A 55323-nucleotide genomic window follows, 5' to 3' on the forward strand; every position below is an offset into this window, starting at 1 on the left:
TCGATTGAACAATAATCGGAGATATCATAGCCGAAATCGCGAAAGGGGGTGCGGTAGATCGGCGTGAGCCACACCGCATCGACGCCGAGCCATTTCAGGTAGTCGAGCCGCGACATCAAGCCGGCGAGGTCGCCTTTGCCGTCGCCATTGGAATCCTGGAACGAGATCGGCGCGATTTCATAAACGACTGCGGATTGCCACCACGCGCGTTCGTCACGGGATTCGTTCATTGCCTCGATTCACCTCGTTACGGTTGGTCTCTCGCGCGAGCTCAGGATCGCTCGGGCATGGGGTGCGCGGCGATCTGCTTCGCGCCGCTTCTGGCGTTTTCCAGCCCCTTGGGGAAGCCGCTGCGGTTCGGATAGAGCTTGCGCCTTGCTTCGCGCGGCGGCCGCCGCGGCCTGGTGTCCTGCGCGGCGCGATAGTCGAGCATGGCGATGCCCCCGACCATCAGGAGGGCCAGCGCGATATTGCTTTTCTTGGGATTGTCGGATGTCAGTCCGGAGAGCAGCGCGGCGGCATCGAGGCCGTCGCCGCCGACGCGGGCCCAGAGGCCGGCGTTCTTGTCCACGGACAGCGACATGATCCCGGCAAGGATCTCCCGCACGCCGAAGGCGCGGACCAGCGTCTCATGGCCTTCCATGCCCAGCGTCGCGGTGATGCGCCGTGGCGCAAGGAATTCCACGGCGCCGAGACCGATACTGAACCAGCCGAGCGCGCGGGCGAGCTGGTCTTCCGGTCGCTTCAGGCTCGGCCCGCCCTCGAGGATTTTCGGATCACCCTTGGTGCGGACGATGTTGGAGAAGTGAAACATGGCGGACTTCCTCAGGGCTTCAGCACGACCTTGACGCAGGAGTCCCGCTTGTCGCGAAACACCTGGTACATCTCGGGGCCTTGGCTGAGCGGCACGGTATGGGTGATGACGAAGGACGGATCGATCTCGCCTTGCTCGATGCGGCGGAGCAGGTCGTCGGTCCAGCGATTGACGTGGGTCTGGCCGGTCCGCATCGTCAGCCCCTTGTTCATGAACGCGCCCATCGGCATCTTGTCAGAGAAGCCGCTATAGACGCCCGCGACCGAGATGATGCCGCCGGGACGGCAGACATAGATCATCTCGCGCAGCACGTGGGGCCGGTCGCTCTCCAGCATCACCATCTGCTTGGCGCGGTCGAGCAGCGTGTCCGGTTGCGAGGCCATCACATGCGCCTCCATGCCGGCGCAATCGATGCACTTCTCCGGTCCCTTGCCGTCGGTGAGTTCGTTCAGCCGTTCAACCACGCTCTCGGTCTCGAAATTGATCGTGGTGGCGCCGCCGGCTTCCGCCATGCTGAGCCGCTCGGGCAGGCAATCGATCGCAATCACCTGGTTGGCGCCGAGCAGGATGGCGCTGCGGATCGCCATCTGCCCGACCGGGCCGCAGCCCCAGATCGCGACAGTGTCGGTCGGTTCGATGTCGCACTGCACCGCGGCCTGCCAGCCGGTCGGGAAGATGTCGCTGAGGAACAACAGCTGCTCGTCGGGGATGCCGGCGGGAACCTTGATGTGCGTGGCATCGGCATAGGGCACACGCAGATACTCCGCCTGCCCGCCGGGATAGCCGCCGGTCAGATGCGTGTAGCCGAACAGGCCGGCGCAGGAATGACCGAACACCTTCTCAGCCAGATGACGCTTGCGGTTGGTGGTCTCGCAGACCGAGAAATTGCCGCGCTTGCACTGGTCGCATTCGCCGCAAATGATGGTGAACGGCACGACGATGCGGTCGCCTTTCTTCAGCTTGCCGTCGACGCCGGAGCCGACCTCGACCACTTCACCCATGGTCTCATGGCCCATGATGTCACCGGGCAGCATGCCTGGGATGAAATTGTGGAAGAGGTGCAGGTCCGAACCACAGATGGCGCAACTCGTGACCTTGATGATGGCGTCCCGCGGGTCTTGGATCTCCGGGTCGGTGACGCTGTCGCACCGGATGTCCTCCTTGCCATGCCATACCAGCGCCTTCATCTCCGTCCTCCGCCATCAATCACGTGGCATCTAAGTCCAGGAATGAACGATGGTTGCTATGCGACGCGCAAATTCCTCGCACTGCACGAGCTTGGGGCGAAATTGGAACAGGGTGGCCGGTCGGGCGATTGGGCGTCATCATCCCAATCCGCAAGGATATGCCCTATGCCCGCCAATCAACTCGCCGTCGTCACCGGCGCCTCAACCGGTATTGGCCTGGAACTCGCCAGGTGCTGCGCCCAGGCAGGTTTCAATCTCGTCATCGCCGCGGACGAGCCCGCGATCGAGCGGGTGGCCGTCGACCTGCGTAGGCTCGGCGGTAGCGTGGAGCCGGTCGAGACCGATCTCGCCACCACTGAAGGTGTCGATAAGCTCTGCGCCGCGATTGCCGACCGGCCGATCGACGCGCTGCTGGCGAATGCCGGCATCGGCCTCGGCCGGGCCTTCCTCGATCAGGATTTCCAACGCATCAGGCGCGTCGTCGACACCAACATCACCGGCACGCTTGACCTGATCCACCGCGTCGGCAATGCGATGCTGCGCCGCAACTCCGGGCGCATTCTCATCACGGGCTCGGTCGCCGGCTTCACGCCCGGCAGCTTCCAGGCGGTGTACAACGCCTCCAAGGCTTTTCTTGACTCGTTCTCCTTCGCTCTGCGCGAAGAGCTGCGCGATAGCGGTGTCACCGTCACTTGCCTGATGCCCGGCGCCACCGACACTGAATTCTTCCGCCGGGCCGAAATGATGGACACCAAGGTCGGCACCGAGCAGAAGGATGGCGCTTACGACGTAGCCAAGGCCGGCTTCGATGCAATGCTGCGGGGTGAGGCCGATATCGTCACCGGGTTGAAGAACAAGATCCAGACGACGGTCGCCAACATCACGCCGAACGAGATGCTGGCCAAGCAGCATCGGAAGATGGCCGAGCCGGGCACGGCAAAATCGTAGCGCGTGAGTGCACCAACTCTCGCGGCTCGCCGTAAACGGCGTCTGGTTCCGTCCGCTTTGCCGGCGAAAGCGCTGACCTTTGCGTAACCGGCGGGGCCGCCGACTGCAGAGGAGGACTGGCGTTGGTGAACATGGCCGCTGCATCATCATCGAAGACCGCCGTCTATGCCGCGCTTGCCGGCAATTTGCTCGTCGCGGTCACCAAGATCGGCGCCGCCATATGGACGGGAAGCTCGGCGATGACCAGCGAGGCCGTGCACTCCGTGGTCGATACCTCCAATGAGGTGCTGCTGCTCTACGGCTACCGTCGCGCCAGCCGTCCAGCGGACGAATCCCATCCGCTCGGCTATGGGCGCGAATTGTATTTCTGGAGCTTCATCGTCGCCCTGCTGATCTTTGCGCTCGGTTCGGGCGTCTCGCTCTATCAGGGCGTCGTGCATGTCGTCGCGCCTGACCCGATCGAGGATCCCATCGTCAGTTTCATCGTGCTCGGGCTGTCGTTCCTGTTCGAGGGCGCCTCGTGGCTGGTCGCACTGCGGCGTTTCCGCTCGGACGCGGCGCGGTTTGGCTACTATCAGGCCTTTGTCCGCAGCAAGGACCCGCCCGCCTTCATGGTGCTGCTCGAGGACAGTGCGGCGCTGGTCGGTATCGTCATTGCGGCCGCGGCAACGGCGGCGGCGGTATGGCTGGCGCAGCCGGTGTGGGACGGCGTCGGCTCGATCCTGATCGGGATTCTCCTGGGGATCACGTCCGTCGGGCTCGCCCGCGAGAGCAAGAGTCTATTGATCGGCGAGCCGGCGCACCCTGAGCTTGCGCGATCGATCCTCGAGATCGCGCGGCGCTCGCCGGGTGTGCTACAAGCCAACGGGCTCCTGACGGTACAACTATCCCCTGACGAGATCGTCGCCGCCCTCAGCGTCGAGTTCGCCGACGAGAAGCGCGCCGACGATATCGAGCAATGCGTGATCTCGCTCGAGAGTGAAATCCGCAAGCATCATCCGAGCGTCGCGGCCCTGTTCATCAAGCCCCAGACGAACGCGCGCTTTCACGCCGTTCGGGCGAAACGCTGGAGCCGGAGGTCCTAGCCACCGGCGGCGTTTGCGGCGCCCGGCACCACCAAGCCAAAGAAAGCTCCGAGCCTTGGCAGATGTGATGCAGCGAGCGTATTGCAGCCGTCATGAAATTCTGCGGGCGCGAGCGTGCTGGCCGCGACAGGCCATCGCCGTCAGGGACTTGAGATCATCCCAGTCAAACAACACAGGTCCCCAACGGCCGCAGCCATTCTAACGCAAGGGATCTACATCAGTGTGCTTCGAGCGCAGAATCCCTGAGGGAAGCGGACGCGCTTTGCGACCGCCACGCGAATCCGCACAGCGGATCGGCCTGCACCACTATTGTCGCGCAGCGATGGCGGTCATCTCGAGCTTGACGCCCGAGCCGAGATCGGCGACGCCAATTGCGGCCCGCGCCGGCAGATGAGCTTCTGCAAAGTGCGCCTTCCAGGCCGCATTGAACTCGGCCTTCTCCTTCAGGTCGGTCATGTAAATGGTCACCTGCAAGATGTTGGTCAGATCGGATCCGACGGTCTTCAGCAGCTGCGCCAGTTGCCGGAGGACGTCGTTTGCCTGGCCCGACATATCGAGGCTCGTGTCCTCGGGAACGATTCCACCGATGTAAAGCACGCCATTGTGCTCGACCACTTCGTGGAGCAGACCTTCGTAAGGCGAGACGCGCTTGATCATGATGAGACCGTTGTGGCTTGAGGGGAGGGACGCATATCGCACAGGTTGAGGACCAATACGAGCCCCGTGCCGCGCTCGTGCTCCGCTCGATGCCTTGCCCTTCACACACGGGAGCCCGGCGTTTGCATCAGCCCGGATCTCGATGACATCGGGATGCGGATCGCTATACTGCCACCACATACCGGAACAAGGACGATCTAATGGACGACACGATTGGCTTCCCCGACCCCGGCCTCGACCTGTCCGACGGCTTCAAGCCGCATACTTCGCATTGGGGCGTGTTTTCCGCGCGTCAAGGCAAGGCCGGGCTCGAGGTGAGGGCCTATGCGGGGGATCCCGATCCGAACGGCATCATCGACAATTTTCCGGGCGCTCTGCGGCATCAGGTCCGCATCGCCCAGCCGGCGATCCGCCGCGGCTGGCTCGAGCGCGGTCCCGGCCCGGACGATCGCCGCGGCCGCGACGAATTTGTCTCCGTGAGCTGGGAGAAGGCGCTCGATCTGCTCGGTGACGAGCTGGCGCGTGTCCGCGACACGCACGGCCCCGGCGCCGTGTTCGGCGGCTCCTATGGCTGGTCGAGCGCGGGCCGCTTTCATCACGCCCAGAGCCAGGTGCATCGCTTCCTCAACATCGCGATGGGCGGCTATGTGCGCTCGGTCAACACCTATTCTTCCGGCGCGTCCTCGGTGCTGCTGCCGCAGATCCTGGCCGGATACGAGGATATCACCAAGCGCAACGTCACCTGGGAGCAGATCGCCTCTGACACCGAGATCGTGCTGGCCTTCGGCGGCATGGCGCTAAAGAATTCCATGGTCGCCGGCGGCTCGATCAGCAAGCATGTCGAGCGCGGCGCCATGGCAGCGGCACGCCGGCGCGGCTGCGAGTTCGTCCTGGTCAGCCCGCTGCGCGACGATCTTCCGGTCGAAGCCGGCGCCGAATGGCTGAGCTGCGTGCCCGGCACCGATACCGCGCTGATGCTCGGCATCGTCCACACGCTGGTGAGCGAAGGCTTGCACGATCAGGCCTTCCTCGATCGCTATACGGAGGGGTGGCCCGTCTTCCTGCGCTATCTCACCGGCGAGAGCGATGGGCAAGCGAAGCACGCCGAATGGGCCGCCCCGATCTGCGGCGTCGACGCCGACAATATCCGCGCGCTGGCGCGCCGGCTCGCCGGAAAGCGCGCACTCATCACCGTATCGCATTCGCTGCAGCGCGCCGAACATGGCGAGCAGCCAGTGTGGATGGGGCTGGTGCTGGCGGCAGCGCTCGGCCAGATCGGTCTGTCCGGCGGTGGCTATGCCTATTCGTTAGGTGCGATCGGCTATTACGGCCGCCGCGTCAACGACGTGCCAGGACCGACGCTGGGGCAGGGCCGCAACGGCGTTGCCGATTTCATTCCGGTCGCGCGCATCGCGGACATGCTGCTCCACCCGGGCGCTACCTACCGTTACAATGGCGAGACGCGCACCTATCCGGACATCCGCCTCGTCTACTGGGCCGGCGGCAATCCCTTCCATCACCACCAGGACATCAACCGTCTGCGCAAGGCGTTTGCGAAAGTCGACACGCTGGTCGTGCACGAGCTCGGCTGGACCGCGACGGCCCGGCATGCCGACATCGTGCTGCCCGCGACCATGACGCTGGAGCGCGAGGACATCGGCTATTCCACCAACGATCCCCTCATGGTCGCCATGCACCGGATCGCCGAGCCGTTTGGTCTTTCGCGCGACGACTATGAGATCTTCGCCGATCTCGCCGAGCGTCTCGGTGCGCGCGAACCTTTCACTGAAGGCCGCAGCTCGCGGCAGTGGCTCGAGCATCTGTATGAGCCGACCCGCGCCTCGCTGGCCAAGCGTGGCCTGGAGGCGCCGAGCTTCGATGAATTTTGGCAACGCGGCAGCCTGATCGTGCCGCAGCAGCCCGATGACGGCGGCAGGCTGCGCCGCTTCCGTGAGGATCCCACAGGTCACGCCTTGCCGACGCCGAGCGGCCGCATCGAGATCTTCTCGGCGAAGATCGCAGGCCATGGTGATGCGGATTGTCCCGGTCATCCGGTCTGGCTGGAGAAGACCGACACACCGAAGCCCGGTGCGCCGTGCTTCCTCGTCGCCAACCAGCCGGTGACGCGCCTGCATAGCCAGCTCGATTTCGGCGGCCATTCGCTGGCCGCCAAACACCGCGGCCGCGAGGTCGCGCGCATGAATCCGCGTGACGCTGATGCGCGCGGCATCAGGGATGGCGATATCATCCGCCTGTTCAACGACCGCGGCGCCTGCCTTGCCGCAGTTCACGTCACCGACGGCATCGCGCCCGGCGTGGTGCAACTGCCGACCGGCGCGTGGTATGACCCGATGGATCCCGAGGACGACGCGCCGCTCTGCGTGCACGGCAATCCGAACGTGCTCACCCGCGACATCGGCACCTCGTCCCTGGCGCAAGGTTGCACGGGGCAGTTGACAGCGGTCGAGGTGGAAAAGTTCACGGGCAATCTGCCACCGATCCGGGCGTTCGATCCGGTGTAGGGTATTCGTCGAAGCCCGGATGGAGCGCGAGCGTATTCCGGGACCGCTCGTCCAGCATCGGCCGCTCACGCCCGGGCGCGCGATGTCCGGTGCTGCTCCTTCGTGACGATGCCTGCCGACAGCGTGACCAGACCCATCAGCGCGGCGAGCAGCCAGAACGCCGTTGGCAGCCCACTGGCGCGAGCAACGAAGCCGACGCCGGCGGGACCGAGGAGGACGCCGGCATAGCCGGCAGTCGTGATCGCCGCGACGGCGAGGCCCGTTGGCATGGCTTTCTGCTTGGCCGCCCCGCGGAACAGCACCGGCACCAGATTCGATGCGCCGAGGCCGATGAGCAGGAAGCCGGCTATGGCAACCGCCGCAACGGGAGCCGTGAGCAGGACCACGAAGCCCGCGATGGCGATGAGGCTTCCCCACAACAGCGTGGCGCGGTCTCCGATGCGTGCGACGACGGCGTCGCCGCCGAGCCGCCCCACGGTCATCGCGATCGAGAACACCATATAGCCGGCGCCGCCTTGCGCCTCCGAGACGAGACCCGCGCCGATGACGAGCAGAGCTCCCCAATCGAGCATCGCGCCTTCGACGAGGAAGGTGATGGCGCCAAGCAGCGCGAGCAGGAGCACCGATCCGTGCGGCAGCACGAACAGAGGGCCGTCCTGCACCTGCGCTGAGCGGAGCAGGCGCGGCCAGGTCACCAACATCGCGATCAACATCAGGATAGAGCAGACCAGCGCGCAGGTGAGCGCGCCGAATTGCAGCGAGAGCAGTGCCGTCATCAGCGCAGAGCCGGCGAAACCGCCGATGCTGAACAGCGCGTGGAAGCCGGACATCAGCGGACTGGCTGCGGCGCGCTCCACCTCCACCGCATGGATGTTCGTGGCGACGTCGATCGAGCCGAGCGCGGCCCCGAACGCAAAGAGCGCCAGCGCCAGCGCTGAGGGCGAGCTTGCGATCGCAAGCAGCGGCAACACCAGGGCGAGACCGAGCCCGCCCGCGATGATGATCGGTCTGCTGCCGTAGCGCGCACTCAGCACGCCGGTCAGAAGCATGGCGAGGACCGAGCCGATGCCGAGGCTGAGCAGCAGCAATCCGAGCATGCCGTCGTCGACGCCGAGGCGCGTCTTCGCGAACGGCACCAGCGGTGCCCAGCACGCAATGCCGAAGCCCGCGACGAGGAAGGCGAGCCGGGTCGCAAGGCGTGTTGCCGGCCGATCGGCAGAAAGCATGGGAACTCCGGGGGAGCATGGGCGGGCGGCCGACAAGCCCCAGGATTGCCGCGCCATTATGTCCGAGCGGTGCACGAATTGTCGCAGGCAGCTCGTGAAAAATGCAAGCGGGCGCCGGCGGGGGAGAGGCCCCATGGCCCCGCGCATCGGCTGGGCGAGGTGGGACTAGGCGCCCCAGCTGGTGAAATGTGGATGGATGTAAACAGACTAGCCAGGCCGGCGCGGGTCCGTGAGGCAAAACACCCGATCGTTTCCATATGTGTCGGCGTCAAGCCCTAAGGGAAAAAATATTTCGCTTTACCGAAATTCGGAAATGGCGTATGTGTCGCCCATCCCGGCTCATCCGAGAGGGGCGGTCATGTGTCGTGATGATCGCGGAGCCGGGCTTGCGGTGGACGCGGCAGCGTCGGGCGCGAGAGGCCAGGGGCAGGGCGGATTGCTCTCCGTGAGCCCTTAAACTTCGCGCAGACGGACGGCGCTGTCAGGTTCGTCGCGCCAGCATGTCGATGGCAAGGTGCACAACGCCGTCGAACCCTGCGGCGCAGGCGAGCCGCGCGTACGGCAAAACCGTGTGGTCCTGGCCGTCGTTGCTACGGTCAAGCTCTTGCGGATGCGGCATTGGCGTCAACCGGCGCGGTGTCCGTGACTTCTACGAGGGCGAGGGAGGCCAGAACGAATTCGGCTCCCAGGAGAGCGCGGCATAAGCCGTCAAACCACTGCGCAGGGAAGGCCGTGTGTTGGGCTTCACCTGTATGCCGCTGTGCAGTTTTCTGCGTGTGCCTTTCGCACAGCAGACCGTGGGTGCCAGCCGGCATCCGGCCTTCCCTGCGCCCTCCCGGCTTTGAGGGTGGAGCGCCGAAGCAAAGCTCGGGCGAAATCCGCCGCGAGAATGCGAAGGCGTGTCTGCGACTACACGCGCTGTCTTCGCTCGGCCTTGGCCGGGCGATCCAGTACTCCGAGACCGTTGTGGATCAATCGACAGGCCGTGGCGTACTAAATTCCCCGCTTTCGCGGGGAGAAGCTCGTTCTAACCGCCGAGGATGCGCCGACAGGCATCGACGAACACCTGCGCGCCGGTGACGATGTCGGCATCGGCGGTATTCTCGGTCCAGTGGTGGCTGATGCCGCCGATCGATGGTACGAACAGCATCCCCGCGGGCATGATCGTTGCCAGCATCTGCGCATCGTGCCCGGCGCCGCTGGGCATGCGGACCGATCGCCCGCCGGCCAGGGCCTTGCTTGCGGCTTCGATCGCATCCTGAAAGCCGGCGTTCATCATGGCCGGCGCGCCGGTGCGCAGTTTCTCCACCGCGACGGTGCAGGGGCCCTTCGCATTGACCTCGTCCGCCATAGTCCGCAGCAACTGCTCCAACCGCGCGATGACCGCCGGGTCGTCGTCGCGCATCTGGAACAGCATTTCCGCGCCGCCAGGAATGATGCTGGGTGCGCCGGGATCGAGCGTGATGCGACCGGTGGTCCACACCGTGCGCGGGCCGCAGGCATCAGGGAAACGCTCGTCGATCGCGACGCAGAATTTGGCCAGCGCCAGGCCCGCATCCTTTCGCACGGCCATGCGCGTGGTGCCGGCGTGGTTCTGCTCGCCGACGAACTTGATCCGGTATTGCCAGATGCCGACGATGGAGGTCACGACGCCGATCGCGAGGCGGCCACTTTCGAGCGTGTCGCCCTGCTCGATATGGGCCTCCAGATATCCGACGTGCCGGCCGGGCGGGGCGGTGATGCGCGGACGTCCTGCGAGCCCCATGTCGGCGAGTGCGTCGCGCATGGTGCGGCCGCTGGTGCGGTCGCGGGCAGCATCGATGTCGGCCTCGGTCACCTGACCGACATAGGAGCGTGAGCCGAGGAAATGCCCAAAATGTCCTTCCTCGTCGCACCAGGCGGCGACCTCGACCGCGCCTTCGAACGAGGGATCGGCGTTGAGCACGCGTGCCGCCTCGAGCGCATAGACGACGCCGAGCGGACCGTCGAGCCAGCCGGCGTAGTTCTGGCTCTCAAGATGCGATCCCGCCAGCAGCTTCGGTCCCGGCTTCGCGCTGGTACCGAAGACGTTGCCGATGCCGTCGATGGCAGCGGAGAGGCCGGCGTCAGGCAGCTTCCGGATCAGCCAGTCCAGCGAAAGCTTGTGCGGCTCGGAGAAGGTCGGCTTGTGCACGCCGGTCTTGTAGGCGCCGATGGCGCGCAGCGCGTTGAGGTCGGCGAGGACGCGTTTCCCGTCGGCGCAGGGCGGAGTGTCAGGCATGTTCGGCAACCTTCAGCGCCTCGGTGCGAATCTCCTCGACCAGCCGCTCCTTGAGCTTGACGAATTCCGGCGTGGTCTTGATCTTGTAGGAGCGCGGATGCGGCAGCTCCACATGGATCTCGGCCTTGATCCGGCCCGGGCGCGCGCTCATGACGACGACGCGGCTACCGAGGAAGATCGCCTCCTCGATGTCGTGGGTCACGAACAGCACCGTCTTCTGGTCGCGCTCCCAGATCCCCAGCAGCATCTCCTGCATCAAGGCGCGGGTCTGGTTGTCCAGCGCGCCGAACGGCTCGTCGAGCAGCAGGATCTTCGGATCGTTGGCGAGCGCGCGAGCGATCGCGGTGCGCTGCTGCATGCCGCCGGAGAGTTGCTTCGGCCAGTGGTTCTCGAAGCCGGACAGTCCGACCTGGCGGATGAAGGCATCGGCGATCCGTTTGCGCTCGTCTTGCGGCACGCCGCGCTCGCGCAGGCCGAAGGCGATGTTCTCGCGCACGGTCAGCCAGGGGAACAACGTGTAGGACTGGAACACCATGCCGCGATCTGCGCCAGGGCCGGCCACCTCGCGCCCGTCAAGCGTGACTCGCCCGCTGGTCGGGCGATCCAGGCCCGCGACGATGCGGAGCAGCGTGGACTTGCCGCAGCCCGATGGGCCGAGGATCGTAACGAAATCGTTGTTGCCGATGATGAGATTGGTCGGCTCCAGCGCCTTGGTCGGCGCGTTGCCGTGGCGTGCCGGGAAGGTGCGCGAAACCTGTTCGATCTTGAGCGTCGTCATGCGAGCTTCCATGGAAACAGCCAGGCATTGAACGCCTTGAACAGGAAGTCCGAGATCAAGCCAATCAATCCGATCACGATGATGCCGAAGATGATCTGGCCGGTGTTGAGCAGCGCCTGACTGTCGGTGATCATGTGGCCGATGCCGGAGGACGAGCCGATCAGTTCGGCGACGATGACGTAGGTCCAGGCCCAGCCCAGCACCAGCCGCAGGATTTCCGCGATCTCGGGCGCGGAGGAAGGCAGCAGCACGCGGCGGATGATGCCGCGGTCGCTGGCCCCGAGTGTATAGGCCGCCTCGACCAGGTCACGGCGCGTCGCGCCGACGGTCACGGCGACCATCAGGATGACCTGGAACACCGAGCCGATGAAGATGACGAGCAGCTTCTGCAACTCGCCGATGCCGGCCCACAGGATCAGGAGCGGAATGAATGCGGAGGCAGGCAAGTAGCGCGCAAAGGAGACGAACGGTTCGAGGAACGCTTCGACCGGCTTGTAGGCGCCCATGAGCACGCCAAGCGGCACCGCGATGATCGCGGCGAGAGCGAAGCCGCCGACGACGCGCCAGATCGTCATGCCGATATCGTAGACGAAGCCCTGCTTGGCCAGCAGGTCATACCCTTCCTGCACCATGGTCAGCGGGTTGGCGAGGAAGGTCTTCGACACATGGCCGCCGAGCGTTGCCCACGACCAGAGGGCAACGAACAGCACGAAGAATGCAAGGCCGTACGCCATGCGTTGCTTCGATGTCACGGGATCCAGGGGACGCATCAAACTGTCTATCCGAATAGCCGATCATGCGCCGGTCCCGCGCTTCAGCGGAACCGGCAACTTGCAGAGGTTTACTTGATGAAGCTCGCGTCGAAGAGGTCCTCGACCTTCGGCGCGGCCTTGATGATGCCGATTTCGAGCAGGAGGTCGGCGGCCTCCTTGTTGAAAGTCAGGAAATCGCCGGCGAAGAACTTCTGGTTCGCGGCCTTGTCCTGCCAGCGCAGATATTTCGCCGAATTGCCGAACTGCTCGCCGGTCTGCTTCACATCGGCGCCCATGATCTCGTAGGCCTTGGCCTGATCCTTGGCGATCATGTCGAGCGCCTCGAAATAGCTGTCGGCGAGCGCCTTGGCGGCCTTGGGGTTCTCCGTTAGGAACTTCGGCGTGCAGCCAAAAGTGTCCATGACCATCGGGTAGTCGAGCGTGGTCGCGATGATCTTGCCCTTGTCCGGCGCGGCGCGCACGGTCGAAAGATAGGGTTCATAGGTCATCGCGGCATCGTTCTGGCCGGAGACGAAGGCCTGCGCAGCTGCAGCCGGCTCGAGGTTGACGACGGTGACGTCTTTCACCGACAGGCCATTTTTCTTGAGCATCCAGGCCAGCGCGAAATAAGGCGAGGTGCCGGGCGCGGAGGCCGCGACGGTCTTGCCCTTCAGGTCCTTGATCGAGGCCAGGTCGTTGCGGACGGCCATGCCGTCGGCGCCGTAGCTCTTGTCGAGCTGGAAGATCTGCTTGGTGGCGACCCCGTTGGCGTTCCAGGAAATCCAGGTCTCGACGGTCGTTGCCGCGCACTGGACGTCTCCGGAGGCGATCGCGAGGTGACGGTCCTTCTGCGGGATTTTCTTGATGGTGACGTCGAGGCCGTTCTTCTTGAAGATGCCGGCTTCCTTCGCCAGCGTCAGCGGCGCAAAGCCCGTCCATCCGGAGATGCCGATGCCGACCTTGATGTCGTCGGCGAGCACCGGAGTGGAGGCCGCGAGGGCAATGATTGTCACAAATACTTTCGAACTACGCATGATTGTCGTCCTCTTGCCGATCGATGGATTGACGTCGTGTTGATCCTTGTCGGTCCATTTGGACCGTTGCCCGAAGCATTGCACGAATTGTGCCGCCATTATTCTCTCAGCCTCCCTTGAATCGTGCGACAAGGCGGTGAGAGTCACCGGGATAGAGCAGGCGCACCGCGGTGATCGTGCGCGCGCTGCGCCAGGTATAGCGGTCGATCACGAGGCAGGGCGCGCCGACCGCGATGTCAAGTGCCTTCGCGGCGCGATGATCCGCAACAATGGCGCTGATGGTATGCTCGGCCTCGGTCCACGGGACATGGTGGAGTAGCCACGAGCCTGGCGGCTCGCGCGAGAAATCCGCGGTCGCAGCGTTCGGCACGGACGCAAGGTCGATCAGCCTGTCCTCGACGGCGAACGGCACGTTGTCGGCGCTATGCCGGCAGGCGATCGCGACCACCTTGCCGGACTTCTTGACGCCGAGGCGGGCGCGGTCAGCGGCGGTCGCTGTGCGCAGCTTGCGGCCGATCAGCTCGTAGCCGTAGCTGCGGCCGAGCGAGATGATCTCGGCACGGATGTCGGCGATCTTGAGCACGGCAGACTGATGCTGCGGCCGGCGCACGAAGGAGCCGGCGCGCCGCCGCCGTTCGATCAGGTCGGCTTGCGCCAGCTCCGACAGCGCCTTGTTCACCGTCATGCGCGAGCAGCCGTAGCGCGCGACCAGCTCGTGCTCGAAGGGGATGCGATGCCCGGGGGGCCATTCGCCGGTCAAGATGCACTTTTCGATATCGGCGCGGATTCGCTTGTAGAGCGTCGGCTTGTCGGCCGCATCGGTTGCGAGGCTCATGCGACGAGCCTCCGGACGGAGGCGTTGAAGCGCTCGCGGGCGGCTTGGCGCAGCTTGTGCCGGCCGCCCTCAACCACTTTGTCGCCGCCGGCCCAAACGCAATCGATTGCGCCGCTGCCGGCCGCAAAGATCCAGGCGTCGATGATGGCGTCGCGTGCGCGTCCCGCCAGAGATGGATGTGCCGTGTCGAGCGTGACGATGTCAGCGCGCGCTCCCGGCGCAAGGCCGACGGTCGTCTGCGCCAGCGCTTGTGCACCGCCCGCAAGCGCATGGTCGAACAGCGTGCGTCCGGTCGAGCGCCCGGCGCCGCTGGAGAGCACGTTACGCTGGCGATGCTTGAGGCGCTGGCCATATTCGAGCTGGCGTAACTCGTCGGCGACGCCGATCAGCACGTTGGAATCGGTGCCCACACCGAACGCGCCGCCGGCATCGAGGAATTCGCGTGCCGGAAAGATGCCGTCGCCGAGGCTTGCTTCGGTGATCGGACAGAGACCCGCGACCGCGCCGGTCTTGGCGAATGCGATGACTTCCTCATTCGTCGTGTGGGTGGCGTGGATGAGGCACCAGCTTTGATCGACCGGCGCGTGCTCCAGCAACCATTGCACAGGTCGCCGTCCCGACCATGCCAGGCAATCCTCGACTTCCTTCACCTGCTCGGCGGCGTGAATGTGCACCGGCCCGCCATCGGCAAGCGGAATGATCGACTTGAGCTCGTCAGGCGTCACCGCGCGCAGACTATGCGGCGCGATGCCGATATTGGCGCCCGGCAACCCGCTGATCGCCTTGCGCGAGGCGGCCATAAGGGCGGCGAACTGATCGACCGAGCAAATGAAGCGGCGTTGGCCTGCATGCGGCGGTGCGCCTCCAAATGAGCCGTGCGCATAAAAGCTCGGCAGCAGCGTCAGCGCAATGCCCGACGTTTCGGCAGCCTGTACGATGCGCGTGGCCACCTCGCCGACGTCGGCGTAGGGCGAGCCATCGCGATCATGATGCAGATAGTGGAATTCGCCGACGCGGGTGAAACCCTGCTCCAGCATCTCGATATAGAGCAGCGTTGCAACCGCCACGACGTCGTCCGGCGTCATCGCCAGCGCGAAGCGATACATCGTCTCGCGCCAGGTCCAGAAGGTGTCGGTGCTATCGCCGCGCAGCTCGGCGAGACCCGCCATGCCGCGCTGGAACGCGTGGCTGTGCAGGCTCGCCAATCCCGGAAGCGCGATTGCGTGGCGCTCGTCGCCGGCTACCGGGGCCACGCCCGGCGTCACCGCCGCGATCGCGCCGGCGGTGACGACCACCTGCACGTCATTGGCCCAGCCCGAGGGCAGGAGCGCGGAGGCGAAATGCAGTCGGGTCATGATTACACGCCGGCTGGACAGAACCGCCCCACGATTATATGTCTAGACATATAAGTCAAGCATCGCACGAAGGGGCCGTTGCATGGCAGAGCGCTTCGACCGGATCTGGCACAATGCCCGGCTCGCCACGATGCGGGCTGACCGTCCTGATCTTGGCGAGATCGAGCGGGGCGTCATCGCCACGCGCGGCGGCCGTATCGTCTATGCGGGCGCGCAGACCGATTTTCCGGCGGATGCCGATGCGGTGGAAAAGATCGATTGCGCGGGACGCTGGATCACGCCCGGTCTCATCGATTGCCACACCCATCTGGTCTATGGGGGCAACCGCGCGCACGAGTTCGAGCTGCGCCTGAAGGGTGCGAGCTACGAGGAGATCGCCCGCGCCGGCGGCGGCATCGTCTCGACGGTGGCTGCGACGCGGCAGGCGAGCGAGGTCGAGCTCGTCGCAGGCGCGCTGCCGCGGCTCGACGCCTTGATCGCCGAGGGCGCAACCACGGTCGAGATCAAGTCCGGCTATGGTCTCGATACCGAGACCGAGATGCGTCAGCTTGCCGCCGCGCGCAGCCTCTCTGGTCGGCGGCCGATTGCGATCCGCACCTCCTTCCTCGGCGCGCATGCACTGCCGCCGGAGGCGGAGGGCAACAAGGATCGTTACATCGATCTCGTGTGCCATGAGATGCTGCCCGTGATCGCAAAGGCGGGCCTTGCCGATGCCGTCGATGCCTTCATGGAAGGCATCGCGTTCTCCGCCGGGCAGACCGCGCGGGTGTTCGAGACAGCGAGGGGACTTGGACTGCCGGTCAAGCTCCATGCCGACCAGCTCTCGAATCTCGGAGGTGCTGCGCTTGCCGCGAAATTCTCCGCGCTCTCGGCCGATCATCTCGAGCACACCGATGAAGCCGGCGCCGTCGCGATGGCCAAGGCCGGAACGGTAGCGGTGCTGCTGCCCGGCGCCTTCTACTTCATCCGCGAGACGCAAAAGCCGCCGGTCGAGACGTTTCGCAAGCTTGGCGTCCACATGGCGCTGGCGACCGACTGCAATCCCGGCAGCTCACCGCTGACCTCGCTGCTGCTCGCGATGAACATGGGGGCGACTCTGTTCGGGATGACAGTGGCCGAATGCCTTGCCGGCGTGACGCGCGAGGGGGCGCGGGCGCTGGGCGTGCTGGATGAGAGCGGTACGTTAGAGGCCGGCAAATGGTGCGACCTCGCGATCTGGGACAGCGAGCGGCCGGCCGAGCTTGTCTACCGGATCGGCTTCAATCCGCTGCACGGGCGGGTATGGAGGGGGCAGTGACGGAGCGAGACACAGCGATCGTCGTCAGACCGGGGACGGTCAGTCTCGACGATCTCGGGCGTGTGCTCGATGGTGCGCCCGTCGTGCTCGATCCCTCGTTTTGGGCGCGCGTCGAAGCAGCGGCGGAGATCGTCGCAAGAGCCGCGCGCGCGGATGTCCCCGTCTACGGCATCAACACCGGCTTCGGGAAGCTTGCGTCGAAGCGCATTCCGCCGGATCAGACCGCGCTGCTCCAGCGCAACCTGATCGTCTCGCATTGCTGCGGCGTCGGCCCGGCGACACCCGAATCGATCGTGCGGCTGATGATGGCGCTGAAGATCGTCTCGCTCGGCCGCGGCGCCTCGGGCGTCCGCCGCGAGCTGATCGAGCAGCTGCAGGACATGTTGGCGCTGGGTGTCTATCCGCTGGTGCCGCAGCAGGGCTCCGTGGGCGCATCCGGCGATCTTGCACCACTTGCGCATATGACGGCCGTGATGATCGGCGAAGGGCAGGCGATCGTTGACGGGAAAATTGTATCTGGCGCCGAAGCGCTAAAGTCCGCCGGACTCGCGCCGCTGACGCTGGGGCCTAAGGAAGGGCTCGCGCTGATCAACGGGACGCAGTTCTCGACCGCCTACGCCATCTCGGGCGTGCTGCGCGCATTCCGCCTCGCTCGCGCCGCGCTCGTCACGGGGGCGCTGTCCGTCGATGCGGCGATGGCCTCGACGGCGCCGTTCCGCCCCGAAATCCAGGCGCTGCGCGGCCACGCCGGGCAGATCGCCGCGGCGGCGACGCTGACGGCGCTGCTCGACGGCAGCGACATCCGCCTGTCGCATCTCGAAGGCGACGAGCGCGTGCAGGACCCCTATTGCCTGCGCTGTCAGCCGCAGGTCGCGGGCGCAGCGCTCGACCAGATCACGCAGGCGGCGCGCACGCTGATGATCGAGGCCAACGCCGTCACCGACAATCCGCTGCTGCTGGTCGAGACGGGCGAGATCGTCTCCGGCGGCAATTTTCACGCGGAGCCGGTGGCCTTTGCCGCCGACGCGATTGCGCTCGCGCTGTCGGAGATCGGCGCAATCAGCGAGCGGCGCATCGCGACGCTGGTTGACCCCGCACTCAATTTCGGCCTGCCGCCGTTCCTGACGCCCGACCCCGGCATCAATTCCGGCTTCATGATCGCCGAGGTCACGGCGGCCGCGCTCTATGCCGAAAATAAGCAGCGGGCGCTCGCCTGCTCGATCGACTCGACCCCGACCAGCGCCAACCAGGAGGACCATGTCTCGATGGCCGCGCATGCCGCGCGGCGCCTGTCCGACATGGCCGATAATCTCGCCGCCATTCTCGGCATCGAGCTTCTGGTCGCCGCCCAAGGCATCACGCTTCGTGCGCCGCATGCGACCAGCGCGCCGCTCGCTGCCGTCATTGCCGCGCTTCGTGAGCAAGTGCCCGCACTCGGTGCCGACCGCTACATGGCCGGCGATCTCGCCAAGGCAGCTGCACTGATCGAGGCCGACGCGTTGCCGGCCATCGCGATTGCCGCACTTCCATCCGATCCGTTTCCGAGACTTGGTTAAGAGGTCCGCATGAACCGCCGACTGGACAATGACCGCACCATCCGCGCGCCCCGCGGCAGCGACATCAGCGCCAAGAGCTGGCTGACGGAAGCGCCCTTGCGCATGCTGATGAACAATCTCGATCCCGATGTGGCGGAGCGGCCGAGCGAGCTCGTCGTCTATGGCGGCATTGGCAGGGCCGCGCGCGACTGGGAGAGTTTTGATCGGATCACGGCAGCCTTGCGCAAGCTTGAAAACGACCAGACCTTGCTAATCCAGTCCGGAAAACCGGTCGGTGTCTTCCGTACCCATGCCGACGCACCGCGCGTGCTGATCGCGAACTCCAATATCGTGCCGCACTGGGCGACGCTCGATCATTTTAACGAGCTCGATCGGAAGGGCTTGATGATGTACGGCCAGATGACCGCGGGCTCCTGGATTTATATCGGCAGCCAGGGCATCGTGCAGGGCACCTACGAAACCTTTGTCGAGGTCGGCCGTCGCCACTATGGCGGCAGCCTCGCCGGCAAATGGATTCTCACCGCCGGCCTTGGCGGCATGGGCGGCGCGCAGCCGCTGGCCGCAACCATGGCCGGCGCCTCGATGCTCGCGGTCGAATGTCAGCCGAGCCGCATCGACATGCGGCTGCGCACCGGCTATCTCGATCGGCAGGCCGCAACGCTCGACGAAGCGCTTGCGATCATCGAAGAGGCGGGAAAGACCAAGAAGGCGGTCTCGGTCGGCCTGCTCGGTAATGCCGCCGAGATCTTCCCGGAGCTGGTGCGCCGCGGTGTCAAGCCCGACATCGTCACCGACCAGACCAGCGCGCACGACCCCGTCAATGGATACTTGCCGAAAGGCTGGACGCTGGCAGAGTGGGAGGCGAAGCGCGCGTCCGATCCCAAGTCGGTCGAGCGTGCCTCGAAGACGTCGATGGTCGAGCACGTCAAGGCCATGCTGGATTTCCACGCACAGGGCATTCCGACGCTCGACTACGGCAACAACATCCGCCAGATGGCGCAGGACATGGGCCTGAAGAATGCCTTCGATTTCCCGGGCTTCGTTCCCGCCTATATCCGTCCCCTGTTCTGCCGCGGCGTCGGGCCGTTCCGCTGGGCCGCACTCTCGGGCGATCCCGAGGACATCTTCAAGACGGATGCCAAGGTCAAGGCGCTGATGCCTGACGACAAGCATCTGCACAATTGGCTTGACATGGCCAAGGCGCGCATCAAGTTCCAGGGCCTGCCGGCGCGGATCTGCTGGGTCGGCCTTGGCGATCGCCATCGTCTGGGCCTTGCCTTCAACGAGATGGTGGCGCGCGGGGAATTGAAAGCGCCGATCGTGATCGGCCGCGATCACCTCGACAGCGGCTCGGTGGCAAGCCCGAACCGCGAAACCGAGGCGATGAAGGACGGGTCGGACGCGGTGTCGGATTGGCCCTTGCTCAACGCGCTGCTCAATTGCGCCAGCGGTGCGACCTGGGTCTCGTTGCATCACGGCGGCGGCGTCGGCATCGGCTATTCGCAACATGCCGGCATGGTGATCGTGGCCGACGGCACGCCGGAAGCCGCGAAGCGGATCGAGCGCGTGCTCTGGAACGATCCCGCCAGCGGCGTGATGCGCCATGCCGATGCAGGCTATGAGACCGCGATCGAGTGCGCCCACGCCAACGGCCTCGATCTGCCGAGCCTGGCCTAGCTGCGGTCAGATCGCGACCTTGGCTGCGGCTCCGTCGCGGCGCAGTCTCTGCTTCGCCGATCGCTGTGCAGGATGAGGCAAAGGCAATGCTAGACGGCCGCTATTTCTTCTCCAGTGCCGCGGTCTGTTTGGCCAGCTGCTTGTCGAAATCCTCGGAAAGGCCGGTGATGTAGGTCGCCAGCTCCCCCGGCCTGACGAACGGGTTCGGCGCACCGTCCTTCATCTGCGCGCGCTTGGCCTGCATGCCGTAGACCTCCGGATGCGGCCCGAGCAGCACGTCGATCTTCATCGCCTTGGCCTTGGCGAATGTCGCGCGATAATCATCGACGATCCCGGGATAAGTCGGTTGACCGACCAGCCTGTTCAGCGCGACCGTCCCGCTACAGAAGAACAGCACCTCGCGGTCCTCCTTGCCGTCCTTGACACTCATCTCCCAGCTCGTGCAGCCCGGCGAATGGCCGGACGTTGCATGCGCCGTCAGCGTGACGTCGCCCAGTGTGACCTTGTCGCCTTCCTTCACCGTGCGGTCAACCTTCACCGCGGGGAAGGCGAGGTCCTGGTTCTTCTCGTCGCCGGGATAGTAGCCGCCTTCGAGCAGCGGCTTGTCGCGCTCACCGGCCACGAGCTGCGCGCCGGTTTCCTTCTTGATCTCGGCAAAACCCCCGGTGTGGTCGAGATGCGCATGCGTGTTGAGGATGTATTTGATGTCTGAAACCTTGAAGCCGAGTTTGGCGATGTTGTCCTTGATCATGCCGGTTGACTGGGGCATCGCCGTGTCCATCAGGATCAGGCCCTGCGGGGTCTTGATGACGTAGACGGCGATGCCTTCGGTCCCGACATAGTAGATGTTGCCGATGAGCTGAAACGGCTCGAATGGCGCTGTCCACTTCTGCATGACCGCGGCCAGGAAATCCTTGATGGTCTGCGCCTGCGCGTCAGTTGCGAACAATGCCAGCGCGCACAGCGCGGCCGCGAGCCTCTTCATAGTCTGCCTCCCATTAGTGTTCTTGTCGTCTTGATCGAGCGCGGAAATCGTGTGGCTCGACCGGTGCGCAAGTTACGTCGTGACCGGTGTCGCGGGCAACTGCTTCGTGTCTGGAAAGTTTGATGTGCCGCGCGGCAACAGCGCCAGGCCGGCCGAAAGCTACACAAGAGCCTAGCGCCCGATCGTCACGCCGGCGGTCGCGCGCATGGCGCCCCGGAGGCTCGTCGCGTTCATGTCGTCGAGGACCTGCCGCGTCAGCACGGTGGTCTGGCCGGGCGTGTTGAGGATCGTCTCGCTGCGCGAGGACGAGAGCCGATCGGCCTTGTAGGGTGTGGCTGGACCGGCGGCGGGAGCAGCGGTATGACGCGGCCATTTCCCGGCCGCGAGAGCGGGCTGCGAGATGCAGAAGGCGGCGAGCAGGACCACAGACAATGACCTTGCGCGCATATGCGATCTCCCATGTCGGGACATCAACCTAGCACATCGCCGGCGGCCGCAGAAGAAAGGATCAGGCGAGAGCGGCCTGGCGCTCCCGCACCGGCTCGCGGGCCCGATCGTGTTTCCCAGGCTCTGCGAGCCGGGTGAAGCTGCGCTGGCTCGCATGCGCAGGCGCCTCGACGATGACGCCCTCGCAGACGATTTGTCCGCCGAGCACCTTGAATTCCAGCTTGTCGTAGCGCGGCATCGTCTCGCCGGTCGCGGGTGGCAGCAGTCCGACACTGCCCTGGATGTTGAGCGTGGCATCGCCGGTGCCGTGCAGGCGCGGATTCCACATCCTGATCCCGGTCTCGGCCCAGCGCTGCCGGATCAGCGCGGCACGATCGGTGGGCTCTGCGGGTCTAGCGCGAACTTTCCGTGCGCTGCGAATCTCCGGAGAAGCAGACACGACAGCGGGAGCCGGCTCGATATTCGTGATGGCGCCGAGCGAATAGGCAGAGGGAACCTCCGTAGCGACGGCTGTGGCGAGCGGCGGATCGTTTGCGGCGGCCGGCGCGATCTCGACGCTGCCATGTGGGGCGCTGTCGGAGCTGGTTTCAGGCACGTCCGCAGCAACGCTGATGGTATCGACGACAACGGCGGCAATTTGATCGGCGACGGCCGCGGAAGCGCTGGGCGAGGATTTGTCGCTGGTGAGAGGGGTCTCGACCTCGGCAGACGAAAGCGAAACCTTCGCTGCGACGACGGGTTCAACCGCGGCCGGGACTTCAGAGCACGACTCGCTGACGATGACGAGATCAGGAACCAAAACCGGATCGTGCTCCACGTCGGCCGATGAAGCAGAAGCGTCCTCGACGGCCGGGAATGTCGAGACCGCCTCGGCTCCTGTCAGCGTCTCCGGAGATGAAGCGTCTTCCACACCGATTCCGGTCGACGGGCTCTCCGCATCGACAGAGACAGCCGTCTCATTCTGGGCTACCGGAGCCGTGACCGCGAGGTCAGAATTGTCATGCAAAGGCTCCGCGCTGACCGCGCTGACGTCGGTGACGCGAGCCGGAGCGGCTTCCGCAATGTCGATGATGGCGGCTGGGCTATCTGCGGTCCCCGGTGCAACGTCAACGCTGCCGCTGTGCGGCGGGGGCCGAAGCCGGGTGAACGCCCAATTCACCGCAGGGATGCGGCGCAGCAACGATATCAGTCTCGAAAGCACTGGAGTTGTCCAAGAGGTACCCGGCGTGAGGCTATCGCTGATTCGCCAGCAATGTAAAAAACTGCCCCGGCCCTCGCACCGATGTCAATCGAGGCGGGACCAATTGCAGAACATCGGCGCACCAGCACAGGAGGCGGAAACCGCCAGTGCCTTTCTTTGTAATTGTGATCTCAAAGCTCGCGCTATTGCTGATTTCACTGAACAGCGCGAGCAGTCATTGGCATAGCTGTAGCAATCGGCACCAGCCGGGGCGCGGCGTAGCAGTGAACTCCCGGGGAATCTTCAGGCTAGGCGAAGTTGCAACGTCCTCTCTTGGCTATCGCCCGGAGCCGGAGCCTGCACCGCCGCCGGAGCCAGCGCCGCCACCGGCCTGGCTGCCCATGTTATTCGTATTGGTGCCACCTGCGGATGGCTGTTGTGTGCCCTTGCTGTCGGTGGCCTCGTTCTGCATGTTCGACGAACGGCCCGTCGTCATGCCCTTGGTCGCAGGCCCCCGCGACGAGGGACCGACGTCGCCCTGGCCGGATGCGCCTGGAGCGGGTTGTGTCTGCGCGAATGCGCCCCCGGTCGCCAGCGCCATGACGCACGCGGATGTCAAAATGATCTTCTTCATCGCAGTCTCCTTGCCTTTCACCTCGAAGACAACATGCCGGTGCTGACGACGTTCCTGGACGATGGCTTGTTGGCGTCCGCCTCGGATCAATTCGCGTTGCACCCAAATTTTACGGTTCCCGTCTCGTCAGTTCGTGGCTATTCAGGAACCCCGTTGCTTGTTGAGGATACGTATGAGGAAGATCGCCGCCATCGGAGCGCTTCTGCTCTGGTCCACCATCGCATCCGCGCAGGATCGCACCATCACCGTGGCCTCGACGACGTCGACGGAACAGTCGGGGCTGTTCGGCTATTTGCTGCCACTGTTCTCGAAGGCTTCCGGGATCGACGTGAAGGTCGTTGCCGTCGGCACCGGCCAGGCGCTGGACATCGGGCGGCGCGGCGACGCCGATGTGGTGTTCGTTCATGACAGGGTTGCCGAAGACAAGTTCATGTCCGAGGGGCAGGGCGTGAAGCGCTTCGACGTCATGTACAACGACTTCGTCATCGTCGGTCCCAAGAGCGATCCGGCGCAGATCGCCGGCAGCAAGGACGTCACTGATGCACTGCGCAAGATCGCGGCGGCGAAGGCGCCGTTCATCTCGCGCGGTGACAAGTCCGGCACGCACGCGGCCGAGCTGAGGCTATGGAAGGAGGCAGGCGTCGATCTCAGTGCGGCCAAGGACGGCTGGTATCGGGAGATCGGCCAAGGCATGGGACCGGCGCTGAACATGGCGTCGTCGTCGAATGCCTACCTTGTGTCGGACCGCGGCACCTGGCTCTCGTTCAAGAACCGGGGTGAGCTCGCCATCCTGACCGAGGGCGACAAGCGGCTATTCAACCAGTATGGCGTCATGCTGGTGAATCCGGCCTTGCATCCAAACGTCAAGGTGAAGGATGGGCAGGCCTTCATCGACTGGCTCATCTCATCGAAGGGGCAGGACGCGATCGCAGGCTACAAGGTGGGCGGCGAGCAGCTATTTTTCCCCAACGCGTCCCACTAGCAGGAACGCAATGGTCGACACGGCGACGCTGAGCGCAAGCAGGATCAGTCCGAGCCCCAGTGCCAGCGGCAGGTCGCCCTTGCTGGTCTCCAGCGCGATCGCCGTTGTCATCGTGCGGGTGAAGCCCCGGATATTGCCGCCGACGATGATGATGGCGCCGACTTCCGCGATGGCGCGGCCGAAGGCCGCGAGAAAGGCGGTGAGTAGCGAGGTCCGTCCCAGCGCGAACAGGAGTGCCATGCTGCGCAGGGCCGACAGTCCGTCGATCCGCGCCAGATCGCCATACTCCGCCCACAGCAGGCTGGCCGGCCGGTGCACCAGTGCCACCACGATCGGCGTCGCGAGCAGCGTCTGCGCAATCACCATGGCAGTTGGCGTGAACAGCAAGCCGGCGGCCCCAAGCGGGCCGGACCGCGACAGCAGGAGGTAGAGCGCGAGCCCGACCACGACCGGCGGAAGACCGAGCAGGGCATTGGTCAGAATGATGATGACCTGACGTCCGCGGAAGCGTGTGATCGCAAGCAGGGCCCCGAATGGGGCACCGATCAGCAACGCGACGATGCTGGCGGTCAGGCTGACACGAACCGACAAGGCGACGATGCCGAGCAGTTCGGCGTCGATTTCGCCGATCAGCGTGAAGGCGGCAGCGATGGATTGCGCGAAATCGTTCATCCGGCCGGACGCTGTTGCGCCGGCCTGGTGCCGCTGATCCCGATCACGTCCATCGCGAACCCCTTCGTCCTCAGCAGCCTGCCTTCGGCCCGCGTCGGCGGCGGGCCGGGTCCTCCACGCACATGCTCGGATGGCAATCGCACGCTGCACTTGCCACAATCAAGAGGTCGCAATCCAGGGGTGGGGGTAAGCTCTGGATAAATATGCCTTCACTAAACCCGTCAGGGCCGCAGGGCGCGGAATCCGGCACTTCGGGCAGGAAAAGCCCAAACCCCCGGCGGCCGTGGACGGCTTTATTCCGCCCGTGGATGCTGTAAGGAGGGGTAGAGTCGGGTCGCACACGCCGCTCGGCAGTGCTAGACCCTCGTGCAGGAACAGATCGGGCCGGAGCGATGCTGGTAGGCCCCAAGCATGAAGGACACAACGCAATGATCCAAACCGTTGGCATCATCGGGGCAGGGACCATGGGGAACGGCATCGCGCAGGTCTGCGCGGCGGCCGGGCTCTCGGTCGTGATGGTCGATATTTCTGATGCTGCGGTGAACCGCGGACTTTCGACCGTCGGCGGCAGCCTTGAGCGGCTGGTCAAGAAGGAGAAGATGTCGGCGGCCGATCGCGAGGCGACGCTCAAGCGCATCACCGGCACCACGGACCGGTCGAAGCTGTCGGATTGCGACCTCGTCATCGAGGCGGCGACCGAGAACGAGGAGCTCAAGGTCAAGATCCTGAAGGATCTCTGCGCGACGCTGTCGTCGCGCACGCTGGTCGCGACCAACACCTCCTCGATCTCGATCACCAAGCTCGCCGCGGCGACCGACCGCCCCGACCGATTCATCGGCATGCACTTCTTCAACCCGGTGCCGGTGATGGCCCTGCTGGAGCTGATCCGGGGCTTGCAGACCTCCGACGACACCCACGCCAAGGCGCTCGATTTCGCCAAGCGCGTCGGCAAGGTGGCGATCACGGCGAAGAACAGCCCGGGCTTCGCCGTCAACCGCATCCTCTGTCCGATGATCAACGAGGCGATCTTCGCGCTTCAGGAAGGGATCGCGACGGCGGAAGAGATCGACGCTGGCATGAAGCTTGGCTGCAACCATCCGATCGGGCCGCTCGCGCTGGCCGATCTCGTCGGCCTCGACACCATGCTTTCGGTGATGGAGGTCTTTTACAAAGGCTTCAACGACCCTAAATATCGGCCAGCCCCGCTGCTGAAAGAGATGGTCGATGCCGGTCATCTCGGCCGCAAGACCGGGCAGGGATTCTACACCTATAGCGCCTGATGAAGGCATCAGCGGCGGACCTTCAGCGTCCGCCGCCGGATCCCGCAATTTGCGCTGCGACAAAGACGCCGCGCGCAATTGGCCCGACAATGTCGAACGGGCGGCTCGCGGGCACAACGGCACGGATAACGAAGGACATGTCGGATCGACTGAAGGCCGAGCGCGACGCGGCGGCTGCGCGGCGGAACCTGCTGACCGAGGATGCGATCGAGCGCACCGGGATCACCGAGGAGATGATCGGGGAACTCGTCACCCGTTTCTATGGACGGGTGCGCGAGGACGCACTGCTCGGTCCGGTTTTTGCGATCGTCCAGAACTGGGACGAGCATCTCGCCAAGCTCACCGATTTCTGGTCATCGGTCGTTCTGATGAGCGGCCGCTATCGTGGTTCGCCGATGCGGGCGCATCTGCCGCTGAGCCTGAGTGGCGACCACTTCGACCGTTGGCTCGACCTGTTCGAACAGACTGCGCGCGAGATCTGCCCGCCGGCGGCGGCCGCGCTCTTCATAGACAAGGCACGGCGCATCGCCGACAGTTTCGAAATGGCGTCGGCGACGGTCGCAGGGCGTATCGCATCGCCCCGCCACGTGCTCCGGTCCTAGAGCGATCTGCTCCGCGTTTGCGCTCCGCAACGAAGAGCGCAGCGCACCAATGCCAGCATCATCGGTCTGATCTGCAAAATCATCATACAGATCGCGCGGTGTGACGTTGAAATCGCGAAAATCCCTTTGAATGGGCTGATGATCGCGCAATCAAAGCGAGCAAAGCCATATTGATGCACTGCGGTGCCAATTCTTCGCCTTGTTTTTGGCTGAGTTCCAGCGCCTGCTAGTAAACATGTCGCGCGCACCGTCCACCGCCTGTTCCTCACCCTCCGAACCCATTGCGGAACCTAAAGCCGACGCGGGCATCGAGCAAACGCGGCGAACGCTGCTGCTTGGCGCGCTCGCGACCACCGCGTGTCTCGGCTGTTCCCGACCGGCGCGCGCAGGTGAAGATCCACCTGGTTCGGACGAGCGGCCCCAGAAGGGCGATGTGCTCGTTTTCTCCGAAGGCGACAAGGAGGGAAAACTCATTACTGCGGCCGATGTGCCGGCCGGCGGGCCTCCGGTCCATGCCTGGCCGAAGGATCCCAACACGTCGGTGGTGCGGAGCGCCTCGCGCCTCAACGAAATCCTGATCATCAAACTCGATCCCGCCGAGCTCGACGAGAAGACTCGTGCGCGTGCCGTCGACGGCATCATCGCCTATTCGGCGATCTGCTCGCATGCGGGCTGTCCCGTCACCGCCTGGGTGAAGAGCGATGCCGGCGACAAGGAGGTGTTCAAGTGCATGTGTCACAACTCCGAATTCGATCCCCGCGAGGGCGCGCAGGTCGTGTTCGGACCGGCGCCGCGACGGCTTGCGGCGCTGCCGCTGGCGCTCGTTGACGGTTCGCTCAGCGTCGCCGGCAATTTCATCGGAAAGGTAGGAGGCGCGCAGCCGGGATGACGGACAGTGCGGGCCGTGCCCGCGTCAGGAGAGGCCGCATCCGCCGATGGGCGGACGACGGGACGAACGACAAGAATTCACAACACAAGAATTCAAATGGCTGAAAAGGGGAACGTCCATGACCAGGAAGCAATGGTTACTGTCCGGATTCGTCGCCTTCACGTGTCTTGCCTCGACCGCCGCTGTATCAGGCCCGATCGAGAATTATTCTCCGGTCACCGCGCAACGGCTGGAAAATCCTGAACCCGGCAACTGGATGCTCTACCGGCGCACCTATGACGGGCACGGCTACAGTCCGCTCGACCAGATCAACGCCTCGAATGTGAAAAACCTCACGCCGGTCTGGACCTTCGCTACGGGCGTGGTCGAAGGCCACGAGGCGCCGCCGATCGTCAACAACGGCGTGATGTTCGTGGCGACCCCGATGGGCCAGGTGATCGCGCTGAACGCGAAGACCGGCGACGAATACTGGCGCTACAAGCGGCAACTCCCCGACGATTTGTTCCAGCTGCATCCGACCAGCCGCGGCGTCGGCCTATGGGAGGACAAGCTCTATCTCGCTACCACCGACGACCACGTCGTCGCGCTCGACGCCAAGACCGGCAAGGTGGTGTGGGACACCAAGGTGCAGGATTACAAGAAGGGCCAGTACATGACCCTGATGCCGCTGATCGTCGAAGGCAAGGTCATCGTCGGCGGCTCCGGCGGCGAGTTCGGTGTGCGCGGCTATGTCGCCGCCTACGATGCCAAGGACGGCAAGGAGCTGTGGCGGACCTACACCATTCCCGGGGAAGGCGAGCCTGGTCACGACACTTGGCAGGGGGACGACTGGAAAAACGGCGGCGGCTCGGCCTGGATGACCGGCAATTACGACAAGGAGACCAAGACGATCTACTGGGGTGTGGGCAATGCCGCGCCATGGCCTGGCGAAACCCATCCCGGCGACAATCTCTACACCTCCTCGGTGCTCGCGCTCGATCCCAACACCGGCAAGATCAAGACCTATCACCAGTACCACCAGAATGATTCCTGGGATTGGGACGAGGTCGAGGCGCCAATGCTGATCGACCTGCAGCGTGATGGCCGCAACATCAAGAGCCTGGTCCATCCGGGACGCGACGCGATCTTCTGGGTGCTCGAGCGCACGCCGACCAAGATCAACTACGTCGCCGGCTGGCCGTTCGTCTCCACCGATGTCTGGAAGGGCATCGAACCGGAGAGCGGCAAGCCGATCGTAGATCCCGCGCACAAGCCGGTGATCGGCAAGCGCGTGGAGTTCTGCCCCTCACTGTGGGGCGGCAAGGATTGGCCGTCGGCGGCCTATAGCCAGAAGACTGGCCTCGTCTACGTGCCTGCCAACGAGAATTTCTGCGGCGGCTTCACCGGCGAGAAGGTCGCGCTGAAGCCTGGCGAGCTCTGGCTCGGCACCAAGCCGGAGGATATCGGCCTCAAGACGAAGCCCGGCGCGGATCATTTCGGCGAGCTCCAGGCCTGGGATCCTGCGACGGGCAAGAAGGTGTGGCAGCACAACTTCCCGAAGTCGCAGCTGTTCGGCTCGGTGACGGCGACCGCAGGCGATCTCGTCTTCGTCGGCGGCACCAACGACCGTAACTTCCGCGCCTTCCACGCCAAGACCGGCGAATTGTTGTGGGAGCAGAAGACCAACTCCGGCATCATGGGCATGCCGGTCTCCTATGAGATCGACGGCACACAGTACATCGCGATCCAGTCCGGATGGGGTGTGGACGCTCAGCGCATCCAGGATGCGCTTGCGACCAATAACATCGGAATCGAAGCCAACGTGCCGCAGGGCGGCGTGATCTGGGTGTTCGCGCTCAAGAAATAGCTCCGCGGGCGGATCGAAAAAGCGGAGGCAGCAGGGGGGTGGCGAATGCGGCGGACGGCAACGTCCGCCGCATTTTTGTATCTTCCTTCTCCCCTTGTGGGAGAAGGTGGCGCGCGCATTGCGCGCGCCGGCATGAGGGGTTCTATTCACGCGCACTCATCGCGAGATTGGCGTGGAGACAAACCCCTCACCCAAGCGAGATCGTGATGGCCAGCGTCGCTGCCCTCCGCAAGGGGTCCATGCGCAGCCGTCAGATAAGACTACTTCCCCTCGCGCTCGACCTTGTCCTTCTCCTTCTGGTTCATCTCCCGAACCTTCGGATCAGGATTGTGTTGCCCGGTGGTCTGGGTGGTCGAGGCGGGCGGGGCGTTGGCGTTGGGAAGCGAGTTCTGGTCCGGCGTGGTGGGGCGCGTCGCTGTTGTCGGCGGGCTGGTGCTGCTCTGGGCGAATGCGCCGGCGCTCGTCAAAAGAAAGGCGCCCGACAGCGAGACTGCGAGCGCCTTTGAGATATTGGTCATCGATCTGCTCCTGTCAGATCGATGGCAACGGTGTGAGCCGTATTGCGTTCCCCGCTAGGCCTCCAATTGCTTGCCGATCGGAAGCGAGCGGATACGTTTTCCCGTCGCGGCGAAAATCGCATTGATCAGCGCCGGCGCGAACGGCGGAACGCCGGGTTCGCCGACGCCGCTGGGCGGCGTGTCGGGTCCGGGCGGCACGATGTGGACGTTGGTCACTGCGGGAGCTTCGTCGATCCTGACGAGTTGGAAGTCGTCAAAGTTCTTCTGCTGGACCTTGCCGTCCTTGAAGGTGATCTCGCCATATTTGGCAAGGCTCAGCCCCATGATCGCTGCGCCCTCGATCTGCGAGGCGATGCGCTCGGGGTTGACATAGGTGCCACAATCAATCGCCGTGTCCACCCTTGGCACCGTCAGTTTGCCCTTGTCGTCGACCGCGACCTCGACGATCGTCGCGATGTAGCTGACGAAGCTGCGGTGCGCGGCGATGCCCAGGCCGTGGCCCTTCGGGACCTGACGGCCCCATTCGCCCTTCTCGGCGACCAGCTCGACCACCTTGCGCAGGCGCGCGGTGTCGATCGGGTAGCTGTCCTGAGGCTCGCCGTAGTTCCAAAGGTCTTTCACCTCGGGCTTGACGATGCGCGGGCTGCCAATCAGCGCGAGCAGGGTCTCCTTCTGGTCGCGGCCGGTCGCCTGCGCGATCTCGCCGACCATCGATTGCACCGCGAAGGCACGCGGGATGTTCGAGACCGAGCGGAACCAGCCGATGCGGGTATGCGCGGCCGCCTCCGGGTTTTCGCAGGAGATGTTGGCGATCTCGAATGGCATGTCGACTAGGCCCATGCCGATTTCGAACGGCGCCTGGTGCACGGTGCCGGCGGCAAAGGTCGAGGCGATGCTGGGTGCCACGCTGCGGTGGCGCCAGGCGATCACCTTGCCGCTCTTGTCGAGGCCGGCCTCGATCCGCTCGACCGAGACGGTGTGCAGGAAGCCGTTATGGATGTCATCCTCGCGCGTCCACTGCACCTTGACCGGTGCACCGAGCTCCTTGGAGAGCAGCGCGGCCTCGAGCGCAAAGTCGCATTTCGATTTGCGTCCGAACCCGCCGCCGAGCAGCGTGACATTGACCGTCACGTTCTGCTCGGGAATGTCGAGCGTCTTGGCGACGTCCTCGCGGGTGCCGCCGGGGCTCTGCACCGGCGCCCAGATCTCCGCCTTGTCGCCCTTGACGTCGGCGACCGCCACCGGCGGCTCCATGGCGACATGAGCGAGATGGGGGATGTAGTACTCGCCGACAATGACCTTGTCAGCGCTCTTCAAGGCGGCGTCCGCATCGCCCTCCTTGCGCAGGACGAGGCCGGGCTTGCGCGACGCCTCCTCGAGCTCCTTGCGGTAGGCGACGGAGTCGTATTTGCCGTTGGGACCGTCGTCCCACACGAGCTTGAGCGCGTCGCGGCCCTTGATCGCGGCGCCGGTGTTGCGCGCGATCACGGCGACGCCGCCGAGCGGCTGGAACTTCGACGGCCACGGCCAGCCGCGCACCTGCATCACCTTTTCGACGCCGGGGACCTTCAGCGCCGCGTCGGGATCGAACGAGACCAGCTTGCCGCCGGTCACCGGCGGGCGGGCGATCACAGCATATTTCATGCCGGGCAGCCGCACGTCGGCACCATAAACTGCCTTGCCGGTGGTGATGTCGTGGAGATCGACGATGCCGATCTGACCCTTGCCGAGATAGCGGAAATCCTTGGGGTCCTTCAGCTTGAGACCTTCGATGCTCGGCACCGACTCCTTGGCGGCATCGGCGGCGAGCTCCCCGAAGCCGAGCTTGCGGCCGCTGGCGCTGTGGACGATCTCGTGATTGACGGCCTTCACCTCGGTTGCCGGTACGCCCCAGCGCTTCGCCGCGGCCTGCTCCAGCATGGTGCGAGCGGAGGCGCCGATCTGACGCATCGGGACCAAATAATGCCGCGTGCTGCGCGAGCCGTCGGTGTCCTGGTTGCCGTACTTGACCTCGTCGCCATGAGCCTGCTGCACCTTGACCCTGGTCCAATCGGCTTCCATCTCCTCGGCCACGATCAACGGGAGGCTGGTGCGCACGCCAGTGCCCATTTCCGCACGGTGCCCGACGATGGTGACGATGCCGTCCGGCGCGACCGAAACGAACACGCGCGGATCGACCACGACGCCATGCGGCATCTTTCCGGCACCGGTTTCATAGGCGAAGGCCTGGCGCGACATCACGGGGGCGGCAAGCACGAAGCCGCCGGTGACGCCGAGGCCCTTCAGAATGCTGCGGCGCGAGACCTTCTCGACCCTGACGTGCTTTTCGAAGCCGCGAAGCTTGCGGGAATTGTCGATGAAATTCATGTCACACTCCCGTCGATGCGAGATGGACGGCGTTCTCGATGCGCTGGTAGCAGCCGCAGCGGCAGATGTTGCCGGACATCGCCTCGCGGATCTGGTCGTGCGAGGGCTTTGGGTTGTCCATCAACAGTGCCGCGGCCTGCATAATCTGGCCGGCCTGGCAGAAGCCGCATTGGGGCACGTTGAGCTGGCGCCAGGCCTTCTGCACCGGGTGATCGCCGTTGGTGTGCAGTCCCTCGATCGTCGTGACCTCGCGTCCGGCGACGTCGTTGACCGACGTGATGCAGGCGCGGACGGCCTCCTTGTCGACGATGACGGTGCACGCGCCGCATAGGGCCTGGCCGCAGCCGTATTTGGTGCCGGTCAGTCCGGCTTCGTCACGCAGGAACCAGAGTAGCGGGAGATCCGGGTCGCCGTCCCAGCTCTGTTCCTGGCCGTTGATCTTCACCTTGATCATGATCGTCCCTCGCTCTTCATAAGCATGTTCAATTCAAAACCCATTGACGCCGCCGGAGCGCAATGCCGGTTGCGTCGTGCCGCCGCATCCCGGCCCGTCATCCCGCACGGGCAGATCCCAGCGGGCGGCAGGAATACGAATCGCAATGTCCGGATGTGCTCGATACCTCCCGTTTTGTTCTTAATTGATTGCATTTCGCGCGGCATCGTGACGACGCGATCGTAGCAGAGGTCGCGCCGGCCCGGCGTTCACAGCCGAGTGTTCTCACCGGGAAAAGATTGCATCGATGGTTTGTCAAAAGCAGGGCGCGGCTTGATGCCGCGCGCTCGAACGCGGCGCAACCAAAAAAAGCTTCGTCCGCCAGAAGACTGTACGGACGAAGCAGGGTGCCTCAGTCGAGGGAGGGAGAAACGCAAGTACCGCGAACTTCAAACAGGAAGCCGGCGGCCCTGCGCAGTCATTCAGAGACCAGGACTGAGGAGCTGATGGCCCTCACATACGCGTGGTGCAGAAGCGGCGGGATCGCCGTGATGGTGCCGGAACGGGACCGGCCGGCCCGCTGGCGTTGGTGGACGCCAGCGAACCGACAGAAGTCTGGGCGAAGGCGCGGCGGCCTGCTCAGGCGCCTTGCTTAGGCGGCTTTGGCTTTCGCCACGTGGGTCGCGATCGCGTCCATCAGTGCCGGCGACAGGCAGTCATAGGGCTCCAGTCCGATCTCCTTCAGCCGCGAACGGATGCCCGCCATCTGCTCCGGCTTCACGCCCGATTCGATCACCGAGGAGACGAAGGCGGCGAATTGCGGCGCCTGTGAGCCCTCCTCCTGGAACAGCTCGGGATGGATGAAGTCCAGGCCGTAGAACGGATGGCCCTTGTTCTCGATCCGGCCGTACATGTGGGTGCCGCAGGCCTTGCAGGCATAGCGCTGGATCACCGCGGAGGGATCGACGATCTGGAGCTTGTCGCCGTTCTCGAGCACGGTGACGTTCTGGCGCGGCACCACGGCGACGACCGAGAAGGTCGCGCCCTGCGGCTTCCAGCATTTGGTGCAGCCACAGGCGTGGTTGTGCGCGACGTCGCCCTTGATGCCGACCTTCACCGGCTGGTCCTTGCATTTGCAGACCAGCGTGCCGCCGGCGAAGTTGCCGCTGCCTTGCTTGATGCCGTTGTCAATCAATGGATGGAGTGCAACAGTCATGGGTCGATCCTCCTGGGGTGATGGCTGTGAGCTAGAACACGACGACGGAACGGATGGATTTGCCCTCATGCATGAGGTCAAAACCTTTGTTGATCTCTTCGAGCTTGAGCGTGTGGGTGATCATCGGGTCGATCTGGATTTTTCCGTTCATGTACCAGTCGACGATCTTCGGCACGTCGGTGCGGCCGCGCGCGCCGCCGAAAGCGGTGCCGCGCCAGTTGCGCCCGGTGACGAGCTGGAACGGGCGGGTGGCAATCTCCTTGCCCGCTTCGGCGACGCCGATGATGATCGAGGTACCCCAGCCGCGATGGCAGGCTTCCAGTGCCTGGCGCATCACCGTGGTGTTGCCGGTGCAGTCGAAGGTGTAGTCGGCGCCGCCGTCGGTGAGACCGACGAGGTGCTGGACGATGTCGCCGGTGACCTTCTTCGGGTTGACGAAGTGGGTCATGCCGAAGCGGCGGCCCCAATCTTCCTTGGAGTCGTTGATGTCGACACCGATGATCTTGTCGGCGCCGGCCATCTTGGCACCCTGAATCACGTTGAGGCCGATACCACCGAGGCCGAACACGACCACGTTGGCGCCCGGCTCGACTTTCGCAGTGTTGACGACGGCACCGACGCCGGTGGTCACACCGCAGCCGATGTAGCAGCTCTTGTCGAACGGCGCGTCCTCGCGAATCTTGGCGACGGCGATCTCGGGCAGCACGGTGAAGTTCGAGAAGGTCGAGCAGCCCATGTAATGGTAGATCGGCTTGCCCTTGTAGGAGAAGCGGCTGGTGCCATCGGGCATCACGCCCTTGCCCTGGGTCGCGCGGATCGCGGTGCAGAGATTGGTCTTCTGGCTGAGGCAGCTTTTGCACTGCCGGCATTCCGGCGTGTAGAGCGGGATGACGTGGTCGCCCGGCTTCACCGAGGTCACGCCGGGACCGATCTCGCGTATGATGCCGGCGCCCTCATGGCCCAGGATCGACGGGAAGATTCCTTCGCTGTCGAAGCCGTCGAGCGTGTAGGCGTCTGTATGGCAGATGCCGGTAGCCTTGATCTCGACCAGGACTTCGCCGGCCTTTGGTCCCTCCAGGTCGACTTCGACGATCTCGAGCGGCTTCTTGGCTTCGAAAGCGACGGCGGCACGTGTCTTCATCGTAAACTCCTCAAATCCTCGTAGGACGCCAGGAAGTCGTCTTGGCAATCCTGGCAACGTTCATTTCTTGCCCATGCAGGCATCTTCCGCCTTGGTGTAGGCGTCCGTTTTCTCTTCCTTCTTGGCGGGACGCTGGCGGCCCCATGCTTCGGTGGAGCGGGCGCGCAGATAGACGTAGAGATCGTCCATGTAGCAAGCGACGTTCGGGTTGTCGCCGAAGGCCGGCATGACGTTCTCCTGCGCCGTCGAGATGTTCTTGCGGCCGGAGGCGATCACGCCGAGAAAGTCGCCATAGCTCATCGACTTGACGGAATCCTTCAGCGCCGGTGCGTAGGTGGATCCCATCCCGTCCGGTCCGTGGCACACGTGGCAGTCTGAATGATAGCGGCGGTATCCAGAATAGGTGAACCAGTCCACGGTGCCGTCGGCTGAAATCTTGTAAGTCGGGTTTCCTTCTTTATCGAGCCACTTCCCGTCGTCTTCCTTCTTCACCGCGGTCGGGTCGCCCGGACCTTCCGCGACCGCAGCTCCTCCGGACGCAACGAAGATCGTCACAGCAATGACAGAGCAGATTTTACGCAAGAGATTGTCCTCGAAGGCGTTCGGTGGAGACGAGCCGGCGCGTGGAGTTGATCCACGCGCCGGAGCGATGCTGAGTGGGCCTAGTTCGGCAGCGAGAACACGGTCAGCGTGCCGCCGAGCGCCGTGTAGTTGCTGAGAGCCGCGTAGCCACCCACGGCGCCGAGACCGGCGGTCGGATCGGTCAGACCTGCCGCCAGGCCGATGCCGGCCCAGCCACCCACGCCGGAGAGCACGGCAACGTACTGCTTGCCATTGTTCTCATAGGTGGTGACGTTGCCGATGATGCCGGAGGGAGTTTTGAACTTGTAGAGCTCCTTGCCGGTCTTGGCATCGACCGCCTTCAGGTAGCCTTCGAGCGTGCCGTAGAACACCACGCCGCCGGCGGTTGCGAGTGCGCCCGACCAGACCGAGAACTGCTCCTTGTTCGACCAGACGATCTTGCCGGTCTTGCCGTCCCAGGCGATGAAGTTGCCCATGTGGCTTTCACCCTGCGGCGGATACATCGAGAGCGTCGCACCCACATAGGGCTGGCCCGCGGTGTAGCTCACCTTGAACGGTTCGTAGTCCATGCAGACGTGGTTCGTCGGAACGTAGAACAGCTGCGTGTCGGGCGAGTAAGCTGCCGGCTGCTCGTCCTTGGTGCCGAGCGCGGCCGGGCAGATGCCCTTCACGTTGACGTCCTCGCCCGCCTTGTCGGTCGAAGCTGCGTCGAGCACCTTCGGGCGGCCATAGGTCGGCGAGCTCTTGTTCATGTCGACGCCGGAGGTCCAGTTCACCTTCGGATCGTACTTTTCGGCGACCAGCAGTTCGCCGTTCTCTCGGTCCATGGTGTAGGCGAGACCGTTGCGGTCGAAATGGGTCAGGAGCTTGCGAGGCTGCCCATTGATCTGCTGATCCGTGAGGATCATCTCGTTGACGCCGTCATAGTCCCACTCGTCGTGGGGCGTCATCTGATAGACCCACTTGGCCATACCGGTGTCCGCGTCGCGCGCGAAAATGGTCATGGACCATTTGTTGTCGCCCGGACGCTGCTTCGGATTCCAGGTCGAGGGGTTGCCCGACCCGTAATAGACCATGTTCAGAGCGGGATCGTAGGAGATCCAGCCCCAGGTGCAGCCGCCGCCGATCTTCCACTGATCGCCTTGCCAGGTCTTCAAGCTGGAGTCAGCTCCGACCGGTTTGCCCAGCGACGTCGTCTTGGCCGGATCGAACTTGATCTGGTCATCCGGACCTTCGCTATAAGCGCGCCAGACCTGCTTGCCGCTCTTGAGATCGTAAGCGGTGACGTGGCACTGCACGCCGAACTCGCCGCCGGAGATGCCGACCAGGACCTTGTCCTTGACCACCAGCGCAGCCGATGTGCCGGTCTCGCCCTTCGCAGGATTGCCGTTGGTCGCCGACCAAGCCACCTGGCCGGTCTTGGCGTCGAGCGCGACGAGATTGGTGTCGGCCTGATGCAGGATGATCTTGCCGTCGCCGTAAGATAGGCCGCGATTGACGGTGTCGCAGCACATCACGGGGATGACGTTCGGATCCTGCTTCGGCTCGTACTTCCACACGATCTTGTTCTCGTTCGAAAGGTCAATAGCGTAGACCTTGTTCGGGAACGGGGTGTGGACGTACATCATGTTGCCGATGATCAGCGGCCCGCCTTCATGGCCACGCAGCACGCCCGTCGAGAAGGTCCAGGCCACCTGGAGCTTGCCGACGTTCTGTGCGTTGATCTGGTTCAGCTTGGAATAGCGGGTATTGGCATAATCGCCCGCGGGCATCACCCAGTCTTTCGGGTTCTGCGACATCTTGATCAGCTCGTCATTGGCTGAGGCGCTGCCGACGGCGAGAGCCGCCGCGGAGCCAAGATAGGTCGCCAGTAGCACCTTGCGCATAGTTAATTCCTCCGTTGGTCGTTTATTGTTTCCGAAGCATTGCTCAATCACCGGGCTTTTCGTCCGGCGTCTGCTCGTGCAGGGCGGTCACGATCGAGACCAGAAACGATGCTGTGCTGTTTCCTCCTCCTGATGAGAGCCACGGGTCCGCGTGCAGGAGCGGCCCGTTCTTGTTGTTCCTGCCGCAATCCCTAACGACTTCGTCAACGGGAAACTTGCCCAAGAGAGAAGCCGGTTTGCTCGACAGCGCACGGGCGCGAAGATTTTGATTTTGCAGTAGCGAATTCAGCGGTTTCCGCGCGGGCCCGCGCCGCCGTCAGCGCCGAGGTTCCCCTTGACGGCGCTGCAACTAAGGCGGAGGATTAAGTTTCAAAGGTGGCAATGGAACGGAGGCGCAGTTCCAAAAGACCGCCCAAGTTTGAGGTAAACGTCACGCAATCACGGCTGAGGGCTCCGCAGCGCTGGTCGCGATTCGCGTCGAATCTCCGGATCAAACCAGTGGCTGGATTAATGTCCGACACAATTCACACGCTCTCGACGACCGGGCTGACGCCGAAGCGGCAGATCCAGAGCTGGATCGATGGTCTGACGAGCCTGTGCGGCCATTTCGACGTCGATCCGCTGGAGGCGTCATCGCTTGAAGGTCGCATCGACTACACCACCGTCTCGCGCCTGAAGCTCTGCCAGATCGAGGTGAGCCAGCATCGCATCGCGCACACGCTGGCGCGTGCCAAGGCCAATGAACACCCCTACATCAAGATCCACTTCCAGACCTACGGCGTGTCGTATTTCGAGCAAGAAGGCCGCCACATCGAAATCAACCCTGGCGACATCATCGCCTACGACGTCTCCTGCCCGCATTCGATCATCAGCCCCGCCTTCACGCGTCACGACGTGGTGATTGTGCCCAAGGCACTGCTGCGCGACCGCGGCTTTCCCTCGCAGCGGATGCCGGCGTGCAAATTATCGGCGAAGACCGGGACGGGGCGGATCGCCCATGATTTCGTTCACGCGACTTTCGACGAGGCGGCAAAGCTGTCGGCGAACAGCGCGGTCGGCGTTGCAGATTCACTGATCGACCTCCTGCTGCTACCGCTGCGCGAGGCCGACACGATGTTGGACCGTGTCGGGCCCGAGGCGATGTATGTGCGGGCTCAGTTCTTCATCCGCGAGCATCTGCGCGATCCGGATCTGTGCATCGACCAGATCTCGGCCGAGCTCGGCTGCTCCAAGCGCTATCTGCACATGCTGTTCTCCGAGCGCGGCACCACGGTGAGCGACTACATCTGGCAGGCCCGCCTGCAGAACTGCCGTCAGGAGCTCGAGGCCCACGCCGGCAAGACCATCACGGACGTTGCGTTCTCATGGGGCTTCTCCAGCTCATCGCATTTCAGCCGCGTGTTCCGGAAATACTTTGGCGTGGTGCCGTCCTCGATCCACAAGGCGCAGCAGGGCACCGCGAGCTCGGGCGAGCATTAGGCGCGCTGCGGCCCCGTCGTCGGCAGGCCGCGTGGCGACGTCTATCAAGCCGACACGGCGATATAGGGAATGCTGGCCAAGAGAACGGCAAGCAGCACCGCGTTCGCCAGCATTCCGCTCCAATGCAGCCGGCGCAGCCGACGCGGGGCCTCGGTATCGCCGGCTTCCGTCGCGCTGAGCTGGTCGTCCATGCGTTGCAGGAACCTGCGGCGTCCCCAGATCGCCAAGGCTGCAAGCAGACCAACGCCCGCCGCGGCGATCAGGCGACCATCGAGCAGGAAGGCTATCGTTCCGATGATTCCGGCAACACGCATCACCAGAAAGTGGGCATTGAACATTCCGCGTAGCAGCTGCGCGACGGGCGCAATATCCAGCTTCACCAGCAGGAAGGCGGGCGAAGCCAACGTGAAATAGCCCATCGGAAAGAGCAGGATGATCATGACGGCTACGGCGACGCCATCCGGTGTCATGGGATCGGCCCTTCTCGTTCGCGCCGGCGAGCTGGCGCCGCACAATCATAGCGCGAAAGTGTATTTCCGACACTAGGCTTTGGTCGGACGCCAGCGCGCCGTGAGCGCGACCGCGCCTTGCCTCCGATTCAGGCGGGCTCGAGGCCGAGCGACTTTGCGCTCTCGATCCAGACCGGCAATTCGCGCTGATACAGCGCATTGGTTTCCTTGAATCCGAGGGCCGGTTCGAGCACGAAGGTCGCGAGAACCTCCTTCACCTTCGGATCGTTGTTAGCCGCGACGCAGAGCTCGGCCAGCCGGTCGACGACCGGCTGCGGTGTCGCCTTCGGCACCGCCCAGCCGGTGAAGCCGCTCACGGTGAAGAATTTCGACGTCGCGCCCTGCTCGGGGAGCGTCTTTACGGTCGGGATCGCGTCGACCTTCTTCGAATGCACGGCGAACACAGTGCCGCGGTCGCTTTGCAGGACCGATTGCGCCGCCGTATAGCTGCCCATCGCGGCATCGAGCGTGCCTTCCAGCATGCCGGTCCACATCGGGGCTTCGCCGCGGTAGTGCACCGGCTCGATGGAGAGACCGTATTGCTTGTTGAGCTCGTTGATCGTCATGTGCGGGGCCGATCCCGCGCTGTAGGTGCCGAAATTCACCTTGCCGCTCTTGCGCGCGAAGGCGACGAAATCCTCCAGCCTCTTGACGCCGATTTTGGGGTTCGCGACCAGCAACAGGCCGGCGCCGGGAATCACGCTGACGAGGGTCAGATCCCTGTCCATGTCGTAGCCGGGATTCTTCATCACCACCCGGTTCATGATGTAGGTGGTCGAGATCGAGCATAGCACGGTGTGGCCGTCGGGCTCGGCGCGGGCGACCTCCGCCGTGCCGATTGCGCCGGAGGCGCCGGGCTTGTTTTCGATGACGACGGTCTTGCCGATCTGCCTGGCGATGAATTCGCCATAGGCGCGCGCCAGCAGGTCGGTCTGTCCGCCGGCGGGATAGCTGCAAATCATGCGAATCTGCCGCGACGGCCATGCAGCTTGCGCCGAGGCGCCGCGCGAGAGGAAAGGCATCGCGAATGCGCTGGCACCGGCGGCGACGAAGTGGCGGCGATCGAGCTTTGCGGACATGATTCCCTCCAGCATTTTCATCGAGGGTACTGCATCGCATCGTCTCTGCCATCGGCGACAGCCGAGACAGATTGGCGCATTGGTCGCATCGCCAATCACTCCTGGATGCGAGCGCGGCTCGCCGGCCTGGAATCCATCGGGCTGCGCTGCCGAGAAATGGATTGCGGGCTTGCCTTCGGGCGCCGGAATACCGGGCAATCACCGCTGAATGATCTTCATCCAGACATCGCCGAGGATCGCCGGCTCGCGCGGCGGCAGATAGGTGAGGCCGGCCTGCTTGCCGAATTCGGCGATCTTGCCTTCGGCAGCAAGCTGGCCAAGCGCGGTGTTGACGGCCTCGATCAGCGCGGGATTGCCGGCAAGCCCGACATAGCCGCGATTGACGCCGATCGGATAATAGTAGCCGGATGCGGTGAGCCCCGTATCGGGGTGCGCGGCGCGATGGGCGTCGAAGCGCGCAAGGTCGATCAGCGTCGCGTCATGATCACCGCGCTGGAGCGCGCCGAGCAGGTCGTCGCGGCCGGGCACGAGATGGGTGATGTTGTCGATCAGGCGCCCCTTGTCGAAGGTCATCAGGATGGCATCGCCGAGCGAGCCGCTTTCGATGACCAGGCGAAGCCCGGCGAGATCGCCGATGTCGCCGACCTTGCGGCCCTTCGCCTTCGGCCCGAGCACCACCGTCATCGGCGAATAGAGGTAAGGCCGGCTCGGCGCGAGCACGCCGAGCGCGACGCGGCGGCGCCGGTCGTCGCGCGTGGCGCCGGCGAAATCCGGCAGGCGCGCCGTCTTCATACCGGGCTTGACGAGCGAGTCCTGCGTCAGTGCGTAGCCGCCGACCAGTGCGCAGCGCCCGTCCGAGAGCAGCGCATTCGCCTCGAGCTGTGGGCTGGAATCCTCATCGAGCTTGCTCTCGAACCATTGGATCGTCAGCGGCCGTCCCAGCCGTTCCGCGATCGCCTGCGCCAGCAGTACGTCGAAGCCCGCACCGGGCTTGCCCTTTTGATGCACCGAGAGCGGCGGCCGGTCCTCGTCGAGACAGACCTTCAGCGGATCCTCCGCCGCGTGCGCGACCGTAGGCACCGCCGCGAGGATCGCGGCAACGCTCCACGCGGCGAGCCGACCCCTCATGGCTTCCTCCGGCTCGAGATGAAGGCCCAGAGGTCTCCAATCTGGTCGTCGCTGAGGATGTCGCCCCAGGGCGGCATCTTGTTGTTCTTGCCATTCTTCACCGTGGTGACGAAGCGCGTCTTGTCGTCGGGAATGGCGCGCAGGTCCGGCGTAATGGTGCCGGAGTTCATCAAGTTCGGGCCGTGGCAGTGCGAGCATTTTTCGGCATAGGTCGACTTGCCGTGGTCGATCTGCACCTGCAGCGGCTTGCCGGGTGCATCGTCCGCGGCGCGAACGGTCGCCGCAAGCGCGACCGTCAACACCGCGACGGCGGCGAACATCGCCGCCGTCTTGTGAGATATCTGCTTCAGCATCGTGTCGTGGTTATTGCTTGACCGCAAAAACCCACAGCGAGCCGCCGGGCGGAATCTGCGCCAGTCGTTCGTCGCCGGAAAACAGCGAGTAGACGCCGCCATAGCCGCTTGTCACTGCGACGTACTGCACGCCGTCCTGCTGCCAGGTCACCGGCTGCCCCTCGATGCCGGAGCCGGTCTGGAACTGCCAGAGCTTCTTGCCGGTGTCGGCATCGAAGGCCTCGAACTCGCCGGTCAGCGCGCCGGTGAACACGACGCCGCCTGCGGTCGACAGCACGCCGGAGAAGCGCGGGATGTCGACAGGGGCCTCCCATTTCGCCTTGCCGGTCAGGGGATCGATCGCCTTGAGATGGCCGCGCGGGCCGTCTCCGTACTCCCAGAGATCGGTCAGATCCATGCCGAGATACCATTCACCCTGCTTGAAGGTGACGGGCTCGGTCTTATACCTGCCGCCGAAGGCGAGCGTGTTGGCATAGGCCAGGCCGGTCTGCGGATTGAACGACATCGGCTCCCAGTTCTTGCCGCCGAGGATCGACGGATAGACGGTGACCTTCTTGCCCTCGCGCGCGTCCTTCGAAACGTCGGTCTCGATCGGACGTCCGGTCTTCATATCGATGCCGGTGGCCCAGTTGACCTTCACGTAGGGGTTGGCCGCGAGCAGCTTGCCGTTGGTGCGGTCGAGCACGTAGAAGAAGCCGTTGCGGTTGGCGTCCATCAGCACCTTGGTCGGCTTGCCCTCGACGTTCATGTCGGCGAGCACCATCTCGGCCACGCTGTCATAGTCGAACGGATTATTCGGCGAGAACTGGTAGTGCCACTTGATCTTGCCGGTCTTCGGATCCATCGCCAGCACGGAGCAGGTGTAGAGATTGTCGCCGGGGCGGACCGCCGAATTGAACGGGCCGGGATTGCCGATGCCCCAATAGACGGTGTTCAGCTCGGGATCGTAGGACCCGGTGATCCAGGTCGAGCCGCCGCCGAGCTTCCAGGTGTCGCCCTTCCAAGTGTCGCCGCCGGGCTCGTCAGGGGAAGGGATCGAATGGGTGCGCCAGAGATGCTTGCCCGTCGCCGGATCCCAGCCGTCGATGAAGCCGCGCGTGCCGAATTCGGCGCCCGAGATGCCGGTGATGACGACGCCGTCGGCGACCAGCGGAGCCACCGTCATCGAATAGCCTTCTTTGATGTCGGCAGCCTTCTGCCGCCACAACTCCTTGCCGGTCTTGGCGTCCAGCGCGATCACGTTGGCGTCGAGGGTGGTGCGGTATACCTTGCCGTCGTAGAGCGCGGCGCCGCGATTGATGATGCCGCAGCAGACGATGCGCGGCGTCTCGGCGGGATACTCGACCTTGGTTTTCCAGATCTGCTTGCCGGTCTTGGCATCCACCGCCATGGTCGCATTGTGCGAGGTCACGTAGATCACGCCCTGGTACACCAGCGGCTGCGATTCCTCGCTGCGATCATCGTTGAAAGAGTAGTTCCAGACCGGGACGAGGTTCTTGACGGTGTCCTTATTGATCTGGTTCAGCGTGGAGAAACGCTGCAGATTGTAGCCCATTCCGTAATTGAGAACATTCGATGTATCGGTCGCGCCCTTGACCAGTTGCTCGGTGGTCTGTGCGCTTGCACAAGTCGATGCAAGCATGACGAGGCTCGCGGCCATCGCAAAGCGTTTCATCCGTTCCTCCCAATGTGCGCGCCTTTTGACGCTGCAGGTGCAACACTCCGCCCGAATACAAAACGCGTCAATACGAAAGTCGCAAGTCCGGCGCCGATATGCTGGCGCCGGATGCCGGTGACCTGACGGAGACCTGACAGCCCAGCACTCACTTGTGCGCAGGCGCTGGAAAAATTCCGCGACGCGAAGCGCTGGGCCGGAAGCGGGCCGGGTCGGCGCGGCTCGCTTCCGCGAGTCGTGGCGCGCGCAGGTTGTAATTTCCGTTGAACCGGGTCACATTTGTGGCCTTATCTCATTTCGATCCCGCTCGAATTGAGGTTCTCAGGAGGTTTCGATGATGTCACGTCACTCAGTCGCGCTTGCGCTCACGATTGCATTGCTGTCCGGTCCGGCCCTCGCGGCATCCGGCAACGCGGTCAAGATGTTCGATACCGACAATGACGGAACGCTCGATCTCGCCGAGGTGAAGAAGGCGGCCAGCGCATTGTTCGCCAAGCTCGACCCCGACCACGACGGCACGCTCGACGCCCGCGAGTTGCGGGGACGGTTGTCGGCGAAAGAGCTCGCCGCCGCCGATCCTGATCGCGATGGGACGCTTACGCTCGACGAATACCTGTCCGTGGTGGAGCAGCGCTTCAATGCGGCCAACCCGGACAAGGACGGGACGCTCGATGCAAAAGAGCTGAAGGCGCGGGCCGGCCGCGCGCTGCTGCGGCTGCTGCGCTGAGGTCCGCCCCGGCAGGAGCTTATTTCCGATCGGAAGCCCGGAACATCGGGCTATTCGGCCTGTTCTCTTCGCGATGTCCTGCTCCGCGCCGGGGCAGCGCGGCGGGAGAAGAGGAGAAGCAGATGACCATGAAACATTCCGTTCTTGCTGCCTGCGCGATCCTGACGTTGAGCGCGGGCGTCGCTATGGCCGGCCCGTGCAACACCGGCAGTGCCAGCACTGACAAGGATGCCGGTTCCGGTCCAGTCACCGTGGGCTCGGCGCAGTCGCAGAGTTCGTCCAGCGAAACGGGTCAGCATCCGCCGACCAGCACGATGAATCGTGCCAGCGGCGGCGCAGCTGCCTCGTCCGAAGATGCGCAGCGGCAGATGCAGAGCCAGCCAACTGCGGCGGAGCGGGCGGAAGGTGCTAAGCCCAACACGCAAACGGCAGGTAAGGACTGCTGACGACGCGGCACTGTTGGTGTCGATTCGAGGCGCGGTGTGTCGCGCAGGGCGATGTCCCCAAGATCTGTAATTGACCAAGAGAGAACTGGCTTTGCCCGAGAGAGAAATGCCGCCGCGAAGAATCGACCCAGACGCATCCGAACACCGATTCGGCGCTTGAACTACAGGGGACCCAGCCCTAGGTTTTGCCCCGCGCGATGTCGCGCTCAATACCTTGGGAGACCCCGAATGGCTTGGAAAGCTCCGAAGATCGTGGAAGTGCCGGTCGGCATGGAAATCAACATGTACGCCTGCGCTTCGCGCAAGTAAGACTGACGACCTGCCGCGGCTTCGATGGCAAACGCCGTCGAAGCCGTGGTAGTGTCAGGAATGCGCGCGAGAGCCAATCCCTTCTGGACCATAGCTGCCTGCACAGTCGCGCTTCTACCTGTATGCGTCAGCGCCGAAGAAGGCTTTGATACCGAGCACATCTTCGGCTTCATGATCGGCACCGATGTCGGCAGCGTCGGCGAGCGCGAATTCCAGAGCGAGACGACGGGACGATTTGGTAAGGGCGGTGGGACCTATCGCGCGCTCACGCAGGAGGTCGAGATCGAGGTGGTGCCGCTGCCGAACTTCCGTGTCGAGGTCGGCGGTACCGCCAGCTTGCACGACATCACCGGCGTCCCCGACATCGACGATCGCCGCCAGTTCAACTTCCAGGGCGCCTCGCTCGATCTGCGTTATCGTCTGCTCGACCGCGCGCACGCGCCGTTCGGCCTGACTGTCGCCGCCGAGCTCCATCGCGACCGCATCGACGAGACCAGCGGCGCGAAGGGACGGATGTACGGCACCGACTTCACGCTTGCGTTCGACCGCGAGCTCGTTCCGAACTTCGCCATCGCCGCGCTCAATCTGATCTATCAGCCGGAATGGGCGCGCTTCGAGATGGCGGGACTGTCCGAGAAGAGCTCGACGATCGGGGCGGCGGTTGCCGGCATGGTGCGCGTGCGGCCCAATGTGCTGCTCGGCGGGGAGATGCGCTATTTCCGGCAATACGACGGCATCGGCCTCGGCGAGTTTTCGGGCCACGCCCTGTTCGTCGGCCCCACCGCCTATCTTCAGCTCTCCGAGCGCTCGCGGCTGACCTTGAGCTGGAGCATGCAGGCCTGGGGACGTCCGGCCGGATCATCCGCCAATCTCGACCTCGTCAATTTCGAGCGTCACCAGGCGAGGGTTGTCTTCGGGGTTAACTTTTAACGCGCCCATGTTCCCCTCTGTCTGCCCGGGCGGAGACGGGAAAGAGCCCCATTTTCTCTCACGCCGGATTGAAACTTCCCGCTCCTTGGCACGTAACCTTTCGTGCTAGTCTCCATCGCCCCTTTGCGAGAGGATCCCGGCATGAACCCGATTGACCTGGTGGTGACTGTCTGTGCGGTGCTCTCGCCCGCGACCTGCGAGGAGCAGCATCTGGTGTTCAACTATTCCGGGTCGCCACGGCAATGCGCGATGGCCGCGCCGCCCTATATCGCGCAATGGGTCGGCGAGCACCCGAAGTGGCATGCGGTGCGATGGCGCTGCGAATATCCGCACCCGAACGACAAGGCGTAAGCCGGCCTCGCTATTTGGTGCAGTCCTTCAGATCCTTGTCGACGATCGAGAACACCGCATCCGCCCTGATCTCGATGTCGCGGACGATGCACTGCCGTGAATTGGCATAGCTGACCTTGGCATCATAGCGGCCCGGCTCGACGCCGGTAATGCGCAGCCGCTCGTCGTGGTCGACCTCCTTGTCCTTGTCGTTCAAGCATTGGTTCGGACCCCAGTCGGTCCTGCCGGCGGGAGCGAGCTGGAAGCCGGAGATCGTCTCCGTTGTGAGATTCCAGAGCCGGATGCCCTTGCCTTTGGTCTGCGCGAGCGCCGCGCCCGGCATCGCGACCAACAGGATGCAGATCGCAATCAGCTGACGTCGCATCGTGAACCCTCCCTCGACGGTCTTGTTTGGCCCCAGTTGACCACGAGTGTTCATTTCGATTCAAGCTGCAGCGCCGCGAGCTCGGCCTTTATCCTGCCGAGATCGGTTTCGCTGCGCTCCGCTCGCGGGATCGCGATCGGCACCTCCTGCACGATGCGCGCCGGCCTTGGCGACAGGAAGAGCAGTCGGTCGCCGAGCCGGATCGCATCGTCGATGCTATGGGTGACGAGCAGCGTCATCACCGGACGGCTCGCCACCAGCGTTGCGATCTCGTCGCGCAGGCGGCCGGCGAGCGCGTCGTCAAGCGAGGCGAGGGGCTCGTCGAGCACCAGCAGATCGGGCTCGACCGCGAAGGCGCGGGCCAGCGCCACGCGCCGGGCAAGGCCCAGCGACAACTCGCCGGGGAAATGGTCGCGATGCGCCTGAAGCTCCAGGATCCTGAAAAGCTCGGATAGTTTGGCCTCGGTCACACCGGGCGCAGCCAAGCGCACGTTCTGCTCGACCGAGCGCCACGGCAGCAGCCGCGGCTCCTGGAACACCATGCCGATCCGCGCCTTCGGCGGCCGCGCGATGCGACCCTGAAATTCATGATCGAGCCCGAGGATGATGCGCAGCATCGTGCTCTTGCCGCAGCCGGAGGGGCCGATCAGCACGCCGACCTCGCCGGATTGAAGCGCGAATTTGACTGGCGCCAGCACCTCGTGCGTTCCGCCCGCGGCACTCCTGAACGTCTTGCCTGTGATCTCGACCTCAAGCCGCACGGGGCCGCCACCGTGTTGCGCGGGCTTCGAACGGCTGCACCAGCAAGGTTTCGATGACGAGCACAACGGCGGCGAAGGTCAGCGAATAGGCGAGCAGCCGCGGCGTGTCGAATAGCTGGAAAGCGACGCCGATCTCGAAGCCGACGCCGTTCGGGCGGCCCAAAAGCTCGGCGACCAGCACGATCTTCCATACCAGAGACAATCCGGAGCGCGCGGAGGCTGCGATATAGGGCGCAAGTTGCGGCAGCACGACGTGGCGGAAGGCGCGCCAGCGCGGCATCGCGAACACGCTCGCCATCTCGTCGAGCGAGCGGTCGAGCGCGCGGGTGCCCTCGCGCAAGGTGACGATGGCGGTCGGCAGCTTGTTGATGGCGATCGCTGCGATCGCGGCGGCTTCAGTCAGGCCAGCCCAGATATAGGCCAGCACAATCACGACCAAAGCCGGCAAATTGAGCAGCAGGATCAGCCAGGGATCGCCGAGCCGGTCGGCAAGCTTCACTCGTCCCATCAGATAGCCGATGGCGCTGCCGAGCGACATTGCCAGCACGAAGGCGAGTGTGACGCGGGCCAGCGTGACGCCGAGATGCAGGAACAACGCGCCGCTCGCGGCTTCCGCGATCATCACCTCGAGCACGGCAGGCGGGGAGGGCAGCTTTGCGCCGCCGACGAACAGCGCGGCGATCCACCAGATTGCAAGGAACAGGACAGACGAGACAAGACGCAGCACCTCAGTCTCCGGGGACTGCGTGATAGAACGTGCCGGGATCGAGCTCGGCCGCTGGCCCGACGAGATCGCGGCCACCGATCTCGGCGAGCACGCGGTAGAGCACGCGTGCATCCGCCTCCTCGTCGGCAATGCTCCGGCGCGGGATGCCGTCGCGATAGCGGTCGCGATAGGTCTTGAGCAGGACCGGATCGGCGGTGCCGGTGAGCGGCGCTATCTTGTCCCAGGCCGGGGCCGAGGTCACCAGCAGCTCTTTGGCCTTTCGCGTCATTGCGATGAAACGCGCGATGGCGTCACGATGGCTTGCCGCCCAGCTCTCGTCGAAGACATAGCCGACCGCGGCGACCGGGCCCTTGGCGCCGAGTTTTGGCAGGATGTCCTCGATGCCGGCGAGGCGGCGAAAGCCCTTGGCTTCGAGCTGTGCGCAGAAATTCCAGAAATTGAGGCTCGCATCCATCTCGCCGTCGAGCGCCTTGGCAGCGATCAGGGGCGGTGCGCCATAGACGATGGTCGCCGCAGATTTCAGGTCGATGCCGTCCTGCTTCATGCGGGCCTGGAGCAGTAGCCAGCTCTTGTCGATCGCTCCGCCGGCGATCGCGAGCTTGCGTCCCCTGAGGTCGGCGAGCGTCTTGATCGGAGAAGCCGCCGGCACCATCACCGCGCCGAGCGCGCTGGAATAGGGATAGAAAGTGAGCTTGGCGCCGAGCGCGCGCTCGCGCGACACCCACAGCCAGTCCGACAGGATGATATCGGCGCCGCCTGCGCGCATCGCGATCTTGCCCGCTTCCGTGCTCGCGAGCTCGGTGACCTCGAGCGAGAGGTCGGCCTCCTTGTCCAGACCGTTCGCGCGGATCGCGGCCAGCTCCCAGGAGAATGTTCCGGTTTTCTGCACCGCAAGGCGGATGGTCTCGGCGGCGCGGCCGGGTACGGCCAGCGTCGAGACCAGCGTCACTGCGAGCACCAATGTTCGACCGAGTGCTCTTATCACACCACGTGCTCTCATCACCTTGTGAGCCGTTTCCTCTGACGGAGTGCTTTTCAGGACAATACGCATAGCATAGCTTTGGTCGCAACCAGCGGGAGGATGCGTATGAAACTGGCGGGACAGGTACGACCGATTGTCGCCGCATTGGCCGTATTGGCAGTAACCGCGTGCGCGGCGCAGGCCGAGGACGCCAATGATTATCCGACATCGGCGCGCGCGGAGTACGTCTATGGTTGCATGAAGGCCAATGGCGAGACGCGGTCTGCGATCGAGCAATGTTCGTGCTCGATCGACGTAGTCGCCTCGATCGTGCCCTATGAGCGCTACGTCACCGCGGAGACCGCGCTCAGCATGTCCCAGGTCCGCGGCAATCTCGGCGTCCAGTTCCGCACCTCGGAGCAGGCGAACTCGGCGGTGAATGATCTCCGGCGCGCGCAGGCCGAAGCCGAGGTGAGGTGTTTTTGAGTTGTGCGGCGATCACGCTCCCCTGGAGGGCAGGGTCGATCGCGCGCCGCGCGAGGGGGGTGGGGTGATCTCTCCACTCGGGCATTGTTGGGTGTGGAGAAACCGGCACCCCACCCCGTCTCACATTCCGCTGCGCTCCATGTGAGCCGACCCACGGGCGAGCTACGCTCGTCCCGGACCCCTCCAGGGGAGGGCGCTCGCGTTACGTCCCCGGCTTCTCCACGTCCCACTCATTGCGGAACACGTGCCCATCCGTGTCCTTCGCCTCCGCGCGAAAGCGCTTGGCGCCGTTGGAGACGTAGGTGAAGCGCAGATTGGGATCTTCCGAGATGGAGATACCGCCTTCCATCGACAGCACCGGGCTGTCGTCCTGCGTCAGCTTGAGCTGGTTGATGAAGAAGGCCGGGATATAGAGCTGCGTGACCTGGTCCATCTGCAGGCCCGAATTGTTGGGATGGCCGATCATGATCTGCGCCTCGCGGACGCGGCTCGCCGGCGCGTCCTCGCGCGCGAATTGCCGGTAGCGCATCTGGCCGAGACGGTTCTTGGCCTCCTCGACGTTCTTTGCCGCCGGCGCAGAGCAACCGCCAGAGGCCTTGACATAGACCTTGGAGACATAGAGCTGGCCGTCGCTGAGCTCGGCGACCGCATGCACGTCGGTGTAATTGTTGACGCGCACGCGCGTCGAGATTTCCGTCACATTGGCATCCGGTCCGAGTTCGAACTTCGCCGCCATCGGAGCGGGATTGCGGTCGATCACCAGCGTGATCGAACGGATGCGGCGCCCATCGCCGAGCGACAGCTTGCTGCGCAGCGTGACCGGCACGATGGCCGCATCCTCGGCGCGATAGGGCATTTCGATGCCGATGACGGTGCTGCCGTCGTTCATCGGACGGTTGCTGAAGATGTCCTGCACCAGGCCCGGCCAGGGGTCGTCGGCCTCTTCCGCCTGCACCGGCATCGCGACCGCGATGCCAAGCAGTACGGCGGTCAAGGCCAGGCGGCGTGTGCATCCCAACATGGTCATGGTCCTGCGGGCGTTTCGCCCATCGTAGCGCGCCCGCTACTCCCATTCAATTTCTGAAAATGCTGCGGTTGCGTTGCGGGCGTTGTAGTCCTCGAACAACGCCCAGCGCGGCCGTTCCGACCCGGCGGCCTTGTCGGCGGCGGTTCGGATCGGCTCGCCCTTCTTGTTCAGGGCGCGGACGTCGGACAGCAGCGTTGACAGGTAGCGCCGCTCATCGGTCAGTGCGGCAGGCCAGTCGCTCACGGGGCCGTGACCAGGAACGACGCGCAGCGCCGGAATGGCTTGCAATTCCTTCAACGTGTCTAGCCAGACGCGGATGCTGCCGTCCATGACCGGAATGTGGCGGAGAAAGACGAGATCGCCTGCCAACAAGGTTTTAGTCGTCTCATCGAACACAGTCAGATCATTGTCGCTGTGCCCGGCCGGCCAGGCCCGCAGGGTCAGCCGGCGCGACCCGAGATCGAGCGTCGTCGTGTCCGAAACGAGCAGGGTAGGGGCAATGATCTTCACGGGATCGATCAGCTCATTGCCCATGATGCGGCGGAAATTGTCGAGATAGAAAGGCCCGCGCGTCGCGAGCGCCTGGGGAAGCTTTTGGTGCCCGACGAAGATGGTGTTTCCATCGGCGAAGGCCGCATTGCCGAAAACATGATCGGGATGGCCGTGGGTGTTGATGACGTAGCGGATCGGCTTGGGCGTCTTCGCCCGCACGGCCGCCAGCAGCGCCTTGCCTTCGCGGTAGCTCCCGCCGGTATCGATCACAGCCACCGCATCACCGCCCACGATGAAGCCGACGTTGGCGATGTCGCCCTCGTTTTCGCGGGTCATCAGGGCGATGGTCCCGGAGTGTACGAAGATTCCCGGCGCGACTTCGCTCACAGGCAATTCGGATGCCTCGGCGCGTGCTAACGTGACGAACCCCAGCAGGAACAGGACTGCGATCGTTGAAGCGATGTGAGACACTTTTCCGCCTCAGTTCAGAGTGTTTGCTGCATTGCGCTGCAACAAAGCAAAACCAACACAAAGCTGGCAAACATGGCCCGTCATGCGTTGCATGGATAACATTCAAACAAAACGAGGAGGAAGCGCGATGACGGAGGCCGGACGACATCGTCGCTGGTTGTTTTCACTGTGGATCCTGGTGGCGTCCTGCGCGTTCGGCGATGCTGCGATCGCGCAGACCAACGAGGCCGGCGATCTCTCCTTCGAATTGGTCGATCCGAAGGTGCTGCGCGTCTGCGCCGACCCGCGCAATTTGCCGTTCTCGAACGAGAAGGGTGAGGGGTTCGAGAACAAGCTCGCCGAGTTCTTGGCGGACAAGCTCCAGAAGAAGCTCGACTACGTCTTCTTCCCGCAGGCCACCGGCTTCGTGCGCATGACGCTGGGTGCGCATCGCTGCGACGTCATCATGGGTTTCCCGCAGGGCGACGACCTCGTTCAGGGCACCAATCCCTATTACCGCACGACCTATGCGCTGGTCGCCAAGGCCGGCAGCGGACTCGAGGACGTCGATACGCTGGAGGATGCGCGGCTGAAGGGCAAGCATGTCGGCATCGTCGCTGGCACACCGCCGGCGACCAACATGGCGATAGCCGGTCTGATGGGCGATGCAAAGCCCTATCCGCTGATGATCGACACCCGCTTCGACAATTCGGCGCAGGCCATGATCGACGACCTCGCCGCCGGCAAGATCGACGCCGGCGTGCTGTGGGGCCCGATGGCCGGCTATTATGCGAAAAATGCCGGCGCTTCGCTTCACGTTACGCCATTGGTCAAAGAAACCACCGGGCCGAAGCTGGTCTATCGCATCGGCATGGGCGTGCGCCCGGCCGATCAGAACTGGAAGCGGCAGCTCAACAAGCTGATCCAGGAGAACCAGGGCGAGATCAACAAGATCCTGCTCGACTTCGGCGTACCTCTTTTGGATGAGAACAATCGGCCGCTCGGCGCGGAGACGGCCAAGAAGACGCCATGAAACGGCATATTGCCGTTGCGCTGCTCGCCACTGTTCTGACAGGGCCGGCATTGGCGCAGCAGCAGGAGCCGTTCGAGCCTGAAGGCTACCGCACCGACAATTACCGCGCGCCGGTGCCCGCGACGCTCGCCGGCGCCCGCGTGCTGACGACGGCGGAAGCCGAGGCGATCTGGCGGACGAAAAGCGGTGCCTTCGTCGACGTGATGCCGCGGCCGCCGAAGCCGAAGAATCTTCCCGCAGGCACGGTGTGGCGAGATGCACCGCGCAGGAACATTCCGGGCAGCCTGTGGCTGCCGGACTCCGGCTACGGCGCGTTGCCGCCGTCCGTGGACGATTACCTGCAGCGCGGCCTCGCGCGTGCCTCGCGCGGCGACAAGGCCGCGCTGCTCGTGATCTATTGCCTGGCCGATTGCTGGATGTCCTGGAACGCCGCCAAGCGCGCGCTGGCGTATGGCTACTCCAACATCGCCTGGTACCCTGACGGCACCGACGGTTGGGAGGGCGCAAAACTCCCCACCGAGGAAGCGCACCCGGAGCCGCGCCCGGAGCAGTAACGCCACACAATTATGCCGGGGCTTGTCCTGCCTGCGCGCCCGAAGCCGCGTCGGCGCAAGGCCGGGGCATCCACGTTCTTCGTTCCGCGTGGCTAGACGTGGATGGCCGGGACAAGCCCGGCCATGACGCTGTGTCGCACCTTGGAGAAGTGAAGGCGAAGACCGCACCTATTGCTTCTGCAACTTCGTCAGCGTGCCCGTGCCGTTGGTCTCGGTGGCGGTATAGGTCACGCGGTCGCCGGCATGAACGGCATCCAGCATCGCGGCGTCCTTTGCTTTGTACTCCTGGAGTGCGCCGGCGCTGCCTGAGCTGGCGCCGACCGTGCCCTTCTGCGTCTGCTGGATCGAGATCGTGCCGTTGAGCCGATCGATCCGCGTGATCATTCCGGTCAGATCGTCGGCAAAGGCGCTGGATGCGAACATGGTGATGACCGCAACGCTCGCGAAGATGAATTTCGTTGTTCCCATCGAGGCCTCCCGATGTCCTGGATTGGATGTCCTGGATTGACCAAGACATCCTAGAGCGATTTGGTTCCGCCAGATAGCGCGGCGGAAGGTTAACGATCGCGGTGATGTCGCGGGAACTTTGGTGAGCTGTCAGCCAGCCTGACGCTATTCCATTTCCTGCTGGATCACGCGCCCGAGCGCGAACAGGCGCTGGTCGATCGTGGTCGGAACCTCGCAGACGAATCGCACCACTTTGTGACGATCCTCGAAGATACGGGTCTTCCAGATCAGTTCGTTGCTGAGCGCCTCGATCTTGGCATCGTCGCGGGGCGTTACGCCTTGGAGCGCCTGGAGCGCCAGCGTTTCCTCGCGGATCTTGTCGGCGGCCTCGCGCTGCTTGCGGCTGACGCGTTCGAGGCCGTTTATCACCTGGGAGCGCTGGGCGTTAAGCGTGTCGAACAGGCCGGCGAACAGCAGCTTGGCGTTCGCCGTCTTGTCCGACGCGGAGGCGGCCAGAAACTCCTTCACCAACTTCTCGGCCTCGTCGAGTGGCGTCTTGCGCGCCGACAGCTTTGCGACCAGCGCGCTGATCTTGGCATCGTCCTTCCATTTGCTCTGCACTTCGTCGAGCGGCGGGCCGGCCCAGACGGCCGCGAGCGAAATCTCCGGCACCTTGGCTTGGGTGCAGGGCCAGTCGGGATAGCGCGGATCGGCCGCGCGCGCGGCCGTGCCCGACAGCACAATCGCCATGACCGCCAGGACCAGAACCCTCATCCTTCGCCTCCTGCAGGCCCCCGTCGCGCCAGCCCGCGTGACGGATCATAGGCGAAAATCGCACCAATCATGAACACGATTGTGCAGATTGCGACCACCGCCAGCGAGACCCAGTTGATCTGTCCGTACAGCGCAAATCGTATCAGCTCGACCGCATGAGTGAACGGATTGGCCTCGCAGAGGTAATACAGATAAGGGCTGCCCTCCTGGACCCGCCAGAGCGGGTAGAGCGCGGAGGAGGCGAAGAACATCGGGAAAATGACAAAATTCATCACGCCGGCGAAGTTTTCCAGCTGCTTGATGCCGGAGGAGATCAGCATGCCGAGTGAGCCCAGCATCAGGCCGGACAGGATCAGCGCCGGCAGGACGGTGAGATAGCCCGAGGGTGGCGGCGTGATGTCCCAAAACCAGGCGATCAAGAGGAACGCATAGACCTGGAGCAGCGACACCGCGGTGCCCGCCAGCAGCTTGCAGAACAAGAGGAAGCCGCGCGGCAGCGGACTGACCAGCAGCGTACGCATGTTGCCCATCTCGCGGTCATAGACCATCGACAGCGAGGACTGCATGCCGTTGAAGAGCTGGATCATCGCCATCAAGCCGGGCGCGATATAGACCTCG

General features: G+C 64.3%; 58 protein-coding genes (2 of these 58 only partly in view). 20 read left to right on the top strand and 38 right to left on the bottom strand.

The features are described from left to right. The 3 genes in view from IVA92_RS19820 to IVA92_RS19830 are tightly spaced (at most 41 nt apart) and all read right to left on the bottom strand, a layout consistent with a single transcriptional unit that may run on beyond the window. On the bottom strand, positions 1 to 230 hold the 5' end (the start) of the coding sequence (locus IVA92_RS19820) for an alpha-amylase family glycosyl hydrolase (RefSeq protein WP_247280452.1). 1369 nt of this gene lie to the left of the window's left edge; the window shows 230 of its 1599 coding nt (coding positions 1–230); the start codon lies at positions 228 to 230; its stop codon lies off the left edge, out of view. 41 nt (positions 231 to 271) lie between these two features. Continuing rightward, complete coding sequence (locus tag IVA92_RS19825) at positions 272 to 814, bottom strand: hypothetical protein (protein ID WP_247280453.1); 543 nt, start codon at positions 812 to 814, stop codon at positions 272 to 274. Between the two features lie 11 nt (positions 815 to 825). After that, positions 826 to 2001 (bottom strand): zinc-dependent alcohol dehydrogenase, encoded by a 1176-nt coding sequence (locus tag IVA92_RS19830; protein ID WP_247280454.1) that lies wholly within the window; start codon positions 1999 to 2001, stop codon positions 826 to 828. Between the two features lie 165 nt (positions 2002 to 2166). On the opposite strand from IVA92_RS19830, the gene IVA92_RS19835 reads away from it, so the two are divergent. Together IVA92_RS19835 and IVA92_RS19840 are read left to right on the top strand one after the other, a co-directional pair. After that, positions 2167 to 2949: an SDR family NAD(P)-dependent oxidoreductase gene (locus tag IVA92_RS19835; RefSeq protein WP_247280455.1), complete on the top strand. Its 783-nt coding sequence runs from the start codon at positions 2167 to 2169 to the stop codon at positions 2947 to 2949. 131 nt (positions 2950 to 3080) lie between these two features. Then, positions 3081 to 4034, top strand: coding sequence for a cation diffusion facilitator family transporter (locus IVA92_RS19840; RefSeq protein WP_247280456.1), 954 nt, complete (start codon positions 3081 to 3083; stop codon positions 4032 to 4034). A gap of 306 nt (positions 4035 to 4340) precedes the next feature. Here the strand turns inward: IVA92_RS19840 and IVA92_RS19845 are convergent, their stop codons facing one another. After that, positions 4341 to 4691, bottom strand: coding sequence for a RidA family protein (locus IVA92_RS19845; protein ID WP_247280457.1), 351 nt, complete (start codon positions 4689 to 4691; stop codon positions 4341 to 4343). A 200-nt stretch (positions 4692 to 4891) separates the two neighbouring features. On the opposite strand from IVA92_RS19845, the gene IVA92_RS19850 reads away from it, so the two are divergent. Next, positions 4892 to 7213, top strand: coding sequence for a molybdopterin guanine dinucleotide-containing S/N-oxide reductase (locus tag IVA92_RS19850; RefSeq protein ID WP_247280458.1), 2322 nt, complete (start codon positions 4892 to 4894; stop codon positions 7211 to 7213). A 65-nt stretch (positions 7214 to 7278) separates the two neighbouring features. Here IVA92_RS19850 and IVA92_RS19855 read toward each other — a convergent pair whose 3' ends face one another. The 8 genes from IVA92_RS19855 to IVA92_RS19890 form a co-directional block, all read right to left on the bottom strand. Then, positions 7279 to 8439: an MFS transporter gene (locus IVA92_RS19855; protein ID WP_247280459.1), complete on the bottom strand. Its 1161-nt coding sequence runs from the start codon at positions 8437 to 8439 to the stop codon at positions 7279 to 7281. A 481-nt stretch (positions 8440 to 8920) separates the two neighbouring features. Beyond that, positions 8921 to 9058 (bottom strand): hypothetical protein, encoded by a 138-nt coding sequence (locus tag IVA92_RS19860; protein ID WP_247534299.1) that lies wholly within the window; start codon positions 9056 to 9058, stop codon positions 8921 to 8923. Positions 9059 to 9466: 408 nt separating this feature from the next. Next, positions 9467 to 10699, bottom strand: coding sequence for a Zn-dependent hydrolase (locus tag IVA92_RS19865; RefSeq protein ID WP_247280460.1), 1233 nt, complete (start codon positions 10697 to 10699; stop codon positions 9467 to 9469). Beyond that, positions 10692 to 11477 carry an ABC transporter ATP-binding protein gene (locus IVA92_RS19870; protein WP_247280461.1) on the bottom strand — a complete coding sequence of 262 codons (786 nt, stop codon included), beginning with the start codon at positions 11475 to 11477 and terminating at the stop codon, positions 10692 to 10694. Before IVA92_RS19870 ends, IVA92_RS19865 begins: the two co-directional genes overlap by 8 nt. Then, the gene (locus tag IVA92_RS19875) at positions 11474 to 12247 is read right to left on the bottom strand and encodes an ABC transporter permease (protein WP_247280626.1); all 774 of its coding nucleotides are present in this window, start codon (positions 12245 to 12247) and stop codon (positions 11474 to 11476) included. Before IVA92_RS19875 ends, IVA92_RS19870 begins: the two co-directional genes overlap by 4 nt. A gap of 71 nt (positions 12248 to 12318) precedes the next feature. Further along, positions 12319 to 13263, bottom strand: coding sequence for an ABC transporter substrate-binding protein (locus tag IVA92_RS19880; RefSeq protein WP_247280462.1), 945 nt, complete (start codon positions 13261 to 13263; stop codon positions 12319 to 12321). 106 nt (positions 13264 to 13369) lie between these two features. Then, complete coding sequence (gene hutC, locus IVA92_RS19885) at positions 13370 to 14098, bottom strand: histidine utilization repressor (protein ID WP_247280463.1); 729 nt, start codon at positions 14096 to 14098, stop codon at positions 13370 to 13372. After that, complete coding sequence (locus tag IVA92_RS19890; RefSeq protein WP_247280464.1) at positions 14095 to 15453, bottom strand: formimidoylglutamate deiminase; 1359 nt, start codon at positions 15451 to 15453, stop codon at positions 14095 to 14097. Before IVA92_RS19890 ends, hutC begins: the two co-directional genes overlap by 4 nt. Before the next feature lie 82 nt (positions 15454 to 15535). Here IVA92_RS19890 and hutI point away from each other — a divergent pair, with 82 nt between their 5' ends. From hutI to hutU, 3 genes are read left to right on the top strand one after another with little or no spacing between them, the layout of a single operon-like run. After that, positions 15536 to 16750 (top strand): imidazolonepropionase, encoded by a 1215-nt coding sequence (gene hutI, locus IVA92_RS19895; protein WP_247280465.1) that lies wholly within the window; start codon positions 15536 to 15538, stop codon positions 16748 to 16750. Beyond that, complete coding sequence (gene hutH, locus IVA92_RS19900; protein WP_247280466.1) at positions 16747 to 18306, top strand: histidine ammonia-lyase; 1560 nt, start codon at positions 16747 to 16749, stop codon at positions 18304 to 18306. Before hutI ends, hutH begins: the two co-directional genes overlap by 4 nt. 9 nt (positions 18307 to 18315) lie before the next feature. Further along, positions 18316 to 19983, top strand: coding sequence for a urocanate hydratase (hutU, locus tag IVA92_RS19905; RefSeq protein WP_247280467.1), 1668 nt, complete (start codon positions 18316 to 18318; stop codon positions 19981 to 19983). A gap of 100 nt (positions 19984 to 20083) precedes the next feature. On the opposite strand, the gene blaBJP is transcribed toward hutU, so the two are convergent. From blaBJP to IVA92_RS19925, 4 genes are all read right to left on the bottom strand, one after another. Next, complete coding sequence (blaBJP, locus tag IVA92_RS19910; RefSeq protein WP_247280468.1) at positions 20084 to 20968, bottom strand: BJP family subclass B3 metallo-beta-lactamase; 885 nt, start codon at positions 20966 to 20968, stop codon at positions 20084 to 20086. Positions 20969 to 21139: 171 nt separating this feature from the next. Next, a complete protein-coding gene (locus tag IVA92_RS19915; protein WP_247280469.1) occupies positions 21140 to 21415 on the bottom strand; it encodes a Plug domain-containing protein in 276 nt (91 codons plus the stop codon). A 61-nt stretch (positions 21416 to 21476) separates the two neighbouring features. After that, positions 21477 to 22616, bottom strand: coding sequence for a hypothetical protein (locus IVA92_RS19920; protein WP_247280470.1), 1140 nt, complete (start codon positions 22614 to 22616; stop codon positions 21477 to 21479). Positions 22617 to 22932: 316 nt separating this feature from the next. Next, positions 22933 to 23229: a hypothetical protein gene (locus IVA92_RS19925; protein WP_247280471.1), complete on the bottom strand. Its 297-nt coding sequence runs from the start codon at positions 23227 to 23229 to the stop codon at positions 22933 to 22935. 172 nt (positions 23230 to 23401) lie between these two features. Between IVA92_RS19925 and IVA92_RS19930 the strand changes: the two genes are divergently transcribed. Next, positions 23402 to 24211, top strand: coding sequence for a substrate-binding domain-containing protein (locus IVA92_RS19930; protein ID WP_247280472.1), 810 nt, complete (start codon positions 23402 to 23404; stop codon positions 24209 to 24211). Here IVA92_RS19930 and IVA92_RS19935 read toward each other — a convergent pair. Then, on the bottom strand, positions 24185 to 24883 hold the full coding sequence (locus tag IVA92_RS19935) for an ABC transporter permease (protein ID WP_247280473.1): 699 nt from the start codon (positions 24881 to 24883) through the stop codon (positions 24185 to 24187). The two genes, IVA92_RS19930 and IVA92_RS19935, sit on opposite strands and share 27 nt — an antisense overlap. A 428-nt stretch (positions 24884 to 25311) precedes the next feature. Between IVA92_RS19935 and IVA92_RS19940 the strand changes: the two genes are divergently transcribed. The 4 genes from IVA92_RS19940 to IVA92_RS19955 all read left to right on the top strand — a co-directional run bounded on the left by IVA92_RS19940 (position 25312) and on the right by IVA92_RS19955 (position 29500). Next, positions 25312 to 26163, top strand: a complete 852-nt coding sequence (locus tag IVA92_RS19940) for a 3-hydroxybutyryl-CoA dehydrogenase (RefSeq protein ID WP_247280474.1) — start codon at positions 25312 to 25314, stop codon at positions 26161 to 26163. Between the two features lie 137 nt (positions 26164 to 26300). Next, positions 26301 to 26765: a group III truncated hemoglobin gene (locus IVA92_RS19945; protein WP_247280627.1), complete on the top strand. Its 465-nt coding sequence runs from the start codon at positions 26301 to 26303 to the stop codon at positions 26763 to 26765. A gap of 235 nt (positions 26766 to 27000) precedes the next feature. Next, a complete protein-coding gene (locus IVA92_RS19950) occupies positions 27001 to 27654 on the top strand; it encodes a Rieske (2Fe-2S) protein (protein WP_247280475.1) in 654 nt (217 codons plus the stop codon). Positions 27655 to 27772: 118 nt separating this feature from the next. Beyond that, the gene (locus IVA92_RS19955) at positions 27773 to 29500 is read left to right on the top strand and encodes a methanol/ethanol family PQQ-dependent dehydrogenase (protein WP_247280476.1); all 1728 of its coding nucleotides are present in this window, start codon (positions 27773 to 27775) and stop codon (positions 29498 to 29500) included. A gap of 260 nt (positions 29501 to 29760) precedes the next feature. On the opposite strand, the gene IVA92_RS19960 is transcribed toward IVA92_RS19955, so the two are convergent. The 7 genes from IVA92_RS19960 to xoxF5 all read right to left on the bottom strand — a co-directional run bounded on the left by IVA92_RS19960 (position 29761) and on the right by xoxF5 (position 37643). Next, positions 29761 to 30018, bottom strand: a complete 258-nt coding sequence (locus IVA92_RS19960) for a hypothetical protein (protein ID WP_247280477.1) — start codon at positions 30016 to 30018, stop codon at positions 29761 to 29763. Positions 30019 to 30072: 54 nt separating this feature from the next. Further along, positions 30073 to 32385 carry a molybdopterin cofactor-binding domain-containing protein gene (locus IVA92_RS19965; RefSeq protein WP_247280478.1) on the bottom strand — a complete coding sequence of 771 codons (2313 nt, stop codon included), beginning with the start codon at positions 32383 to 32385 and terminating at the stop codon, positions 30073 to 30075. Between the two features lies 1 nt (position 32386). Next, positions 32387 to 32839 (bottom strand): (2Fe-2S)-binding protein, encoded by a 453-nt coding sequence (locus tag IVA92_RS19970; protein ID WP_247280479.1) that lies wholly within the window; start codon positions 32837 to 32839, stop codon positions 32387 to 32389. A gap of 631 nt (positions 32840 to 33470) precedes the next feature. Then, complete coding sequence (gene gfa / locus IVA92_RS19975; protein ID WP_247280480.1) at positions 33471 to 34034, bottom strand: S-(hydroxymethyl)glutathione synthase; 564 nt, start codon at positions 34032 to 34034, stop codon at positions 33471 to 33473. Positions 34035 to 34065: 31 nt separating this feature from the next. Next, entirely contained in the window at positions 34066 to 35175 is a 1110-nt protein-coding gene (locus IVA92_RS19980) for an S-(hydroxymethyl)glutathione dehydrogenase/class III alcohol dehydrogenase (protein WP_247280481.1), read from the bottom strand. Positions 35176 to 35235: 60 nt separating this feature from the next. Next, on the bottom strand, positions 35236 to 35748 hold the full coding sequence (locus IVA92_RS19985; protein ID WP_346015556.1) for a c-type cytochrome, methanol metabolism-related: 513 nt from the start codon (positions 35746 to 35748) through the stop codon (positions 35236 to 35238). 89 nt (positions 35749 to 35837) lie between these two features. Next, on the bottom strand, positions 35838 to 37643 hold the full coding sequence (gene xoxF5 / locus IVA92_RS19990) for a lanthanide-dependent methanol dehydrogenase XoxF5 (RefSeq protein WP_247280482.1): 1806 nt from the start codon (positions 37641 to 37643) through the stop codon (positions 35838 to 35840). A 510-nt stretch (positions 37644 to 38153) separates the two neighbouring features. Between xoxF5 and IVA92_RS19995 the strand changes: the two genes are divergently transcribed. Continuing rightward, entirely contained in the window at positions 38154 to 39122 is a 969-nt protein-coding gene (locus IVA92_RS19995; RefSeq protein ID WP_247280483.1) for a helix-turn-helix domain-containing protein, read from the top strand. Positions 39123 to 39166: 44 nt separating this feature from the next. Here the strand turns inward: IVA92_RS19995 and IVA92_RS20000 are convergent, their stop codons facing one another. The 5 genes from IVA92_RS20000 to IVA92_RS20020 form a co-directional block, all read right to left on the bottom strand. Beyond that, positions 39167 to 39592 (bottom strand): hypothetical protein, encoded by a 426-nt coding sequence (locus IVA92_RS20000; protein WP_247280484.1) that lies wholly within the window; start codon positions 39590 to 39592, stop codon positions 39167 to 39169. Between the two features lie 128 nt (positions 39593 to 39720). Beyond that, positions 39721 to 40710 carry a tripartite tricarboxylate transporter substrate binding protein gene (locus tag IVA92_RS20005; protein WP_247280485.1) on the bottom strand — a complete coding sequence of 330 codons (990 nt, stop codon included), beginning with the start codon at positions 40708 to 40710 and terminating at the stop codon, positions 39721 to 39723. A gap of 198 nt (positions 40711 to 40908) precedes the next feature. After that, positions 40909 to 41838, bottom strand: coding sequence for a transporter substrate-binding domain-containing protein (locus IVA92_RS20010; RefSeq protein WP_247280486.1), 930 nt, complete (start codon positions 41836 to 41838; stop codon positions 40909 to 40911). Next, positions 41835 to 42191: a c-type cytochrome gene (locus IVA92_RS20015; RefSeq protein WP_247280487.1), complete on the bottom strand. Its 357-nt coding sequence runs from the start codon at positions 42189 to 42191 to the stop codon at positions 41835 to 41837. Before IVA92_RS20015 ends, IVA92_RS20010 begins: the two co-directional genes overlap by 4 nt. Positions 42192 to 42201: 10 nt before the next feature. Further along, a complete protein-coding gene (locus tag IVA92_RS20020; protein ID WP_247280488.1) occupies positions 42202 to 43866 on the bottom strand; it encodes a methanol/ethanol family PQQ-dependent dehydrogenase in 1665 nt (554 codons plus the stop codon). Positions 43867 to 44200: 334 nt separating this feature from the next. Between IVA92_RS20020 and IVA92_RS20025 the strand changes: the two genes are divergently transcribed. From IVA92_RS20025 to IVA92_RS20045, 5 genes are all read left to right on the top strand, one after another. Beyond that, positions 44201 to 44593, top strand: a complete 393-nt coding sequence (locus IVA92_RS20025; RefSeq protein ID WP_247280489.1) for a calcium-binding protein — start codon at positions 44201 to 44203, stop codon at positions 44591 to 44593. A gap of 122 nt (positions 44594 to 44715) precedes the next feature. Beyond that, a complete protein-coding gene (locus IVA92_RS20030) occupies positions 44716 to 45039 on the top strand; it encodes a hypothetical protein (protein ID WP_247280490.1) in 324 nt (107 codons plus the stop codon). A gap of 228 nt (positions 45040 to 45267) precedes the next feature. After that, positions 45268 to 45348 carry a pyrroloquinoline quinone precursor peptide PqqA gene (gene pqqA, locus IVA92_RS20035; RefSeq protein ID WP_008562446.1) on the top strand — a complete coding sequence of 27 codons (81 nt, stop codon included), beginning with the start codon at positions 45268 to 45270 and terminating at the stop codon, positions 45346 to 45348. Positions 45349 to 45372: 24 nt separating this feature from the next. Then, positions 45373 to 46278: a hypothetical protein gene (locus IVA92_RS20040; RefSeq protein WP_247280491.1), complete on the top strand. Its 906-nt coding sequence runs from the start codon at positions 45373 to 45375 to the stop codon at positions 46276 to 46278. 141 nt (positions 46279 to 46419) lie between these two features. Continuing rightward, positions 46420 to 46629 carry a hypothetical protein gene (locus IVA92_RS20045; protein ID WP_130211758.1) on the top strand — a complete coding sequence of 70 codons (210 nt, stop codon included), beginning with the start codon at positions 46420 to 46422 and terminating at the stop codon, positions 46627 to 46629. 10 nt (positions 46630 to 46639) lie between these two features. Here IVA92_RS20045 and IVA92_RS20050 read toward each other — a convergent pair whose 3' ends face one another. From IVA92_RS20050 to IVA92_RS20065, 4 genes are read right to left on the bottom strand one after another with little or no spacing between them, the layout of a single operon-like run. Then, complete coding sequence (locus IVA92_RS20050; protein WP_247280492.1) at positions 46640 to 46993, bottom strand: hypothetical protein; 354 nt, start codon at positions 46991 to 46993, stop codon at positions 46640 to 46642. A gap of 50 nt (positions 46994 to 47043) precedes the next feature. Beyond that, entirely contained in the window at positions 47044 to 47754 is a 711-nt protein-coding gene (locus tag IVA92_RS20055) for an ABC transporter ATP-binding protein (RefSeq protein ID WP_247280493.1), read from the bottom strand. Then, positions 47744 to 48481 (bottom strand): ABC transporter permease subunit, encoded by a 738-nt coding sequence (locus IVA92_RS20060; protein ID WP_247280494.1) that lies wholly within the window; start codon positions 48479 to 48481, stop codon positions 47744 to 47746. Before IVA92_RS20060 ends, IVA92_RS20055 begins: the two co-directional genes overlap by 11 nt. A gap of 1 nt (position 48482) precedes the next feature. Further along, the gene (locus tag IVA92_RS20065; protein WP_247280495.1) at positions 48483 to 49481 is read right to left on the bottom strand and encodes an ABC transporter substrate-binding protein; all 999 of its coding nucleotides are present in this window, start codon (positions 49479 to 49481) and stop codon (positions 48483 to 48485) included. A gap of 87 nt (positions 49482 to 49568) precedes the next feature. Here IVA92_RS20065 and IVA92_RS20070 point away from each other — a divergent pair, with 87 nt between their 5' ends. Further along, positions 49569 to 49928 (top strand): hypothetical protein, encoded by a 360-nt coding sequence (locus tag IVA92_RS20070; RefSeq protein WP_247280496.1) that lies wholly within the window; start codon positions 49569 to 49571, stop codon positions 49926 to 49928. A gap of 202 nt (positions 49929 to 50130) precedes the next feature. Here the strand turns inward: IVA92_RS20070 and IVA92_RS20075 are convergent, their stop codons facing one another. After that, the gene (locus IVA92_RS20075) at positions 50131 to 50949 is read right to left on the bottom strand and encodes a quinoprotein dehydrogenase-associated SoxYZ-like carrier (RefSeq protein WP_247280497.1); all 819 of its coding nucleotides are present in this window, start codon (positions 50947 to 50949) and stop codon (positions 50131 to 50133) included. A 42-nt stretch (positions 50950 to 50991) separates the two neighbouring features. Further along, positions 50992 to 51918 (bottom strand): quinoprotein relay system zinc metallohydrolase 2, encoded by a 927-nt coding sequence (locus IVA92_RS20080; protein ID WP_247280498.1) that lies wholly within the window; start codon positions 51916 to 51918, stop codon positions 50992 to 50994. Between the two features lie 127 nt (positions 51919 to 52045). Between IVA92_RS20080 and IVA92_RS20085 the strand changes: the two genes are divergently transcribed. Both IVA92_RS20085 and IVA92_RS20090 read left to right on the top strand, forming a co-directional pair. Further along, positions 52046 to 52930 (top strand): substrate-binding domain-containing protein, encoded by an 885-nt coding sequence (locus tag IVA92_RS20085; RefSeq protein WP_247280499.1) that lies wholly within the window; start codon positions 52046 to 52048, stop codon positions 52928 to 52930. Next, a complete protein-coding gene (locus tag IVA92_RS20090; protein ID WP_247280500.1) occupies positions 52927 to 53484 on the top strand; it encodes a PQQ-dependent catabolism-associated CXXCW motif protein in 558 nt (185 codons plus the stop codon). The genes IVA92_RS20085 and IVA92_RS20090 overlap by 4 nt, the downstream gene beginning before the upstream one ends. Before the next feature lie 168 nt (positions 53485 to 53652). Here IVA92_RS20090 and IVA92_RS20095 read toward each other — a convergent pair whose 3' ends face one another. The 3 genes from IVA92_RS20095 to IVA92_RS20105 form a co-directional block, all read right to left on the bottom strand. After that, a complete protein-coding gene (locus tag IVA92_RS20095) occupies positions 53653 to 53952 on the bottom strand; it encodes a copper-binding protein (protein WP_247280501.1) in 300 nt (99 codons plus the stop codon). A 144-nt stretch (positions 53953 to 54096) separates the two neighbouring features. Then, a complete protein-coding gene (locus IVA92_RS20100) occupies positions 54097 to 54705 on the bottom strand; it encodes a hypothetical protein (protein ID WP_247280502.1) in 609 nt (202 codons plus the stop codon). Further along, on the bottom strand, positions 54702 to 55323 hold the 3' portion of the coding sequence (locus IVA92_RS20105; protein ID WP_247280503.1) for an ABC transporter permease. It continues 227 nt past the right edge of the window; 622 of the gene's 849 nt are visible here — the last part of the coding sequence; its start codon lies off the right edge, out of view; the stop codon is at positions 54702 to 54704. The genes IVA92_RS20100 and IVA92_RS20105 overlap by 4 nt, the downstream gene beginning before the upstream one ends.

The sequence above is a fragment of the Bradyrhizobium sp. 154 genome (genome assembly GCF_023073875.1).
Taxonomy (GTDB): domain Bacteria; phylum Pseudomonadota; class Alphaproteobacteria; order Rhizobiales; family Xanthobacteraceae; genus Bradyrhizobium.

Coding starts and splice junctions, on each gene's coding strand:
- IVA92_RS19860 (WP_247534299.1), bottom strand. CDS start 9,058: ATGCCGCATCCGCAAGAGCTTGACCGTAGCAACGACGGCCAGGACCAC.
- IVA92_RS19955 (WP_247280476.1), top strand. CDS start 27,773: ATGACCAGGAAGCAATGGTTACTGTCCGGATTCGTCGCCTTCACGTGT.
- hutI (WP_247280465.1), top strand. CDS start 15,536: ATGGCAGAGCGCTTCGACCGGATCTGGCACAATGCCCGGCTCGCCACG.
- IVA92_RS20065 (WP_247280495.1), bottom strand. CDS start 49,481: ATGAGAGCACGTGGTGTGATAAGAGCACTCGGTCGAACATTGGTGCTC.
- IVA92_RS20020 (WP_247280488.1), bottom strand. CDS start 43,866: ATGAAACGCTTTGCGATGGCCGCGAGCCTCGTCATGCTTGCATCGACT.
- IVA92_RS19960 (WP_247280477.1), bottom strand. CDS start 30,018: ATGACCAATATCTCAAAGGCGCTCGCAGTCTCGCTGTCGGGCGCCTTT.
- hutU (WP_247280467.1), top strand. CDS start 18,316: ATGAACCGCCGACTGGACAATGACCGCACCATCCGCGCGCCCCGCGGC.
- IVA92_RS20045 (WP_130211758.1), top strand. CDS start 46,420: ATGAACCCGATTGACCTGGTGGTGACTGTCTGTGCGGTGCTCTCGCCC.
- IVA92_RS20025 (WP_247280489.1), top strand. CDS start 44,201: ATGATGTCACGTCACTCAGTCGCGCTTGCGCTCACGATTGCATTGCTG.
- IVA92_RS19970 (WP_247280479.1), bottom strand. CDS start 32,839: ATGATCAAGGTGAAGATCAACGGCCAGGAACAGAGCTGGGACGGCGAC.
- IVA92_RS19980 (WP_247280481.1), bottom strand. CDS start 35,175: ATGAAGACACGTGCCGCCGTCGCTTTCGAAGCCAAGAAGCCGCTCGAG.
- IVA92_RS19875 (WP_247280626.1), bottom strand. CDS start 12,247: ATGCGTCCCCTGGATCCCGTGACATCGAAGCAACGCATGGCGTACGGC.
- IVA92_RS20015 (WP_247280487.1), bottom strand. CDS start 42,191: ATGCTGAAGCAGATATCTCACAAGACGGCGGCGATGTTCGCCGCCGTC.
- IVA92_RS20005 (WP_247280485.1), bottom strand. CDS start 40,710: ATGTCCGCAAAGCTCGATCGCCGCCACTTCGTCGCCGCCGGTGCCAGC.
- gfa (WP_247280480.1), bottom strand. CDS start 34,034: ATGACTGTTGCACTCCATCCATTGATTGACAACGGCATCAAGCAAGGC.
- IVA92_RS20000 (WP_247280484.1), bottom strand. CDS start 39,592: ATGACACCGGATGGCGTCGCCGTAGCCGTCATGATCATCCTGCTCTTT.
- IVA92_RS20100 (WP_247280502.1), bottom strand. CDS start 54,705: ATGAGGGTTCTGGTCCTGGCGGTCATGGCGATTGTGCTGTCGGGCACG.
- IVA92_RS19915 (WP_247280469.1), bottom strand. CDS start 21,415: ATGCGCGCAAGGTCATTGTCTGTGGTCCTGCTCGCCGCCTTCTGCATC.
- IVA92_RS20030 (WP_247280490.1), top strand. CDS start 44,716: ATGACCATGAAACATTCCGTTCTTGCTGCCTGCGCGATCCTGACGTTG.
- IVA92_RS19995 (WP_247280483.1), top strand. CDS start 38,154: ATGTCCGACACAATTCACACGCTCTCGACGACCGGGCTGACGCCGAAG.
- IVA92_RS19965 (WP_247280478.1), bottom strand. CDS start 32,385: ATGAATTTCATCGACAATTCCCGCAAGCTTCGCGGCTTCGAAAAGCAC.
- IVA92_RS20010 (WP_247280486.1), bottom strand. CDS start 41,838: ATGAGGGGTCGGCTCGCCGCGTGGAGCGTTGCCGCGATCCTCGCGGCG.
- IVA92_RS19825 (WP_247280453.1), bottom strand. CDS start 814: ATGTTTCACTTCTCCAACATCGTCCGCACCAAGGGTGATCCGAAAATC.
- IVA92_RS19850 (WP_247280458.1), top strand. CDS start 4,892: ATGGACGACACGATTGGCTTCCCCGACCCCGGCCTCGACCTGTCCGAC.
- IVA92_RS19830 (WP_247280454.1), bottom strand. CDS start 2,001: ATGAAGGCGCTGGTATGGCATGGCAAGGAGGACATCCGGTGCGACAGC.
- IVA92_RS20095 (WP_247280501.1), bottom strand. CDS start 53,952: ATGGGAACAACGAAATTCATCTTCGCGAGCGTTGCGGTCATCACCATG.
- IVA92_RS19855 (WP_247280459.1), bottom strand. CDS start 8,439: ATGCTTTCTGCCGATCGGCCGGCAACACGCCTTGCGACCCGGCTCGCC.
- IVA92_RS20075 (WP_247280497.1), bottom strand. CDS start 50,949: ATGTTGGGATGCACACGCCGCCTGGCCTTGACCGCCGTACTGCTTGGC.
- hutC (WP_247280463.1), bottom strand. CDS start 14,098: ATGAGCCTCGCAACCGATGCGGCCGACAAGCCGACGCTCTACAAGCGA.
- IVA92_RS19935 (WP_247280473.1), bottom strand. CDS start 24,883: ATGAACGATTTCGCGCAATCCATCGCTGCCGCCTTCACGCTGATCGGC.
- IVA92_RS20050 (WP_247280492.1), bottom strand. CDS start 46,993: ATGCGACGTCAGCTGATTGCGATCTGCATCCTGTTGGTCGCGATGCCG.
- IVA92_RS19880 (WP_247280462.1), bottom strand. CDS start 13,263: ATGCGTAGTTCGAAAGTATTTGTGACAATCATTGCCCTCGCGGCCTCC.
- pqqA (WP_008562446.1), top strand. CDS start 45,268: ATGGCTTGGAAAGCTCCGAAGATCGTGGAAGTGCCGGTCGGCATGGAA.
- IVA92_RS20085 (WP_247280499.1), top strand. CDS start 52,046: ATGACGGAGGCCGGACGACATCGTCGCTGGTTGTTTTCACTGTGGATC.
- IVA92_RS19940 (WP_247280474.1), top strand. CDS start 25,312: ATGATCCAAACCGTTGGCATCATCGGGGCAGGGACCATGGGGAACGGC.
- IVA92_RS19890 (WP_247280464.1), bottom strand. CDS start 15,453: ATGACCCGACTGCATTTCGCCTCCGCGCTCCTGCCCTCGGGCTGGGCC.
- IVA92_RS19925 (WP_247280471.1), bottom strand. CDS start 23,229: ATGAAGAAGATCATTTTGACATCCGCGTGCGTCATGGCGCTGGCGACC.
- IVA92_RS19930 (WP_247280472.1), top strand. CDS start 23,402: ATGAGGAAGATCGCCGCCATCGGAGCGCTTCTGCTCTGGTCCACCATC.
- IVA92_RS19840 (WP_247280456.1), top strand. CDS start 3,081: ATGGCCGCTGCATCATCATCGAAGACCGCCGTCTATGCCGCGCTTGCC.
- xoxF5 (WP_247280482.1), bottom strand. CDS start 37,643: ATGCGCAAGGTGCTACTGGCGACCTATCTTGGCTCCGCGGCGGCTCTC.
- IVA92_RS20040 (WP_247280491.1), top strand. CDS start 45,373: ATGGCAAACGCCGTCGAAGCCGTGGTAGTGTCAGGAATGCGCGCGAGA.
- blaBJP (WP_247280468.1), bottom strand. CDS start 20,968: ATGAAGAGGCTCGCGGCCGCGCTGTGCGCGCTGGCATTGTTCGCAACT.
- IVA92_RS19865 (WP_247280460.1), bottom strand. CDS start 10,699: ATGCCTGACACTCCGCCCTGCGCCGACGGGAAACGCGTCCTCGCCGAC.
- IVA92_RS20070 (WP_247280496.1), top strand. CDS start 49,569: ATGAAACTGGCGGGACAGGTACGACCGATTGTCGCCGCATTGGCCGTA.
- IVA92_RS19870 (WP_247280461.1), bottom strand. CDS start 11,477: ATGACGACGCTCAAGATCGAACAGGTTTCGCGCACCTTCCCGGCACGC.
- IVA92_RS19835 (WP_247280455.1), top strand. CDS start 2,167: ATGCCCGCCAATCAACTCGCCGTCGTCACCGGCGCCTCAACCGGTATT.
- IVA92_RS19950 (WP_247280475.1), top strand. CDS start 27,001: ATGTCGCGCGCACCGTCCACCGCCTGTTCCTCACCCTCCGAACCCATT.
- IVA92_RS19945 (WP_247280627.1), top strand. CDS start 26,301: ATGTCGGATCGACTGAAGGCCGAGCGCGACGCGGCGGCTGCGCGGCGG.
- IVA92_RS19845 (WP_247280457.1), bottom strand. CDS start 4,691: ATGATCAAGCGCGTCTCGCCTTACGAAGGTCTGCTCCACGAAGTGGTC.
- IVA92_RS20090 (WP_247280500.1), top strand. CDS start 52,927: ATGAAACGGCATATTGCCGTTGCGCTGCTCGCCACTGTTCTGACAGGG.